General features: G+C 61.2%; 58 protein-coding genes and 1 pseudogene. 23 read left to right on the top strand and 36 right to left on the bottom strand.

Translation table 11 applies throughout. The annotated features are described in order from the left end of the window. From C1X29_RS24060 to C1X29_RS24040, 5 genes and pseudogenes are all read right to left on the bottom strand, one after another. Positions 1-776: pseudogene (locus tag C1X29_RS24060) on the bottom strand (hypothetical protein); the annotation flags it as partial. Then, positions 773-1,651, bottom strand: a complete 879-nt coding sequence (locus C1X29_RS24055) for an endonuclease/exonuclease/phosphatase family protein (RefSeq protein WP_011331775.1) — start codon at positions 1,649-1,651, stop codon at positions 773-775. The gene C1X29_RS24055 and the pseudogene C1X29_RS24060, both read right to left, overlap by 4 nt. Before the next feature lie 14 nt (positions 1,652-1,665). Next, positions 1,666-2,307 (bottom strand): thiol:disulfide interchange protein DsbA/DsbL, encoded by a 642-nt coding sequence (locus tag C1X29_RS24050; protein WP_102688236.1) that lies wholly within the window; start codon positions 2,305-2,307, stop codon positions 1,666-1,668. A gap of 200 nt (positions 2,308-2,507) precedes the next feature. Next, complete coding sequence (locus C1X29_RS24045) at positions 2,508-3,119, bottom strand: cytochrome c (protein WP_039764863.1); 612 nt, start codon at positions 3,117-3,119, stop codon at positions 2,508-2,510. Between the two features lie 32 nt (positions 3,120-3,151). Continuing rightward, complete coding sequence (locus C1X29_RS24040) at positions 3,152-3,457, bottom strand: cytochrome c5 family protein (RefSeq protein WP_085690419.1); 306 nt, start codon at positions 3,455-3,457, stop codon at positions 3,152-3,154. 191 nt (positions 3,458-3,648) lie between these two features. On the opposite strand from C1X29_RS24040, the gene yihA reads away from it, so the two are divergent. After that, positions 3,649-4,293, top strand: coding sequence for a ribosome biogenesis GTP-binding protein YihA/YsxC (yihA, locus tag C1X29_RS24035; RefSeq protein ID WP_102718519.1), 645 nt, complete (start codon positions 3,649-3,651; stop codon positions 4,291-4,293). Positions 4,294-4,703: 410 nt separating this feature from the next. On the opposite strand, the gene polA is transcribed toward yihA, so the two are convergent. Beyond that, positions 4,704-7,511, bottom strand: a complete 2,808-nt coding sequence (gene polA / locus C1X29_RS24030; protein ID WP_102718518.1) for a DNA polymerase I — start codon at positions 7,509-7,511, stop codon at positions 4,704-4,706. Between the two features lie 74 nt (positions 7,512-7,585). Between polA and C1X29_RS24025 the strand changes: the two genes are divergently transcribed. Beyond that, the gene (locus C1X29_RS24025; protein ID WP_011331780.1) at positions 7,586-7,882 is read left to right on the top strand and encodes a DUF2782 domain-containing protein; all 297 of its coding nucleotides are present in this window, start codon (positions 7,586-7,588) and stop codon (positions 7,880-7,882) included. A gap of 61 nt (positions 7,883-7,943) precedes the next feature. Beyond that, positions 7,944-8,897, top strand: coding sequence for a homoserine kinase (locus C1X29_RS24020; RefSeq protein WP_102718517.1), 954 nt, complete (start codon positions 7,944-7,946; stop codon positions 8,895-8,897). 41 nt (positions 8,898-8,938) lie between these two features. On the opposite strand, the gene C1X29_RS24015 is transcribed toward C1X29_RS24020, so the two are convergent. Beyond that, a complete protein-coding gene (locus C1X29_RS24015) occupies positions 8,939-9,859 on the bottom strand; it encodes a zinc ABC transporter substrate-binding protein (protein ID WP_102688238.1) in 921 nt (306 codons plus the stop codon). A 66-nt stretch (positions 9,860-9,925) separates the two neighbouring features. Here C1X29_RS24015 and zur point away from each other — a divergent pair, with 66 nt between their 5' ends. Genes zur through C1X29_RS23995 form a run of 4 tightly spaced genes read left to right on the top strand, consistent with a single transcriptional unit; the run spans position 9,926 to position 12,725 of the window. After that, the gene (gene zur / locus C1X29_RS24010) at positions 9,926-10,408 is read left to right on the top strand and encodes a zinc uptake transcriptional repressor Zur (protein ID WP_011331783.1); all 483 of its coding nucleotides are present in this window, start codon (positions 9,926-9,928) and stop codon (positions 10,406-10,408) included. Beyond that, complete coding sequence (gene znuC, locus C1X29_RS24005) at positions 10,408-11,193, top strand: zinc ABC transporter ATP-binding protein ZnuC (protein WP_085690422.1); 786 nt, start codon at positions 10,408-10,410, stop codon at positions 11,191-11,193. Before zur ends, znuC begins: the two co-directional genes overlap by 1 nt. After that, a complete protein-coding gene (gene znuB, locus C1X29_RS24000; protein WP_007954005.1) occupies positions 11,186-11,974 on the top strand; it encodes a zinc ABC transporter permease subunit ZnuB in 789 nt (262 codons plus the stop codon). The genes znuC and znuB overlap by 8 nt, the downstream gene beginning before the upstream one ends. Before the next feature lie 37 nt (positions 11,975-12,011). Continuing rightward, complete coding sequence (locus C1X29_RS23995; protein ID WP_011331786.1) at positions 12,012-12,725, top strand: PA5502 family lipoprotein; 714 nt, start codon at positions 12,012-12,014, stop codon at positions 12,723-12,725. Positions 12,726-12,763: 38 nt separating this feature from the next. On the opposite strand, the gene katE is transcribed toward C1X29_RS23995, so the two are convergent. Further along, positions 12,764-14,905 (bottom strand): catalase HPII, encoded by a 2,142-nt coding sequence (gene katE / locus C1X29_RS23990; protein WP_102718516.1) that lies wholly within the window; start codon positions 14,903-14,905, stop codon positions 12,764-12,766. Positions 14,906-15,165: 260 nt separating this feature from the next. Between katE and C1X29_RS23985 the strand changes: the two genes are divergently transcribed. The 3 genes from C1X29_RS23985 (at position 15,166) to C1X29_RS23975 (ending at position 17,695) form a co-directional block, all read left to right on the top strand. After that, positions 15,166-16,173, top strand: a complete 1,008-nt coding sequence (locus C1X29_RS23985; RefSeq protein ID WP_007953999.1) for a methionine ABC transporter ATP-binding protein — start codon at positions 15,166-15,168, stop codon at positions 16,171-16,173. Then, positions 16,173-16,847 carry a methionine ABC transporter permease gene (locus C1X29_RS23980; RefSeq protein WP_011331789.1) on the top strand — a complete coding sequence of 225 codons (675 nt, stop codon included), beginning with the start codon at positions 16,173-16,175 and terminating at the stop codon, positions 16,845-16,847. The genes C1X29_RS23985 and C1X29_RS23980 overlap by 1 nt, the downstream gene beginning before the upstream one ends. 74 nt (positions 16,848-16,921) lie before the next feature. After that, positions 16,922-17,695: a MetQ/NlpA family ABC transporter substrate-binding protein gene (locus C1X29_RS23975; protein WP_102718515.1), complete on the top strand. Its 774-nt coding sequence runs from the start codon at positions 16,922-16,924 to the stop codon at positions 17,693-17,695. An 84-nt stretch (positions 17,696-17,779) separates the two neighbouring features. On the opposite strand, the gene C1X29_RS23970 is transcribed toward C1X29_RS23975, so the two are convergent. The 5 genes from C1X29_RS23970 to C1X29_RS23950 are packed head-to-tail and all read right to left on the bottom strand — an operon-like array spanning position 17,780 to position 21,688. Next, entirely contained in the window at positions 17,780-18,415 is a 636-nt protein-coding gene (locus tag C1X29_RS23970; RefSeq protein ID WP_085733848.1) for an SCO family protein, read from the bottom strand. Then, positions 18,412-19,311, bottom strand: coding sequence for a heme o synthase (cyoE, locus tag C1X29_RS23965; protein WP_102718514.1), 900 nt, complete (start codon positions 19,309-19,311; stop codon positions 18,412-18,414). The genes C1X29_RS23970 and cyoE overlap by 4 nt, the downstream gene beginning before the upstream one ends. Continuing rightward, complete coding sequence (locus tag C1X29_RS23960) at positions 19,299-20,378, bottom strand: heme A synthase (protein ID WP_102718513.1); 1,080 nt, start codon at positions 20,376-20,378, stop codon at positions 19,299-19,301. The genes cyoE and C1X29_RS23960 overlap by 13 nt, the downstream gene beginning before the upstream one ends. A gap of 10 nt (positions 20,379-20,388) precedes the next feature. After that, positions 20,389-20,982, bottom strand: a complete 594-nt coding sequence (locus tag C1X29_RS23955) for a hypothetical protein (RefSeq protein WP_064384047.1) — start codon at positions 20,980-20,982, stop codon at positions 20,389-20,391. Next, positions 20,948-21,688, bottom strand: coding sequence for an SURF1 family protein (locus C1X29_RS23950; protein ID WP_064379558.1), 741 nt, complete (start codon positions 21,686-21,688; stop codon positions 20,948-20,950). The genes C1X29_RS23955 and C1X29_RS23950 overlap by 35 nt, the downstream gene beginning before the upstream one ends. A gap of 72 nt (positions 21,689-21,760) precedes the next feature. Between C1X29_RS23950 and C1X29_RS23945 the strand changes: the two genes are divergently transcribed. Beyond that, positions 21,761-21,964 carry a twin transmembrane helix small protein gene (locus tag C1X29_RS23945; RefSeq protein WP_085748051.1) on the top strand — a complete coding sequence of 68 codons (204 nt, stop codon included), beginning with the start codon at positions 21,761-21,763 and terminating at the stop codon, positions 21,962-21,964. A 76-nt stretch (positions 21,965-22,040) separates the two neighbouring features. Here C1X29_RS23945 and C1X29_RS23940 read toward each other — a convergent pair whose 3' ends face one another. The 4 genes from C1X29_RS23940 to coxB all read right to left on the bottom strand — a co-directional run bounded on the left by C1X29_RS23940 (position 22,041) and on the right by coxB (position 26,335). After that, positions 22,041-22,928, bottom strand: coding sequence for a cytochrome c oxidase subunit 3 (locus C1X29_RS23940; RefSeq protein WP_011331798.1), 888 nt, complete (start codon positions 22,926-22,928; stop codon positions 22,041-22,043). Between the two features lie 25 nt (positions 22,929-22,953). After that, positions 22,954-23,505 (bottom strand): cytochrome c oxidase assembly protein, encoded by a 552-nt coding sequence (locus C1X29_RS23935; RefSeq protein ID WP_011331799.1) that lies wholly within the window; start codon positions 23,503-23,505, stop codon positions 22,954-22,956. Between the two features lie 27 nt (positions 23,506-23,532). Next, positions 23,533-25,125, bottom strand: coding sequence for a cytochrome c oxidase subunit I (gene ctaD / locus C1X29_RS23930; protein WP_007953983.1), 1,593 nt, complete (start codon positions 25,123-25,125; stop codon positions 23,533-23,535). Between the two features lie 82 nt (positions 25,126-25,207). Further along, positions 25,208-26,335, bottom strand: coding sequence for a cytochrome c oxidase subunit II (gene coxB, locus C1X29_RS23925; RefSeq protein WP_102718512.1), 1,128 nt, complete (start codon positions 26,333-26,335; stop codon positions 25,208-25,210). Positions 26,336-26,704: 369 nt separating this feature from the next. On the opposite strand from coxB, the gene C1X29_RS23920 reads away from it, so the two are divergent. Further along, on the top strand, positions 26,705-27,337 hold the full coding sequence (locus C1X29_RS23920) for a hypothetical protein (RefSeq protein ID WP_064379553.1): 633 nt from the start codon (positions 26,705-26,707) through the stop codon (positions 27,335-27,337). Between the two features lie 51 nt (positions 27,338-27,388). Here the strand turns inward: C1X29_RS23920 and C1X29_RS23915 are convergent, their stop codons facing one another. From C1X29_RS23915 to C1X29_RS23905, 3 genes are all read right to left on the bottom strand, one after another. Further along, positions 27,389-28,915: a SulP family inorganic anion transporter gene (locus tag C1X29_RS23915; protein WP_102688243.1), complete on the bottom strand. Its 1,527-nt coding sequence runs from the start codon at positions 28,913-28,915 to the stop codon at positions 27,389-27,391. A gap of 90 nt (positions 28,916-29,005) precedes the next feature. Then, positions 29,006-29,737, bottom strand: a complete 732-nt coding sequence (locus C1X29_RS23910; RefSeq protein WP_039764830.1) for a carbonic anhydrase — start codon at positions 29,735-29,737, stop codon at positions 29,006-29,008. A 238-nt stretch (positions 29,738-29,975) separates the two neighbouring features. After that, complete coding sequence (locus C1X29_RS23905; protein ID WP_102718511.1) at positions 29,976-31,034, bottom strand: PA0069 family radical SAM protein; 1,059 nt, start codon at positions 31,032-31,034, stop codon at positions 29,976-29,978. A gap of 233 nt (positions 31,035-31,267) precedes the next feature. Between C1X29_RS23905 and C1X29_RS23900 the strand changes: the two genes are divergently transcribed. Continuing rightward, positions 31,268-31,570, top strand: a complete 303-nt coding sequence (locus tag C1X29_RS23900; RefSeq protein ID WP_102718510.1) for a hypothetical protein — start codon at positions 31,268-31,270, stop codon at positions 31,568-31,570. 53 nt (positions 31,571-31,623) lie between these two features. Here C1X29_RS23900 and C1X29_RS23895 read toward each other — a convergent pair whose 3' ends face one another. From C1X29_RS23895 to C1X29_RS23885, 3 genes are read right to left on the bottom strand one after another with little or no spacing between them, the layout of a single operon-like run. Then, entirely contained in the window at positions 31,624-32,925 is a 1,302-nt protein-coding gene (locus C1X29_RS23895; RefSeq protein ID WP_102688244.1) for a cytochrome c, read from the bottom strand. Positions 32,926-32,937: 12 nt separating this feature from the next. Beyond that, positions 32,938-34,722: a GMC family oxidoreductase gene (locus C1X29_RS23890; RefSeq protein ID WP_007953975.1), complete on the bottom strand. Its 1,785-nt coding sequence runs from the start codon at positions 34,720-34,722 to the stop codon at positions 32,938-32,940. Positions 34,723-34,724: 2 nt separating this feature from the next. Next, positions 34,725-35,471: a gluconate 2-dehydrogenase subunit 3 family protein gene (locus C1X29_RS23885; RefSeq protein WP_102718509.1), complete on the bottom strand. Its 747-nt coding sequence runs from the start codon at positions 35,469-35,471 to the stop codon at positions 34,725-34,727. 295 nt (positions 35,472-35,766) lie between these two features. On the opposite strand from C1X29_RS23885, the gene C1X29_RS23880 reads away from it, so the two are divergent. Beyond that, positions 35,767-36,411 carry a dual specificity protein phosphatase family protein gene (locus C1X29_RS23880; protein WP_102718508.1) on the top strand — a complete coding sequence of 215 codons (645 nt, stop codon included), beginning with the start codon at positions 35,767-35,769 and terminating at the stop codon, positions 36,409-36,411. Here the strand turns inward: C1X29_RS23880 and C1X29_RS23875 are convergent. From C1X29_RS23875 to prlC, 3 genes are all read right to left on the bottom strand, one after another. After that, entirely contained in the window at positions 36,398-38,440 is a 2,043-nt protein-coding gene (locus tag C1X29_RS23875) for a M3 family metallopeptidase (protein WP_102718507.1), read from the bottom strand. The two genes, C1X29_RS23880 and C1X29_RS23875, sit on opposite strands and share 14 nt — an antisense overlap. A 112-nt stretch (positions 38,441-38,552) precedes the next feature. Beyond that, positions 38,553-38,843: a YheV family putative zinc ribbon protein gene (locus tag C1X29_RS23870; protein WP_007953955.1), complete on the bottom strand. Its 291-nt coding sequence runs from the start codon at positions 38,841-38,843 to the stop codon at positions 38,553-38,555. Beyond that, positions 38,840-40,918 carry an oligopeptidase A gene (gene prlC, locus C1X29_RS23865; protein ID WP_173940213.1) on the bottom strand — a complete coding sequence of 693 codons (2,079 nt, stop codon included), beginning with the start codon at positions 40,916-40,918 and terminating at the stop codon, positions 38,840-38,842. Before prlC ends, C1X29_RS23870 begins: the two co-directional genes overlap by 4 nt. Before the next feature lie 62 nt (positions 40,919-40,980). On the opposite strand from prlC, the gene C1X29_RS23860 reads away from it, so the two are divergent. Together C1X29_RS23860 and C1X29_RS23855 are read left to right on the top strand one after the other, a co-directional pair. Beyond that, a complete protein-coding gene (locus tag C1X29_RS23860) occupies positions 40,981-41,526 on the top strand; it encodes a gamma carbonic anhydrase family protein (protein WP_102718506.1) in 546 nt (181 codons plus the stop codon). A gap of 28 nt (positions 41,527-41,554) precedes the next feature. Then, positions 41,555-42,208 carry an HAD family hydrolase gene (locus tag C1X29_RS23855; protein WP_102718505.1) on the top strand — a complete coding sequence of 218 codons (654 nt, stop codon included), beginning with the start codon at positions 41,555-41,557 and terminating at the stop codon, positions 42,206-42,208. Between the two features lie 112 nt (positions 42,209-42,320). Here the strand turns inward: C1X29_RS23855 and C1X29_RS23850 are convergent, their stop codons facing one another. Further along, the gene (locus C1X29_RS23850) at positions 42,321-43,397 is read right to left on the bottom strand and encodes an aminopeptidase (RefSeq protein ID WP_102718504.1); all 1,077 of its coding nucleotides are present in this window, start codon (positions 43,395-43,397) and stop codon (positions 42,321-42,323) included. 58 nt (positions 43,398-43,455) lie between these two features. Here C1X29_RS23850 and C1X29_RS23845 point away from each other — a divergent pair, with 58 nt between their 5' ends. Beyond that, on the top strand, positions 43,456-43,878 hold the full coding sequence (locus C1X29_RS23845) for a hypothetical protein (protein ID WP_102718503.1): 423 nt from the start codon (positions 43,456-43,458) through the stop codon (positions 43,876-43,878). 40 nt (positions 43,879-43,918) lie between these two features. Further along, entirely contained in the window at positions 43,919-44,338 is a 420-nt protein-coding gene (locus tag C1X29_RS23840; RefSeq protein WP_102688251.1) for a hypothetical protein, read from the top strand. Between the two features lie 6 nt (positions 44,339-44,344). On the opposite strand, the gene C1X29_RS23835 is transcribed toward C1X29_RS23840, so the two are convergent. Continuing rightward, the gene (locus C1X29_RS23835; protein ID WP_007953935.1) at positions 44,345-44,584 is read right to left on the bottom strand and encodes a DUF1161 domain-containing protein; all 240 of its coding nucleotides are present in this window, start codon (positions 44,582-44,584) and stop codon (positions 44,345-44,347) included. Between the two features lie 103 nt (positions 44,585-44,687). Further along, positions 44,688-45,119: an OsmC family protein gene (locus C1X29_RS23830; RefSeq protein ID WP_085748064.1), complete on the bottom strand. Its 432-nt coding sequence runs from the start codon at positions 45,117-45,119 to the stop codon at positions 44,688-44,690. Positions 45,120-45,362: 243 nt separating this feature from the next. Between C1X29_RS23830 and C1X29_RS23825 the strand changes: the two genes are divergently transcribed. Next, positions 45,363-46,364 (top strand): LLM class flavin-dependent oxidoreductase, encoded by a 1,002-nt coding sequence (locus C1X29_RS23825; protein WP_039764807.1) that lies wholly within the window; start codon positions 45,363-45,365, stop codon positions 46,362-46,364. Positions 46,365-46,426: 62 nt separating this feature from the next. Here C1X29_RS23825 and C1X29_RS23820 read toward each other — a convergent pair whose 3' ends face one another. Together C1X29_RS23820 and C1X29_RS23815 are read right to left on the bottom strand one after the other, a co-directional pair. Continuing rightward, positions 46,427-46,651, bottom strand: coding sequence for a DUF1161 domain-containing protein (locus C1X29_RS23820; protein ID WP_102718502.1), 225 nt, complete (start codon positions 46,649-46,651; stop codon positions 46,427-46,429). A 128-nt stretch (positions 46,652-46,779) separates the two neighbouring features. Next, positions 46,780-46,995, bottom strand: a complete 216-nt coding sequence (locus tag C1X29_RS23815; RefSeq protein WP_075947107.1) for a dodecin — start codon at positions 46,993-46,995, stop codon at positions 46,780-46,782. Between the two features lie 156 nt (positions 46,996-47,151). On the opposite strand from C1X29_RS23815, the gene C1X29_RS23810 reads away from it, so the two are divergent. Next, positions 47,152-47,478, top strand: a complete 327-nt coding sequence (locus C1X29_RS23810) for a YqjD family protein (RefSeq protein ID WP_011331820.1) — start codon at positions 47,152-47,154, stop codon at positions 47,476-47,478. Here C1X29_RS23810 and C1X29_RS23805 read toward each other — a convergent pair. Further along, entirely contained in the window at positions 47,451-48,368 is a 918-nt protein-coding gene (locus C1X29_RS23805; RefSeq protein ID WP_085748066.1) for a LysR family transcriptional regulator, read from the bottom strand. The two genes, C1X29_RS23810 and C1X29_RS23805, sit on opposite strands and share 28 nt — an antisense overlap. A gap of 112 nt (positions 48,369-48,480) precedes the next feature. Between C1X29_RS23805 and trpB the strand changes: the two genes are divergently transcribed. The 3 genes from trpB (at position 48,481) to C1X29_RS23790 (ending at position 51,106) form a co-directional block, all read left to right on the top strand. Then, positions 48,481-49,728, top strand: a complete 1,248-nt coding sequence (gene trpB, locus C1X29_RS23800) for a tryptophan synthase subunit beta (RefSeq protein WP_102688253.1) — start codon at positions 48,481-48,483, stop codon at positions 49,726-49,728. Continuing rightward, positions 49,728-50,540, top strand: a complete 813-nt coding sequence (gene trpA / locus C1X29_RS23795; RefSeq protein WP_007953915.1) for a tryptophan synthase subunit alpha — start codon at positions 49,728-49,730, stop codon at positions 50,538-50,540. The genes trpB and trpA overlap by 1 nt, the downstream gene beginning before the upstream one ends. A gap of 122 nt (positions 50,541-50,662) precedes the next feature. Continuing rightward, positions 50,663-51,106, top strand: coding sequence for an anti-virulence regulator CigR family protein (locus C1X29_RS23790; protein WP_085748068.1), 444 nt, complete (start codon positions 50,663-50,665; stop codon positions 51,104-51,106). 69 nt (positions 51,107-51,175) lie between these two features. On the opposite strand, the gene C1X29_RS23785 is transcribed toward C1X29_RS23790, so the two are convergent. From C1X29_RS23785 to C1X29_RS23770, 4 genes are all read right to left on the bottom strand, one after another. After that, entirely contained in the window at positions 51,176-53,137 is a 1,962-nt protein-coding gene (locus tag C1X29_RS23785) for a DUF4105 domain-containing protein (RefSeq protein ID WP_085748069.1), read from the bottom strand. Continuing rightward, positions 53,134-53,454 (bottom strand): DUF2388 domain-containing protein, encoded by a 321-nt coding sequence (locus tag C1X29_RS23780; RefSeq protein ID WP_039764795.1) that lies wholly within the window; start codon positions 53,452-53,454, stop codon positions 53,134-53,136. Before C1X29_RS23780 ends, C1X29_RS23785 begins: the two co-directional genes overlap by 4 nt. A 27-nt stretch (positions 53,455-53,481) precedes the next feature. Beyond that, complete coding sequence (locus C1X29_RS23775; protein ID WP_085748070.1) at positions 53,482-53,790, bottom strand: DUF2388 domain-containing protein; 309 nt, start codon at positions 53,788-53,790, stop codon at positions 53,482-53,484. Between the two features lie 107 nt (positions 53,791-53,897). Next, a complete protein-coding gene (locus C1X29_RS23770) occupies positions 53,898-54,215 on the bottom strand; it encodes a DUF2388 domain-containing protein (protein WP_007953908.1) in 318 nt (105 codons plus the stop codon). Positions 54,216-54,494: the final 279 nt, after the last annotated feature.

Here is a 54,494-nt window from a genome sequence, read left to right as displayed (position 1 = left end):
ATTCTGGCCGGCTCAAAGGCCACCACCTCCGGCTCCGTATGGTACTCGGGGGTTGGCTCTGGAGTTTTCGCGGGTTCGGCCACGGGGGCGGCGACCGGTGCTTGGCTGACGGGCGCAGGGGCGACCGGTTCGGCGGTCGTGACAGGCGCTTCCTGCAAGGGCGCGGTTTCATGCGTGACGGGCGGTTGTTCTGTTTGTGCCGGTAGTACGACCGCCGCGGGCTGCATCACTGGAACAGGCGCTTCCTCGTTGTCGCGGCTGCCGAACAGACGCTGCAACAACCCCGGTCGTCCCGGTTCCGCCGGCGTCTCCAGCTGGCTCAAGGCCTTGCCTTGCAAGCCGCTGAGCTCGCTGAGCAACAGCGGCATTTCCCTTGCCTGACTTACCCGGCCGTCCAGCTGCTTGGCGAATTTCTTCAGCGGCTGGGCCACATCTCGGGGCAGCGGGAGAGATTGCAACTGAGTAACCAGCGCAGTCAGTGCGGTGCTGACCTGTTCGATCCGGGTTTCCCGGCGCTGCTCGGAATCGAGCACGGCTTTTTCCAGGCGAGGGAGCAGGGCGGCGAGGCCGGCGTCCATGTCATCGGTGCGCACCACGTCGCGCATCTCTTTCATGCATTGATCGACCACGCGGTCGGTGCCTTCCGCCGCCAGGGTGCTGCGCACCAGACCACGGCGCAGCAGGTCGAGCCGGGCGTCCCATCGACGTTCAAGCTTTTCCTGTTGTTCGATGCTTTTGAGGTATTTCTCTTTCCAGCGCTGGGCTTCGTCGCTCATTCAGGGGTTCCGCGAAGGGCAGTGCTCAACGCGGGCAATGCATCGGCCGTGAGCGAACCCGGCAGACGAATCTCTACCGCGACCGGCAGGTGATCGGAAATCGGTTGTGCCAGCACTTCGACCTTTTCCAGGGTCAGGGTCGGGCTGAGCAGAATATGGTCCAGGCAGCGCTGCGGGCGCCAGCTGGGGAATGTCGCTTCGAGTTGCGGGGCCAGCAGGCCGAGGTCGCGCAACGGCGAGTGTTGCAGCAGATCGCTGGCGTGGGTGTTCATGTCGCCCATCAGCACCTGATGCTTGTAGCCGCCGATCAGTTCGCGGATGTAGGCCAGTTGCATGCTGCGCACCCGGGCGCCGAGCGCCAGGTGCATCATCACCACCACCAGCGCTTCCGGGCCTTCGCCGAAGCGCACCAGAATCGCACCGCGTCCCTTCGGACCCGGCAGCGGATGGTCTTCGATCGCCCACGGCCGCAGGCGACTGAGCACGCCATTGCTGTGCTGGGCCAGTCGGCCAAGGTTGCGATTGAGTTGTTGATACCAGTAGGGGAAGGCGCCGAGCTGGGCCAGGTGTTCGACCTGATTGACGTAGCCTGAACGCAGGCTGCCGCCATCGGCTTCCTGCAGAGCGACCAGATCGAAGTCGCCAAGCAGATTGCCGATCTTTTGCAGATTGCTCGAACGCCCGGGGTGCGGCAGCAGATGCTGCCAGCTGCGGGTCAGGTAGTGCCGATAGCGCTCGGTGCTGATGCCGACCTGAATATTGAAGCTGAGCAAGCGCAGACGGCTGTCTGCGGGCAGGCCCGTCGATTCCAGGTGATGCTCGTTGACCTGCGGTTCATGCAGGCCAACGACGCGTTCGGTTCCCCAGCGGCGCATGGCGATTGCCGCGCTTAGTTGGCGGCTGCCTTGTTGGCCGCTCGCTCTTTGGCCACCAGTTGATCAGCCAGTTTCAGCGCCTGTTCGGCGCCGCCGGCGGAGCCGATATCGAAGCGGTACTTGCCGTTGACGATCATGGTTGGGACGCCGGTGATTTCATATTTCTTGGCCAGTTCGCGGGCTTTCACGATCTGCCCTTTGATCGCGAACGAGTCGAAGGTCGCCAGGAACTTGTCCTTGTCCACGCCTTGAGTGGCGAGGAAATCGGCCATGTCGTTCTTGTCGGTCAGCTTCTTGTGTTCTTTCTGGATGGCGTTGAATACGGCAGCGTGCACGTTGTGCTCGACGCCCATGGCTTCCAGGGTCAGGAACATTTGACCGTGAGCGTCCCACGGGCCACCGAACATCGCAGGAATGCGTACGAAGTTGACGTCGGACGGCAGTTTTTCAACCCACGGATTGATCACCGGCTCGAACGCGTAGCAATGCGGGCAGCCATACCAGAACAGCTCGACCACTTCGATCTTGCCAGGCACGGCGACCGGCACCGGGTTGCTCAGTTCGACATAAGGGGCAGCAGGGGCTTCGGCGGCCTGGGCGGTCACGCCGAACAGGCTGGCAGCGACGAGGGCGGCGCTGATGATCAGATTACGCATGCTTTACTCCTGGACAATTTTGGTCGCCTCGCGCGACCTGTTTTCAGACAGATCCTGGCGGGCATGAGTTCTGTAGTGTAACGGCAGCGGCCACAAAAAAGGGCGGCCAAAGCCACCCTTTTTATACTTGCTGCAACGGATTAATCGAGCGTTAACGTGGCAGGCGTTGGCCATTGCACGCAGCGCTCGAATCGCGCGTCTTAGTGCAGGCCCTGAATGTAGCTGGAGACTGCCGCGATGTCTTCGTCGCTCAGCTTGCGGGCGATGGTGCGCATGGTCATCGCGTCGCCGTCGTTGTTGCGGCCGGCTTCTTCCTTGCGGAAATCGGTCAGTTGCTTGGCGATGTACTGAGCGTGTTGGCCACCCAGGTGCGGGAAGCCGGCGGCTGCGTTGCCGGCGCCGTTCGGCGAGTGGCAACCGGTGCAGGCTGGCAGGCCTTTCTCGAGGTTGCCGCCACGGAACAGGGCTTCACCGCGAGCGACGATCTTCGGATCGGCGGCGCCGACGCTGCCTTTCTGGCTGGCGAAGTAGGCGGCGATGTCGGCCAGGTCCTGATCGCTCAGGTTGGTCAGCAGGCCGGTCATTTCCAGAACGGTGCGCTTGCCCGACTTGATGTCGTGCAGTTGCTTGGTCAGGTAGCGTTCGCCCTGTCCGGCCAGTTTTGGAAAGTTTGGCGCCATGCTGTTGCCATCCGGGCCATGGCAGGCGCCGCATACGGCGGCTTTGGCCTGGCCTGCGGCTGCATCACCGGCAGCATGGGCGAAGCCTGAGATTCCCACGGTCAACAGCAGACTCACGATCAGTTTGTTCATCAGCTAATCCAACTACGGCTAAGGGTTAAGAGTTATGGACCGGGCTTACTCTCGCTCATCCAGAGGATGAGGGCCTGGTAATCCTCGGCACTGCAGTCCATGCACAAACCACGCGGCGGCATCGCCTTGAAACCCTGGGTCACGTGTTGCACCAGCGTCTCCATACCTTTCGCCAACCTCGGCGTCCAAGCTTCCTGATCGCCTCTTTTGGGCGCCATGGGTAGTTGGCCGGAATGACAGGCTCCACAAACACGGTTGTACACGGCTTCCGGATCCTGTGTAGCCTGTGCGCTGTAAAGCGGCATCAAGACTCCGGCAGCCAGCAGCCATTTCGTCATAAAACGACCTTTTCAGGGTTGAGAGCGTTCTGCGTTCTAATGCGCAATCAAGGTCTGTCGCTCTCGTGAACTTCATCCTTCGCTGGGACAAAGCACACACAAAATCTGCGGCATTATATACTGGCGTCACTGAAACGGAAGCGACACCGCGTTCCGCGCCTAATCCCGGCGCCGCCCACATCGGAAATCCCATGCAACTCAAGAATCCCATCCTCGGCCTGTGCCAACAGTCCACGTTCATGCTCAGTGCCGCCAAAGTCGATCAGTGCCCCGACGACGAAGGCTTCGAAGTGGCGTTCGCCGGTCGTTCCAACGCCGGTAAATCCAGCGCACTGAACACTTTGACTCACGCCAGCCTGGCGCGCACCTCGAAAACCCCGGGTCGCACACAGCTGTTGAACTTCTTCAAGCTAGACGATGAACGGCGTCTGGTCGACCTCCCGGGCTACGGTTATGCAAAAGTACCGATCCCGCTCAAGCAACACTGGCAGCGTCATCTTGAGGCTTACCTCGGTGGCCGCGAGAGTTTGAAGGGTTTGATTCTGATGATGGACATCCGTCATCCAATGACCGACTTCGACCTGCTGATGCTCGACTGGGCCGTTGCGGCCGGAATGCCGATGCACATCCTGCTGACCAAGGCCGACAAACTGACCTACGGCGCAGCCAAGAACACGCTGCTCAAGGTGCAGTCGGAAATCCGTAAGGGGTGGGGCGATCAAGTGACGATCCAGCTGTTCTCTGCCCCGAAACGCATGGGTCTGGAAGAGGCCTACACTGTGTTGGCAGGCTGGATGGAACTGGCAGATAAAGGCGTGGAAGCGGCGGCAGAGTAAGGGATTTCAAAACTGTCTGTGGTGCTGTCAGGCAAGGCAAAAGCACTGCTAAAAAGCGGAGTTTAGGGGACCTAAATGAGCATTTTTAGCAGTGCTTTTAACGCAGTATGACGGCGCCACAGGCAGTTTTGAGGCAAAAAAAGCCCCGGACTTCATATGGGGAGGGAGAAGTTCCGGGGTTTAAGTTCCGAACCGCTAGGGCGGGGTTCAGATATCTGCCAACACTTAACACAACATAGGAGCATCGAAGGGCTTCACCAGCCATTCAGTATCTCTGAGTGCCCTGTCGCAAGATTAGTTCAGAATCTTTTCAAAAAACTTTGGAATAAGCTCAAGAACGATCAGGCCTAAGCGATTTTCGATGCCTTTGCCGCGACGCCCTGTCGCGGCAAAACCCCAATCCAGAGGCCTCAGTGCGCCTCGTCCCAGTTGTTGCCAACCCCGACTTCCACCAGCAACGGCACGTCCAGTTTTGCCGCTTCGCTCATGTGCGCACGAATTTCTTCGCGAACCTGATCGACCAGATCCTCGCGAACCTCCAGCACCAGTTCGTCGTGCACCTGCAGGATGACTTTGGCGTCCAGCTCGGAAGCGCTCAGCCAGTTGTCCACCGCCACCATGGCTTTCTTGATGATGTCCGCCGCAGTGCCCTGCATCGGCGCGTTGATCGCCGTGCGTTCGGCGGCGGCGCGTTCCTGAGGCTTGTTGGAGTTGATGTCCGGCAGATACAGGCGACGACCGAAAATTGTTTCCACAAAGCCTTGATCCGCTGCCTGGGCGCGGGTGCGATCCATGTACTCGCGCACGCCCGGGTAACGCGCGAAGTAGGTGTCGATGTAGGCCTTGGCGGTCTTGGTGTCGACGCCGATGTCCTTGCCGAGCTTCTGCGCGCCCATGCCATAGATCAGGCCGAAGTTGATCGCCTTGGCGCCACGGCGCTGGTCGGACGTCACTTCGTTCAGCTCGACCTTGAACACTTCGGCCGCCGTGGCGGTGTGTACGTCCAGATTGTTGCGGAAGGCATTCATCAGGCCTTCGTCGCGGGACAGGTGGGCCATGATCCGCAGTTCGATCTGCGAATAGTCCGCCGCCAGCAGTTTGTAGCCTTTCGGCGCAACGAACGCCTGACGGATGCGTCGGCCTTCAGCAGTACGCACAGGAATGTTCTGCAGGTTCGGATCGCTCGACGACAGGCGACCGGTCGACGCAACGGCTTGATGGTATGAAGTGTGGATACGCCCTGTACGCGGGTTGATCTGCTCCGGCAGGCGATCGGTGTAGGTGCTTTTCAGCTTGCTCATGGAGCGGTGTTCCATCAGCACTTTTGGCAAGCGGTGATCGTCTTCGGCCAGTTTCGCCAGCACTTCTTCGGCGGTGGACGGCTGGCCCTTGGCGGTCTTCTTCAGCACCGGGAGGCCGAGTTTCTCGTAGAGGATCACGCCCAGTTGCTTCGGCGAGCCGAGGTTGAACTCTTCACCGGCGATCTCGAACGCTTCGCGCTCCAGCGCGACCATCTTGTTGCCCAGCTCGATGCTCTGGATGCCAAGCAGTTCAGCGTCGACGAACGCGCCCTGGCGCTCGATGCGAGCGAGCACCGGCACCAGCGGGATCTCGATATCGGTCAGCACGCTGGCCAGGCTCGGGATGGCGCTGAGTTTTTCGAACAGCGTCTGGTGCAGGCGCAGGGTCACGTCGGCATCTTCGGCGGCGTAAGGCCCGGCCTGTTCCAGGGCGATCTGGTCGAAGGTCAGCTGTTTGGCGCCTTTGCCGGCGATGTCCTGGAAGCTCACGGTGGTGTGATCCAGGTACTTCTGCGCCAGGCTGTCCATGTCGTGACGGGTGGCGGTGGAGTTGAGTACGTAGGACTCAAGCATCGTGTCGAAGGCAATCCCGCGCACGGTGATGCCTTCGTTCTGGTCGCCACCGATGGCGCAGTTGGCCAGGATGTTCATGTCGAACTTGGCGTGCTGGCCGACCTTGAGCTTGTTCGGGTCTTCGAGGATCGGCTTGAGCGCGCGCAGCACGGTGTCGCGATCCAGCTGCTCCGGCACGCCGATGTAGGAGTGGGTCAGCGGGATGTAGGCCGCTTCGTTGGCCTGTACCGCGAAGGAAAGCCCGACCAGTTGCGCCTGCTGCGCGTCGATCCCGGTGGTTTCGGTGTCGAAGGCGAACAGCTTGGCGCTTTTCAGCTTTTCCAGCCAGACGTCGAATCGCGCCTGATCGAGGATGGTTTCGTACGCGGCTTCAGCCGGAGCGGCGGGCGCTTCCTCTTCGGCAGGCGCGCTGAACAGATCACCGGCCGGCGCAGGCTCGGCGGCCGCGCTCAGTTCCTGGCGCTTGGCATCGCGATCCAGGTCATTCAGCCAACTCTTGAATTCCAGCAGGGTATACAACTCGTAAAGTTTGGCCGGATCTTCCGGACCCATTTGCAGGTCGTCGAGGCCGATATCCAGCGGCACGTCGACCTTGATGGTCGCCAGTTGATAGGAGAGGAACGCCATCTCCTTGTGCTCTTCGAGCTTGGCCGGCAGGGTCTTGGCGCCACGGATCGGCAGGGTCGGCACGATGTCGAGCTGCGCATACAGCTCGGTCAGGCCGCCGTTGACGCCTACCAGCAGGCCGGAAGCGGTCTTCGGACCGATGCCGGGAACGCCGGGGATGTTGTCGGAAGAATCGCCCATCAGGGCCAGATAATCGATGATCTGCTCCGGAGCGACGCCGAATTTCTCCTTCACGCCCTCCACGTCCATCGAACTACCGGACATGGTGTTGACCAAGGTAATGTGGCCGTCGACCAGTTGCGCCATGTCCTTGTCGCCGGTAGAGATGATCACCGGACGATCGGCGGCCGCGCTGCTGCGGGCCAGGGTGCCGATCACGTCATCGGCCTCGACGCCTTCGACGCACAGCAGCGGGAAACCGAGGGCGATCACGCTCTGGTGCAGCGGCTCGATCTGCACGCGCATGTCGTCGGGCATGCTTGGGCGGTTGGCCTTGTATTCGGCGTACATTTCATCTCGAAATGTCCCACCCTTGGCGTCGAACACCACAGCGAACGGGCTGTCCGGATACTGCTTGCGCAGGCTCTTGAGCATGTTCAGCACGCCTTTGACCGCACCGGTCGGCAGGCCTTTGGAGGTGGTCAGCGGTGGCAGCGCGTGAAAGGCGCGGTACAGGTAAGACGAACCGTCCACCAGGACGAGGGGGGCTTGGCTCATGAGCAGAATCAACCTTTTCGGCGGGCCCGGCGCTAGAATAGCGGGACCGTTGACGACAAAGGGACAAGGTTATCATGCGTACGTTAAATCGCTTGCTGCTGGTCAGTCTGATTGCTGTCTCACCGCTGGCCGCGATCGCGGCGGATGATGCGCCATCGTCGGAGCCGGAAGTTACCATCAGCACGCACACGGAAGGCGACAAGGTCATTCAGGAATACAGCCGCAGTGGATTCGTCTACGCGATCAAGGTCACACCGAAGGGCGGTAAACCCTATTTCCTGGTGCGCGCCGATGGTACGGACGCGAACTACATCCGGTCCGACCAGCCGGATATGCTGATTCCGTCGTGGGAAATCTTTACCTGGAAGTAAGTTTCCTGACTTTTAATCGGCGCCGTTTGATGGCGGCGCCAGAACTGAGCAGTTTTTAACCATGTCTGTGTTCACCCCCCTGGCTCGGCCCGAGCTGGAAACCTTTCTCGCCCCGTACGGGCTCGGCCGTCTGCTCGATTTCCAGGGGATCGCCGCCGGCAGTGAAAACACCAACTTCTTCATCAGCATGGAAAAGGGCGAGTTCGTCCTGACCCTGGTCGAGCGCGGCCCGGTGCAGGAAATGCCGTTTTTCATCGACCTGCTCGATGTCCTGCACGAAGCCGATCTGCCCGTGCCCTACGCACTGCGCACCACCGACGGCGTGGCCCTGCGCGAGCTGAAAGGCAAACCGGCGCTGCTGCAACCGCGTCTGGCCGGCAAGCACATCAAGCAGGCCAACGCCCAGCATTGTGCGCAGGTCGGTGAGTTGCAGGCGCACCTGCACCTGGCGACCCAGGGCGACAACATGATCAAGCGCAAGACCGATCGTGGCCTGGACTGGATGCTGGAAGAGGGCACGCAGTTTCTTTCGCACCTGAGCGATGAACCTCGTGCGCTCCTGCAAACCGCGCTGGACGAAATCACCCGACAGAAAGAGAAAATTCTCGCGCTGCCTCGGGCAAATATCCACGCCGACCTGTTTCGCGACAACGCAATGTTCGAAGGCACGCACCTGACCGGGCTGATCGACTTCTACAACGCCTGCTCCGGGCCGATGCTCTATGACGTGGCGATTGCCCTGAACGACTGGTGTTCCGATGACGAAGGCCTGATCGACGGCCCGCGTGCACGGGCGTTTCTCGGTGCCTATGCAGCACTGCGACCGTTCACGGCGGCCGAGGCCGAGTTGTGGCCGACCATGCTGCGAGTGGCATGCGTGCGGTTCTGGCTGTCGCGCCTGATCGCGGCGGAATCGTTCGCCGGGCAGGACGTGCTGATCCACGATCCGAAAGAGTTCGAGCAGCGTCTGGCACAGCGTCAGACGGTCAGTACGCCGCTACCTTTCGCCCTGTAAAAGAAAAAACCGCAGCCTGTGCAGGCTGCGGTTTTTTTGTATCAGAGCGATTCGAGACAACCCGCCAGATCATTCCCCAGCTTCTCCAGCACTTGCTCATAACCCTGAGCCGTCGCTGGTGTGTACCCGCCCAACGCATCCAGTTCCGCCAGTTTCACCGGCAGACCTGCCACCAGGGTCTCGGCCAGACGTGGACGCAGCGGCGGCTCACTGAACACGCAGGTCTTGCCGACTTCCTGCAAACGCGTGCGCATTGCCGCCACATGCTGGGCGCCCGGCTGCACTTCCGCCGCGACGCTGAACACACCGGTGTGTTTCAGGCCGTAGGCGTCTTCGAAGTAGTCGAAGGCTTCGTGGAAGACGAAGTAGGGTTTGCCTTCAATACCGGCCAGACGTTTCTTCAAGCGCTGATCGAGCGCATCAAGACGCTCATCGAACGCCTTGGCGTTGCTCTGATAGCGCTCGGCATTGGCCGGGTCTGCGGCGCTCAGGTCAGCAGCCATTTTGTCGGCAATAACCCGCGCGTTCACCGGCGATAGCCACAGATGCGCATCGAGGCTGCCCGGACGATGATCGTGGTCGTGTTCGTCGGCTTCTTCGGCATGGGAATGACTGTCTGCGGCGAAGCGGCGCAGTTTCATGCCCGGCAGGTCCTGTACCGCGACGCTCGGCAACGTACGACCGTTCAGCACGCGAGGCAGGAAACCTTCCATGTCCGGGCCGATCCAGTACAGCAGGTCCACCGATTGCACCTTGCGCACATCGGATGGGCGCAAGGCGTAGTTATGCGGCGAAGCGCCCGGTGGCAGCAGCACTTCCGGAATCGCCACGCCGTCCTGCACCGCGGCGGCAATCAGTTGCAGGGGCTTGATGCTGGTGAGGACTCTGACCTCGGCCTGAGCCGGACCGATCAGCAGAAAACCGGTGATGAATACGACAAAAACAGAAAAAAGTCGGGACACGATGACCACTCAATGAGGCGAGAACGGGTAACATAATAACGTCTCTAACCAAACTCGTCGCCGCTCATGCCTATTACACCGATTGCCAGCCGTCCCCACGACCACTCGCACTGCGTTCACAGCGCGCTGTCCGAGGCCGATGCCCTGTGTGCACAGAAAGGCCTGCGCCTGACCGCGCTGCGCCGGCGGGTGCTGGAACTGGTCTGGCAGAGCCACAAGCCGCTGGGTGCCTACGACATTCTGGCGGTGCTCAGCGAGCAGGACGGCCGCCGCGCTGCGCCGCCGACCGTGTACCGGGCGCTGGATTTCCTGCTGGAAAACGGCCTGGTGCACCGCATCTCCTCGCTCAACGCCTTCGTCGGCTGCGTTCACCCGAAACATTCGCACCAGGGCCAGTTCCTGATCTGCCGTGAATGCCACGCCGCCATCGAACTTGAGCAAAAAACCATCAGCGACGCCATCGTCCACAGCGCCAAGGACGTCGGCTTCATCGTCGAGGCCCAGACCGTCGAAGTGGTCGGCCTCTGCTCCGGTTGCCGGGGGGCTTGATGAGCGATGCGCTGATCCGTCTGGAGCAGGTGGCGGTCCGGTTTGCCGGGCAGAACGTGCTGGACAACATTCACCTGAGCGTCGAGCCGGGGCAGATCGTCACCCTGATCGGCCCCAACGGCGCCGGCAAGACCACGCTGGTGCGCGCCGTGCTCGGGTTGTTGAAACCCGACAGCGGCAGCGTCTGGCGCAAGCCGAAACTGCGCGTCGGCTATATGCCGCAAAAACTTCACGTCGATCCGACCTTGCCATTGTCGGTGCTGCGCTTCCTGCGGCTGGTGCCGGGCGTCGATCGCCCACGTGCGCTGGCGGCACTCAAGGAAGTCGGCGCCGAGCATGTCATCGACAGCCCGGTGCAAAGCGTTTCCGGCGGTGAAATGCAGCGCGTGCTGCTGGCCCGTGCCTTGTTGCGCGAGCCGGAACTGCTGGTGCTCGACGAGCCGGTGCAAGGCGTCGATGTCGCCGGGCAAGCCGAGCTGTACAGCCTGATCACTCGCCTTCGCGACCGTCACGGCTGCGGCGTGTTGATGGTGTCCCACGATCTGCATCTGGTGATGAGCACCACCGATCAGGTGGTGTGCCTCAACCGTCACGTCTGCTGCTCCGGGCATCCCGAGCAGGTCAGTGGCGACCCGGCCTTCGTCGAGCTGTTCGGCAACAATGCGCCGAGCCTGGCGATCTATCACCACCATCATGACCACGCCCACGACCTGCACGGCTCGGTGGTCAAAGGGCCCCTGTCGGCTCAACCTCACGTTCACGGAGATAGCTGCAAGCATGGCTGATTTTCTGTTCTACGCCCTGCTTGCAGGTCTGGCGCTGGCGGTGGTCGCGGGGCCGCTTGGCTCGTTCGTGGTCTGGCGGCGCATGGCCTATTTCGGCGACACCCTGTCCCACGCCGCTCTGCTCGGCGTGGCGCTGGGCTTTCTGCTGGATGTCAGCCCGACTGTCGCGGTCACCGTCGGCTGCCTGCTGCTGGCGGTGTTGCTGGTGACTTTGCAACAGCGCCAGCCGCTGGCGTCCGACACGCTTTTGGGAATTCTCGCACCGAGCACGCTCTCCCTCGGGCTGGTGGTACTAAGCTTCATGCATGAAGTGCGGATCGACCTGATGGCCTATCTGTTCGGCGACCTGCTGGCGATCAGCCCGACCGATCTGGCGTGGATCCTCGGCGGCAGCGCGGCGGTGCTGGTGTTGCTGGTGACGCTGTGGCGGCCGCTGCTGGCGATCACCGTGCACGAAGAGCTGGCCAAAGTCGAAGGCCTGCCGGTGGCCGGTTTGCGCATGGCGCTGATGCTGCTGATCGCAGTGGTGATCGCCGTAGCGATGAAAATAGTCGGTGTATTGCTGATTACTTCGCTGTTGATCATCCCGGCGGCTGCGGCACAACGTCACGCCCGTTCGCCGGAGCAGATGGCACTGGGCGCGAGCGTGCTGGGCATGCTCGCCGTGTGTGGCGGGCTGGCATTGTCCTGGTTCAAGGACACCCCGGCTGGCCCGTCAATCGTTGTGACGGCGGCCGCACTGTTTCTGCTGAGTTTTGTTCTGCCCCGTCGAGGGGTGTAGACTTGGTCGTTTTTTGCGCAAATAGAGAGTCGCAGGAATGAAGCCGTTCGCCTCCCGTTATCTGCTCCTTGTGGCCTTTTCAGTGCTGCTGGGCGCCTGCCAAAGCACGCCGCCGGTGGCCGAAGTCCCCGATGCGCGGGCCACGGCCATCGCACAGCTGGAGCAAAGCCTGGCCAGCAGCGAACTGGCCACTGCCGAAGACCAACTGGCAGCCTTGCAAGCCGAAACACCCAACGATCAATCCCTTGAGCAATACCAGCGCCAGTTGGCCGAAGCCTATCTGCGTCGCAGCCAGATCGTCCTGCAGAAGGGCGATGTGAATGCGGCCGCGACCGCGCTGGCCCGTGCCCGCGTGCTGATGCCCAAGGCCCCGGCACTGACCGGTGGCGTCAACGGTGCCATCACCGAAGCGCGCAAGGCCGAGCTGGAGAAAGCCGAAGCAGCGCTGCAAGCCGCCGAAGCCAAGCCGAAAGCCAAGGTGATCGATCCCACCGCCGAGAGCACCACGGTTGCGCTGAATATCACCGATAGCCGCAAACTTCGCCGCCAACTGGATGCGATCGCCGCCGATGTGGTGAATTACGACTGTGCGGTGAGCATTCAGGCCCCGCGCACCAATGATTACCCTTGGCTGGCAACGCTGATCACCAAGCGCGTGAAGAAGCTTGATCCGGATTTCGATCTGAAGATCGAAAAACAGATCCTGCGCACGGTGCCGGCGCAGATGGTTCTGAGCCCGCGCAAACCTTGAATTAACCGCAGCCTGCTTTTCGCAGGCTGCGGTTTTTTTCAGGCCGGAATCGCCTTGGCCTTGGCTTCCCTATCCCAAACCCGGTGCTGCCCGATCGCAGCAAAGAATGGCTTGGTCAGCGCGCCAACATCCTTGCCTTCTAGCAACCCCGCATCCGCCTCCAGCTTCAGCACGTCCAGCAACTGTTTGGCCTCGCCATGCAGCGCAATCGCCTTCAGGTGTTTGTACGCCTCCAGCAGGTAATGCAACGCCACGCCGTCACCGCTCAACGCCTTGACCGACGCCGCGCCACCCGGCACAAACACCGCATCGAACGCCACCGAAGGCAAACCTTCCATCGACGCATCCACCGCCAGGCTTTTGCCATCGGCGGTTTTCACCGGCGCCGAGGTCGGGCCGAGCAGTTTGGCGTGCGCACCTTCTGCCGCCAGCGCCTTCTTCATCGCATCAATCGCTGCGCCATCGACGCCGTTGGCCGCAAGGATCGCGACTTTCCGCGTCTTGATGTTTTCCGGCAACAAGTTGGCCTGACTCAGCGATGGCGAGTGATCCAGTGATGTTTTCGGTACGTCGACGGTGCCTTTGCCTGGCGCTGGCAGACCCAGGTTGGCCGCCACGCGTTTGGCCAGCTCCAGATCGATGTTGGCGAGAATCTCGTTCACTTGCCGCGCCCGGATGAACTCACGCTCAACCTTGCCGAGTTCGAAACTGTAGGCGGCGATGATGTGCTCTTTCTCGTGCGGGCTCATGCTGTTGAAGAACAGCCGCGCCTGGGAGAAGTGGTCGCTGAACGACTCGCTGCGCTGACGGATCTTGTTGGCGTCGATACGCTCCGGATAACTCTCGAAACCGCCGTCCTGCGCGGCCGGCGGGGTTTCTTTCGGCCAGCCGCCATCGATGGAGTTCGGTTCGTAAGACGCGCGGCCCTTGTCGATCACCGTGCGGTGCTGGGCATCGCGCTGGCCGTTGTGGAACGGCGCGACCGGGCGATTGATCGGCAGCTCATGAAAGTTCGGCCCACCGAGTCGGCTGATCTGCGTGTCGGTGTAGGAAAACAGCCGACCTTGCAGCAGCGGGTCATTGGAGAAGTCGATCCCCGGCACGATATGGCCGGGGCAGAACGCGACCTGCTCGGTCTCGGCGAAGAAATTGTCCGGGTTGCGATTGAGGGTCATCTTGCCCAGCGGCGTAATCGGAACGATTTCCTCGGGAATCAGTTTGGTCGGGTCGAGGATGTCGAAGTCGAAGTCGTGCTCGTTTTCCTCCTCGATGATCTGTACACCGAGTTCCCACTCCGGGTAATCGCCCATCTCGATGGCTTCCCACAGATCGCGCCGATGGTAGTCGGTGTCTTTACCCGCGAGTTTTTGCGCCTCGTCCCATACCAGCGAACAAGTGCCGGCAGTAGGGCGCCAGTGGAATTTGACGAAGCGCGATTTGCCCTCGGCATTGATCAGCCGGAAGGTGTGCACGCCGAAGCCCTGCATGCTGCGCAGGCTTTTCGGGATGGCCCGGTCGGACATGGCCCAGATCACCATGTGCGCCGATTCCGGTACCAGCGACACAAAATCCCAGAACGTGTCGTGAGCCGAGCCGCCGGTAGGGATCTCGTTATGCGGTTCGGGTTTCACCGCGTGGACGAAGTCGGGAAACTTGATCGCGTCCTGAATGAAGAACACCGGCATGTTGTTACCGACCAGATCGAAGTTGCCTTCGTCGGTGAAGAATTTCACGGCAAAACCACGCACGTCACGCACGGTGTCGCCGGAACCACGCGGCCCCTGCACCGTGGAAAAACGCACGAACACTGGGGTTTTCTTCCCCGGATCCTGCAGGAAGCCAGCCTTGGTCAGCGTCGAATGGTTCTCGTAGCTCTGAAAGAAACCATGGGCGCCGGTGCCGCGGGCGTGGACGATGCGCTCGGGAATCCGTTCATGGTCAAAGTGCGTGATCTTTTCACGCATGATGAAGTCTTCCAAAAGCGACGGCCCGCGAGGTCCGGCCTTGAGGGTGTTCTGATTATCAGCAATTTTCACGCCCTGGTTGGTGCGCAGGGCCTGACCGGTAGCGTCGGAGCGAAACTTCTCCAGGCTGTCGAGTTTGGCATTGGTGTTGGCGCGATCCGGGGTATCGGTGCCGGCCAGTTGGCTTTTGTCATTGGCAGGTTTCTTGGTACTCATCAGTCATGAACTCCTGTTTGTCCCGGGATTGCTCCGGAACGCTTGAGTGTTTCCCAGGCACGGCACCCAGGGTTTTCAAGTCGCTTAAGTAGTGACTGACGAGGGTTTCGGGCGTTCCTTTTTTATGACCTTTGATCCTGTTATTGCCAAATCGAAGGTTATTCGCGAAATAAATGCTAAGAACCTCTATGCGGACAGGCTAAAATGCGCGCCCGGCTAACCGCTGATCCTTTTCCAACGCGCCCCACAAGGTTCGCTACGTGATCGAGTTTCAAAACGTCCATAAGACTTACCGCGTCGCCGGTAAGGACATCACCGCGCTGCACCCGACCAGCTTCTCCATCGAGAACGGTCAGGTGTTCGGCCTGATTGGCCATTCCGGCGCGGGAAAAAGTACCCTGCTGCGTCTGATCAATCGCCTGGAGCAATCCAGTGGCGGCAAGATCATCGTCGACGGTGAAGAAGTCACCGCGCTGGACGCCAACGGCCTGCGCCGTTTTCGTCAGCAGGTCGGGATGATCTTCCAGCACTTCAACCTGCTGGCATCCAAGACCGTGGCCGACAACGTCGCGCTGCCGCTGACCCTGGCGGGTGAACTGTCCCGCGCCGAGATCGACCAGCGTGTGGCCGAGTTGCTGGCGCGGGTCGGTCTGTCCGATCACGCCAAAAAGTACCCGGCGCAGTTGTCCGGCGGTCAGAAGCAGCGCGTCGGCATCGCCCGCGCCCTGGCGACCAAGCCGAAGATCCTGCTGTGCGACGAAGCCACCAGCGCCCTCGACCCGCAGACCACGGCGTCGGTCCTGCAGCTGCTGGCCGAGATCAACCGCGAGCTGAAGCTGACCATCGTCCTGATCACCCACGAGATGGATGTGATCCGCCGCGTGTGCGATCAGGTCGGCGTGATGGACGCCGGTGTGATCGTCGAGCAAGGTTCGGTGGCCGATGTGTTCCTGCATCCGAAGCACCCGACCACCAAGCGCTTTGTTCAGGAAAGCGAGCAAATCGACGAAAGCGAGCAGCGCGATGACTTCGCTCACGTGCCGGGCCGCATCGTGCGTCTGACCTTCCAGGGCGAAGCGACCTACGCGCCGTTGCTCGGAACCGTCGCCCGGGAAACCGGTGTGGACTACAGCATCCTGGCCGGTCGTATCGACCGCATCAAAGACATTCCTTACGGGCAATTGACCCTCGCCGTCACCGGTGGCGACATGGAAGCAGCCTTCGCGCGCTTCACCGCCGCTGACGTTCACATGGAGGTGTTGCGCTAATGGAAGACCTGATGAGTTTCTTCACCAATATCGACTGGTACGAAATCTGGCTCGCCACCGGCGACACCCTGATGATGCTCGGCGGTTCGCTGCTGTTCACCGTGCTGCTCGGCCTGCCGCTGGGCGTGTTGCTGTTCCTGTGCAGCCCGCGTCAGTTGCTCGAAGCCAAAGGCGTGTACGCATTGCTGTCGCTGGTGGTGAACATCCTGCGTTCGCTGCCGTTCATCATTCTGTTGATCGTGATGATCCCGTTCACCGTGCTGATCACCGGCACCTCGCTCGGCGTGGCCGGTGCGATTCCGCCGCTGGTAGTGGGCGCGACGCCGTTCTTCGCGCGGCTGGTGGAAACCGCCCTGCGTGAAGTCGATCGCGGCATCATCGAAGCGACCCAGTCGATGGGCGCGACCACTCGCCAGATCATCATGAACGCCTTGCTGCCGGAGGCCCGTCCGGGCATCTTCGCAGCGATTACGGTGACGGCGATTACACTGGTTTCCTACACGGCGATGGCCGGTGTGGTCGGCGCCGGTGGCCTGGGTGACCTGGCGATCCGTTTCGGCTATCAGCGGTTCCAGACCGACGTGATGATCGTCACCGTGGTGTTGCTGCTGATCCTGGTGCAAGTGCTGCAAATGGTAGGCGACCGACTGGTCGTGCACTTCTCGCGCAAATAACCGGTTTTGTAATGACATGAGCCGGCCATTCGCTGGCAGGCGCCAGACGGGCGCCGTAAAAAGGAGTTAGCTGAATGAAAAAACTGATCGTTGCCCTGGCTGCCGTTGCAGCGTTCTCGGCCCACGCCGACGAAACCCTGACCGTTGCTGCCACTCCGGTGCCGCACGCGGAAATCCTCGAGTTCGTGAAGCCGGTGCTGGCCAAAGAAGGCGTGGATCTGAAGGTCAAGGTCTTCACCGACTACGTTCAGCCGAACGTGCAGGTGGCCGAGAAGCGTCTGGACGCCAACTTCTTCCAGCACCAGCCGTACCTCGATGAGTTCAACAAGGCCAAGGGCACCAGCCTGGTGTCCGTGACCGGCGTGCACCTGGAACCGCTGGGCGCCTACTCCAGCAAATTCAAGAAAATCGAAGAGCTGCCAAGCGGCGCCAACGTGGTGATCCCGAACGACGCTACCAACGGCGGCCGTGCGCTGTTGCTGCTGGCCAAGGCCGGCGTGATCACCCTGAAGGATCCGAGCAACATCCTGTCGACCGTCAAGGACATTGCCCAGAACCCGAAAGACCTGAAGATCCGTGAACTGGAAGCCGCGACCATCCCGCGCGTGCTGACCCAGGTCGACCTGGCGCTGATCAACACCAACTACGCGCTGGAAGCCAAGCTCGATCCGTCCAAGGATGCGCTGGTCATCGAAGGCAGCGACTCGCCTTACGTGAACATCCTGGTGTCCCGCGCGGACAACAAGGACAGCGACGCCATGAAGAAACTGGCCGCCGCCCTGCACAGCCCGGAAGTGAAGAAATTCATTACCGAGAAGTACAAAGGCGCGGTGTTGCCGGCGTTCTAATCTGATCGTGCCCACGCAGAGCGTGGGAATGATCAAAACGAAAAGGGGACGCCAAAGGCGTCCCCTTTTTTGTTCGTTCAGTTTTTACTTGCGGTTCAACATCACCGGCAACTGCGCCACCAGCTTCGCGTTGTTCAACGGCGCCCGAATAAACCCGCGCTGTGTCCCGTCCGGCCCGATCACCGCCAGGTTCCCACTGTGATCCACCGTGTAGTTCGGCTTGCTGGTGTCCGCCGGAATGAACGGAATGCTCACCGCGTTCGCCACCTTCTGCAGTTCTTCGATCGACTTCGGCGTGAGGCCGATGAACTGTGGATCGAAGTAGCCCAGGTACTGCTTCAACTGCGCGGGGTTGTCGCGGTTCGGATCGACGCTGACCAGCACGATCTGCAATTTATCCACAGCGTCCTTCGGCAGTTCGCTCTTGATCTGGCGCAACTGGGCGAGGGTGGTCGGGCAGATGTCCGGGCAGAAGGTGTAGCCGAAGAACAGCAGGCTCCACTTGCCCTTGAGCTCGTTGACCGTGACCGGTTGGCCGTCCTGATTGGTCATCGTCACGTCCGGCAGGTTACGGCTCTGCGGCAGCAGGATGATGCCGGCGTCGATCAGTGCGGTCGGGTCGCCCTGGCCCTTGCCGCTCAGCACTTTGTTGACGGTCAGGCCGAGGATCAGCGCGATCACGGCGACGAGGATGAAGACGGTTTTCTGGGTTCGAGTCATAGGTTCAACAGTAAGTAGTGGTCTACGAGCAGGGCGATGAACAGCAGAAACAAGTACCAGATAGAGTACTTGAAGGTGTTGATCGCCGCGTGCGGTCGAGCGCCACGGTACAGCACCACGGCCCATTGCAGAAACCTGGCGCCCAGACCGAGCGCGCAGATCAGGTACAGCAGGCCGCTCATGTGGATCACGTACGGCAACAGGCTGACCGCCAGCAGGGCGAAGGTGTACAGCAGAATGTGCACCTTGGTGTAGTGCTCGCCATGGGTGACCGGCAGCATCGGAATGTCGGCCTTGGCGTACTCCTCCTTGCGGTGGATGGCCAGCGCCCAGAAGTGCGGCGGGGTCCAGGCGAAGATGATCAGCACCAGCAGCAACGGTTCGGCGCTGACGTGGCCGGTCGCGGCGGTCCAGCCGAGCAGCGGCGGTGCGGCGCCGGCAAGGCCGCCGATGACGATGTTCTGCGGTGTCGCGCGTTTGAGGAAACCGGTGTAGATCACCGCGTAGCCGAGCAGCGAGGCCAAAGTCAGCCACGCAGTCAGCGGGTTGGTGAAGGTCAGCAGCAAGGCCTGGCCGAGCAGCGCCAGCACCAGCGCAAAGGTCAGTGCGCCTGTGGGCGAAACCCGGCCCTCGGCCAGAGGCCTTTTATGGGTGCGGGCCATGACCGCATCGATGCGTCGGTCCACCACATGATTGACCGCCGCCGCGCCACCGGCACACAGCGCGATCCCGAGGTTGCCGAACACCAGCACCGTCCACGGCACCCCGGCGCGGGTCGCGAGGAACATGCCGACCAGCGAGGTGATCAGCATCAGCACCACGACTTTCGGTTTGGTCAGCTCCAGGTAATCACGCCACAGCGCCTGCGCCGGACGTTCGCCGATCAGAATCGCCATGGCGTCTCTCCTTTAATAGTGATGGGCGCCGCCGAGTGTTTGCGCGGGCTCAGGCGCCAGCGCGCGATCATCGGCTGCTTGACCCGAACCAGACTGGTCCGCGCGTGGTAGTTGACCAGCACCATCGTCAGCAGCAGCGCCGCACCGCCGGCGTTATGCGCCACGGCCACCGGCAGCGGCAGATGGAACAGCACGTTGCTGATGCCAAGGGTGATCTGCGCCGCGAGGGCGATCAGCACCAGTCCGGCCAGTCGGGTCATGCCCACCACTTTCAGTTGCCACGCCAGACCGAGCAGGACGAGCGTCACCAGCAACGCGCCGATGCGGTGGGTCAGGTGAATCGCCGTGCGAGCATCGCTGTCGAGTTGCCCGCCGAGGTAATTGGGGCCGATGTGTTGAGTCAGGTGAAAACCGTTGGCGAAATCCGCCGGCGGCAGCCATTGGCCGTGGCAGGTCGGGAAGTCGATGCAGGCCACCGCCGCGTAGTTGGAACTGACCCAGCCGCCGAGAGCAATCTGGCCGATCACCAGCAACAGGCCGGCGGTCGCCCAATATTGCAGACGCTTGGGCACGGTCAGCGCCGGCAGCACGCCGGACAGTCGCAACGTCAGCAGAAACAGCAGGCTCAGGGTCGCGAAGCCGCCGAGCAAATGCCCGGTCACCACTTGCGGCCAGAGCTTGAGTGTCACCGTCCACATGCCGAACGCCGCTTGGGCGAACACCACCGCCAGCAGAAACAGCGGCAGTTTCAGCGGTTGCCCCGGATGACGACGATTGACCCACGCGCGCCCGGCCAATACCGAGATCAGCAGGCCGAGGGTGCCGGCGAAGTAACGGTGGATCATCTCGTTCCAGCCTTTGTGCGCCTCCACCGGCGAGTCGGGGTAATGCAGTTCGGCATGGGCCAGTTGGGCTTCGCTTTTCGGCACGCTGATGAATCCGTAGCAGCCCGGCCAGTCCGGACAGCCGAGGCCGGCGTGGGTCAGGCGGGTGTAGGCGCCGAGCAGCACGACGATCAGTGCCAGCAGGGTGGCAAACAGCGCGAGGCGAAATCCAGGTTTGGCCATGACGATGCCCTTATCCGATGTTCGACAGTTTCAGCAGGTGGCGCAGGTCGTTGAGCAGATCCTTGCCCTTGACGCTCGGGTCGTAGCGCAGCACGAGGTTGCCGTGGGGATCGATGATCCAGAGCTGCGGTGTGGCCTTGTCGCCCGTGGCCTTGCTGAAGGTGGCTGCGTCCAGCGGGTAGCGTTGCAGCTGCGGGTATTCGCGGGTCAGCTTGGCTTCGTAGTCGGCGGCCAGTGGTTGCGCGGCGGCCAGGGCATGGCTGGCGCGCCCGGCTTCGCGGCCCAGGCCGATCTGGATCTGCCGCGCCAGGTACACCAGTTGCTGGCAGTCCACCGCGCAATCCTTCGGCGCGGTGACCAGCATCTGCCAGCGCGTTTCGTCAGCCTGGATGCCAAGGTCGGCGCGGGTCTGGCCGTTGCCGATCAGTTCGCCGTGATAGCTGCGACCTTCCGGCACCCAGAACTGCAACTTGTACATGCCGGTGGCGAGGATCATCGGACCGACCACGCCGAGCACGATCAACAGCAGCTGGATACGTCCGCGACGGCGACTGGCCGGGACTTTCGTTTCAGACATGCTGGGTGGATTCATGGCCGCTCCCATGGTGTTTCTCCTTTGCGTTGTGCCAGCCGAGATAGAGGTAAAGACCGAGCAGGGCGGTGGCCATGGCGAACCACTGCACGGCGTAACCGAGGTGTTTTTCCGGGCCCATCGCTACCACCGGCCAGTCGGCCTGATAGCTGGCGGGGCCGGGTTCGGCGCGTAATTCGTAGGCGAAGCCGTCGCGTTCGAGGGTTTTCCACAATTTCGCGGGTTCGACGGCGGTGACGGTTTGCGGCCAGGTGCTGCTGACCGGATCGGCATGCAGCTGGAAGGTGGCACCGGGGGCGATATACACCCAGGCATCCACGTTTACAGCGTCGGCCGGCGTGGTGAATTGCGGGGCCGTGCGCCGATCCGGCCACGGCAGCCAGCCGCGATTGACCAGCAGCCACTGGCCGCTGCGTTGATCCTGAAACGGTTGCAGCAATTCGACGCCAACCTTGCCGTTGCGCTGACGGTTATCCAGCAACAGGCTGTGGGCGGCGTCGAACTGGCCGTGCAGATGCACCCGGCGAAAGGCCGGATCGGCGCTGTGCAGCAACTCGGTGCTGGCCATCGGTTCGGCGGCGCGGCGTTCGGCGTAGCTGGCGAGCAGGGCGGTTTTCTCCGCGCCCCGGCCCAGTTGCCAGAAGCCCAGCGAAATCAGCAACGGCAGCAGCAGGCCGACCACCAGGGTCGGCACCACACCCGGCCGGAAGCGCTTCATGGTCGCGCCAGAAAATCAGTGAACGCGATCGCTATACTCAACTGCATCGCTTGTTCCCCCGGAGTTCTTCCCATGCTCAAAGCAGCCATCGTCCTGATGCTGATTGCCACGGTGGTCAGCCTGTTCAGCGGCCTGTTTTTCCTGGTCAAGGACGACAGCAGCTCGAATCGGCTGGTGATCGCCTTGAGTGTTCGGGTGGCGTTGGCCGCTTGCACCGTCGGCTTGATTGCCTGGGGTTTCTACAGCGGCCAACTGGTGTCCCACGTGCCGTGGTAGCTGCAAGCGCCAAGCTACAAGCTACAAGCCTTACCGTTTTGACTTGAAGCTCGCAGCTCGCGGCTCGCAGCTGCTGTTAAAGCACATAAACGAAGATGAACAAGCCGATCCAAACCACATCGACGAAGTGCCAATACCAGCTCGCCGCTTCAAAACCGAACTGATGTTCGTTGTCGAAGTGGCCCTTCATGATGCGCATCAGCATCACGAACAGAATGATCGTGCCGATGGTCACGTGGGCGCCGTGGAAACCGGTGAGCATGAAGAACGTCGCGCCGTAGATGCCCGAGCCGAGGGTCAGCCCCAGTTCGTGGTAGGCGTGGATGTATTCTTCGGCCTGGAAGCCGAGGAACGCGCAACCCAGCAGCACGGTGATCGCCAGCCACAGTTTCAGCGCGCCGCGATGACCTTTCTTCAGCGCGTGGTGGGCGATGGTGATGGTCACGCTGGAACTCACCAGCAGGATGGTGTTGATCAGCGGCAGGCCCCAGGGGCTGATGACTTCCTTGGGCGGCGGGAACAGTTTCGGATCCGGCGTGTGCAACAGCGGCCAGGTGAACTGGAAGTTCGGCCAGAGCATATGAGCGATGCCTTTGGTGCCTTCGCCGCCCAGCGCCGGGCCGGAAATGTGCCGCACGTAGAACAGCGCGCCGAAGAAGGCGATGAAGAACATCACCTCGGAGAAGATGAACCAGCTCATGCCCCAGCGGAACGAGCGGTCCAGCTGCGGGCTGTACAACCCCGCGCGGCTTTCCTTGATCACCGTGCCGAACCAGCCGAACAGCATGTACGCCAGCAACAGGCCGCCGACGAAAAAGATCAGCGGGCCGTGGGATTCCGGACGCGCTGCCTTCAGATCGTTGAACCAGGTCGCCAGACCGTACACGGTGACGAACATCCCCACCGTAGCCACGATCGGCCACTTGCTCTGGGCCGGGACGTAATAGTGCTCATGAGTTGCCATTTATTGTTCTCCTTATCGGGCACGCTTAACCGCCAGTGTTTGCAGCCACCGGAGGATGTCGGGCGGTGATATCGAACAGCGTGTAGGACAGCGTCAGGTGCTTCACGTCCTTGGGCATGTCGCGGTCAACGATGAAACGCACCGGCATCTCGATCTGCTGACCGGGCTGCAGCACCTGCTGGGTGAAACAAAAGCATTCGGTCTTGTGGAAATACGCCGCCGCATTGCTTGGCGCGATGCTCGGTACGGCTTGAGCGCTCATCGGCTTGTCAGTGGGGTTGCGCGCGATGAAGATCATCTCGTTCACCGCGCCGGGGTTGGCCGTCAGTTCGTCATGCTTGGGATAGAAATCCCACGGCATGTCGGCGGTGTTGGTCGACAGAAACTGCACCCGGACCTGCCGCGAAGCATCGACGGTCTGCTCGCCCTCGTACTGCCCGGCGGTCTTGCCGTTGATACCGAACGCCTTGCACATCACGTCGTAGATCGGCACCAGGGCAAAGCCGAAGACGAACATCGCCACCACCACGCCGAGCAGTCGGGTGACCAGCTTCTTCATCGAAATCGAGTCAGCCATGGTGGCGGCCCTCAACGGCTACAGGGTTCATTTCACTTCCGGCGGCGTGGTGAAGGTGTGATACGGCGCCGGTGACGGCACGCTCCATTCCAGACCTTCGGCGCCATCCCACGGTTTGGCCGGTGCCGGCTCGCCGCCACGGATGGTCTTGATCACGATGAACAGGAAGAAGATCTGCGTGGCACCGAACATGAACGCGCCGATCGACGAGACCATGTTGAAGTCGGCGAACTGCAGGTTGTAGTCCGGAATCCGTCGGGGCATGCCCGCCAGGCCCACGAAGTGCATCGGGAAGAACGTCAGGTTCATGCCGACGAAGGACAGCCAGAAGTGCAGCTTGCCCAGGGTTTCGTCGTACATGTGGCCGGTCCATTTCGGCAGCCAGTAATAGGCCGACGCGAAGATCCCGAAGATCGCCCCCGGCACCAGCACGTAGTGGAAGTGCGCGACCACGAAGTAGGTGTCCTGGTACTGGAAGTCCGCCGGGGCGATGGCCAGCATCAGCCCGGAGAAACCGCCGATCGAGAACAGAATCACGAACGCCACGGCAAACAGCATCGGCGTCTCGAAGGTCATCGAGCCTTGCCACATGGTGCTGGCCCAGTTGAACACCTTCACTCCGGTCGGCACCGCGATCAGCATCGTCGCGTACATGAAGAACAACTCGCCCACCAGCGGGATGCCCACCACGAACATGTGGTGCGCCCAGACGATGAACGACAGGAACGCGATGCTCGCCGTGGCGTAGACCATCGAGGTGTAGCCGAACAGCGGCTTGCGCGAGAAGGTTGGGATGATCTGGCTGACGGCGCCGAAGGCCGGCAGGATCATGATGTACACCTCGGGGTGGCCGAAGAACCAGAACACATGCTGGAACAGCACCGGGTCACCGCCACCGGCGGCACTGAAGAAGCTGGTGCCGAAGTGGATGTCCATCAGCATCATCGTCACGCACCCGGCCAGCACCGGCATCACCGCGATCAGCAGGAACGCGGTGATCAGCCAGGTCCAGACGAACAGCGGCATTTTCATCAGGGTCATGCCGGGGGCGCGCAGGTTGAGGATGGTGGCGATCACGTTGATCGCGCCCATGATCGAACTGATCCCCATCAGGTGGATGGCGAAGATGAAGAACGTCACGCTTTCCGGGGCATAGGTGGTGGACAGCGGCGCGTAGAACGTCCAGCCGAAGTTCGGCCCGCCACCGGGGGTGAACAGGGTCGAGACCAGCAGCAGGAACGCCGCCGGCAGCAGCCAGAAGCTGAAGTTGTTCATCCGCGGCAGGGCCATGTCCGGCGCACCGACCATCAACGGGATCATCCAGTTGGCGAGGCCGACGAACGCCGGCATCACCGCACCGAACACCATCACCAGGCCGTGCATGGTGGTCATCTGGTTGAAGAACGCAGGTTCCACGATCTGCAGTCCGGGCTGGAACAGCTCGGCGCGGATCACCATGGCGAACGAGCCGCCGAGCAGGAACATGCAGAACGCAAACCACAGGTACAGCGTGCCGATGTCCTTGTGGTTGGTGGTCAGTACCCAGCGCATCAGGCCTTTGGCGGGGCCGTGGGCGTGGTCGTGGTCGGCATGACCGTGGTCATCGATGACAGCGCTCATGGCCGGTCTCCTTCAAGTGAGTGGACTGGGCAGGCCGGGACGCAGGGCCCCGACCGGTTCACGAAGTACGCAATAGACCGGCTCATTTGCTTTCCGCCTGTTTCAGCTCCAGCACTTCTTTTGGCGTGACCATGTCGCCCTTGTTGTTGCCCCAGGCGTTACGTTCGTAGGTCACGACCGCTGCGATATCGACTTCCGACAACTGCTTGCCGAACGCCGCCATGGCGGTGCCGGGCTTGCCGTGGAAGACAATGCTCAGGTGCGCGTCTTTCGGGCCGGTGGCGATTTTCGAGCCCTTGAGGGCCGGGAACATCGGCGGCAGGCCCTGGCCTTCGGCCTGGTGACAGGCGACGCAGGTGGTGTGGTAGATCTTGTCGCCGCGCTCCTTGAGCTCGTCGAGAGTCCATTCCTTGCTGGTCAGCTCCTTGAGCTGCAACGCTTCGGCCTTGCGCTCGGCGAGCCATTTTTCGTAGTCGGCCTTCTCCTTGACGTCGACCACGATCGGCATGAAGCCGTGGTCCTTGCCGCACAGCTCGGCGCACTGGCCACGGTAGAGGCCGGGCTTGTCGATGCGGGTCCAGGCTTCGTTGACGAACCCGGGAATCGCATCGCGCTTGACCGCGAAGGCCGGCACCCACCAGGAGTGGATCACGTCGGCGGAGGTCACGAGGAAGCGCACCTTGGCGCCGGTCGGCAGCACCAGTGGCTTGTCGACCTCGAGCAGGTAATGCTCGCCCTTGGCTTCCTTGTTGTGAATCTGTTCGGCGGGCGTGGCCAGGTTGCTGAAGAACTCGACGTCCTGGCCCAGGTATTTGTAGTGCCACTTCCACTGATAACCGGTGATCTGGATATCGATATCCGGCTCACTGGTGTCGTACATCTTGATCAGGGTCGCGGTCGCCGGAACGGCCATCGCCACCAGGATCAGCAGCGGGACGACGGTCCAGAGAATTTCGACGGTGGTGCTTTCGTGGAATTTTGCGGCGACCTGCCCGGTAGAACGGCGGTGCACCATCATCGACCAGAACATGGCGCCGAAGACGATGATCCCGATCACCACACAGATCCAGAAAATGGTCATGTGCAGGTCGAATACTGCGTGACTGATTTCAGTCGCTCCAGGCGCCATATTCACAGTCCAGGCAGCTTGCACCGGGCTGAAAATCGACCACAACAGGAGGCCCATCCAGACGTGTGGATGTCGCATCATTGCGGGTTCCCCTTATCGTTCTTGTTATCCCGCCGGCTTTCACCAGAGGCAAGGGAGCGGCTGCATCAGACTACGAACTTGAATCGCCGGGCCTTGCTGCGTGGGCAGTCGGGCGTCATCAGCTAACTCCATTCAATGGCGAGTATAGACAGCCACCGAGAAATGCAATGTGCGGACGTAAATCGTATGAAACAGCTGGCACTTGCGTTCCAGGGCACGAATGGAGAAGGATGCAGACGAGTGTTGGCAAACCGATATAACGCCGGTGCATCAAGGATGAAATAATTATGACAAATGCGTCTTAGCATTTTTCGTAAGCCAGCTAAGTTATGTCTTCCCTATTTCATTGCCTTGTTTCCTGGAGTTTTCATGAACACCGCCGCATTGCGCGAGCAGATCCACATAGCCCGACAACACGAGATTGAAACCGGAAAGCTGACCCGTCAGCTGGAAGCCCAACTGCAACACCTGCACCCGGCCATCCAGTTGCCGGAAACCGACGCCAACGGCGTGCTGACGCGTTTTGTCGCCGCCTACATCGACGAAGTGCCAGATCTGCTGGATGCAGCCAATGAAGTCGCCAGGGAAGCGGGAATCGAATCGCAGATCAAACCGGTGCTGAAAATCGCCGAGCAGTACTTCCTCCAGCCGCCCGTGGGCCTGGACAGTCTGCTGGACGAAGCCTATCTGGCGCATCGTTTTGTCGAAGAGGTCAACGACCTTTACATCAAGCATCTCGGCCAGCCACTGATCCCCTTGGACATGACGGTCGCCAATCTGATAGCTCACCAGTTGCTTGGTGAGGAATTTGCCAATCAACTCGACGAAGTGGTGCATCACGCAGTGGACAGCATGCTCGACGACGACAGCTTTGCGCTGGAGTCGGTGGAAGCCTACCGCGAGAAACTCAGCAGCCCGGACACCGGTGCGGCGTGGAAACGCTGGCCGTGCATGAGCCGCCGTCTGGGCGTGGGCCTGGAGCTGGATCAGCCTGCGGCTTGATCCCGGCGCAAACGATTGGGGGAACAGATTGCTCTGTTCCCCCAAATGTTTTCAGCCCGCCGCTCCGATCCCGGTGGTGGTGCGGATCCGCCCCTCGAGCCGTCGTTTCAACCCGCGCGACTCGATCAACAGCTTCGCCCCCTTGGCCGCATTCGCCCGGCCCCACTCTTCGAGCAGTTCCAGACACGAATGGTCGATGTAGCTCAGGTTATTGAGCGGCACATGCACCGTGGTGCCCGGCGGAATGCTGCCCAGTACCTGAGTCAGTGCCGGCACTTTGAGGAACGTCGCGGCGCCCACCAGGCGCAACTCCATTTCCCCGTCCTGCGGCAGATCGATCAGGCTGATTTTCAGGCGTGAGGCCTTGAACGCCAGTTTCACCAGGGTCAGACCGAAACCGATCAGCACGCCGGTCAACAGGTCGGTGAAGATGATCGCCAGTGCTGTGGCGGCGTAGGTGAACATCGGCATCCGGCCATATCGGGCCAGACCACGGAATGCCTTGAGGTCCACCAGTTTGAAGCCGGTGTAGACCAGAACGCCCGCCAGACTCGCCACCGGAATGCTCTGCAACACGCTCGACAGCAACAGCACGAACGCCAGCAGCCACAGGCCATGGAAAATCGTCGAGTAGCGTGTGGTGGCGCCGGCCTGGACGTTGGCCGAACTGCGCACGATCACCCCCGTCATCGGCAGCGCGCCGACCAGACCGCAAAGCATGTTGCCGACGCCTTGCGCGGACAGCTCCCGGTCGAAATCCGAACGCGGGCCGCTGTGCATGCGATCCACCGCAGCGGCGGACAGCAGGGTTTCGGCGCTGGCGATGAAGGCGACGGCGAATGCGGCGATCAGCAGCGTTGGATCGGCGAGACTGAGCAGATCCGCCGGTTTCAGCCAGTCGATGGCTTCGGCGAGATTCTCTGGCACTTCAACCCGTTTCACTTGCAACGCCAACAGCAGGCTGGCGCCTGTCGCCAGCCCGACCCCGAGCAGCGCGCCCGGAATAAAGCGCAGCGAATGCGGGCGGAATTTCTCCCACAACCACATCACGGCTATGGTCGACAGCCCGAGCAACCCGGCCTGCCAGCCTAAGGACGGCAAGGCCTGCGCCACTGCGCCGGGGAATGCCGTGAGGTTGTCGAGGCCGGAGGGTTTCGGTGACGCATCGAGCATCACATGCACTTGCGACAGCACAATCAGCACGCCAATCCCCGCGAGCATGCCGTACACCACCGCTGGCGCCGTGACCCGAAACCAGCAACCGAGCTTCAGCCGTCCGGCCACCAGTTGCAGAAAACCGGCGAGCAGCAGGATCGGCCCGAGCATTTCGATGCCGTGCTGGCGCACCAGCTCGAACACCAGCACCGCCAGACCCGCCGCCGGCCCGCTGACCTGCAACGGCGACCCCGCCAGCCAGCCCACCACCAGACCGCCGATGATCCCGGTGATCAGGCCTTTGGCCGGCGGCAGCCCTGACGCAATGGCAATGCCCATGCACAGCGGCAGGGCGACCAGAAACACAACCACTGAAGCGAGCAGCTCCCGTGGCAACACAGCTTTCAATTGAGCCGCACGCATGGCGATACTCCCGAAGTTTTCTTCAGGCGTGGCAAGGCCTGGCCGCTGAAACAGCGGCCGGCGTCAAACCACACAGATTTTTAGGAGGATTTAGAAGCGCGCTTTGGGCGTCGCCACCGGGATCGGATGGCTGCCGTCGAGCGGCAGGAAGCATCCCTGATCCGCGTCGTAAGCTTTGATTTCGCTGGTTTCGATGTTGTAGACCCAGCCATGGATGAACAGATGACCGTTCGCCATGCGCGAGGCTACCGAAGGATGGGTACGCAAGTGCTGCAGTTGGGCGATGACGTTTTCCTCGGTGAGGATCGGCATGCTTTCTTTTTCGTCGGCGCAGTTGCAGTTGTCATGCACCATGGTTTTCGCGACTTCGGCGTGGCGCAGCCAGGCTTTGACCGTCGGCATCTTTTCCAGGCTGTCCGGGTTGAGCACCGCGCGCATGGCGCCGCAGTCGGAGTGGCCGCAGATGATGATGTGCTGCACGCCAAGTGCCAGAACCGCATATTCGATGGCGGTGGAAACGCCGCCGTTCATCTGGCCGTAGGGTGGCACCACGTTGCCGACGTTCCGCGTCACGAACAGATCGCCGGGCGAACTCTGGGTGATCAGTTCGGGCACGATGCGCGAATCGGCGCAGGTGATGAACATGGCCCGTGGCGACTGGGCCGTGGCGAGTTTCTTGAAGAGTTCTTCCTGCTGCGGAAAGACCTCATGATGAAAATGCAAAAAGCCGTCAACGATACGATTCAACGCTGCATCGGCGGATTCCGCCACAGGGGCGGCTTGCGCCGACGCAGCCAACGGCTGTTTATCCTTGTCACTCATGATTCATCCTCATTGGCGGATTCGGGGAGTCGTTCCCGTGTATTCCGGTGTGAAGCCAGTGGCTGTTTAGAACATCCGGGTCATCCCGACCCGTCAGTCACTCGATGAACAAGGTAACCGCCGAAACTTAACTCAAACTGAATCAAGCGCTCTAGAACGTGTGTTCCAGGTCACAAAAAACGTGACCGGCGTAAACCGGGCCCAGCATTCCTTCCTCTCAACCATAGGCCAATTGACCCTAAATCAGCGCTATCTGGCGACCCGGCGGACAGAAGGCTGTGCAGTCGAGGTTGAAGCCTTCGCGGTGATTGAGCCCCAGGCGCTTGATCGCTTTGGCGAAGCGCTGGGCGAGCAGATCGGCGAACGGACCCTCGCCGCGCATCCGGGCACCGAAACGGCTGTCGTAAAGCTCGCCGCCACGGCTCTGGCGGATCAGGCTCAACACATGCGCCGCACGTTGCGGGTAGTGCGCCTCAAGCCATTCCTCGAACAGCGGCGCCACCTCCAGCGGCAGGCGCAGCATCATGTAGGCCGCGCTCTGGGCACCGGCGGCGTGGGCTTCGGTCAGCAGGCTTTCGATTTCGCTGTCGTTGATCATCGGAATCATCGGCGAACACAGCACACCGACCGGAATCCCCGCCTCGCGCATCACCCGAATCGCCCGCAACCGGGCCTTGGGCGCAGCGGCGCGGGGTTCGAGGATGCGTTTGAGTTCGTCGTCCAGGGTGGTCAGGCTGATCATCACCGCCACCAGCCGTTGTTGCGCCAGTTCGGTGAGCAGGTCGAGGTCGCGCAGGATCAGCGAGCCCTTGGTGACGATGGTCACCGGATGCCGGTAGCGCAGCAGCACTTCGAGGGTCTGGCGTGTGATCCGGTGTTCGCGTTCGATCGGCTGATAGGGATCGGTATTGGAGCCGAGGTTGATCGGCGCGCATTGGTAGCCTTTTTTCCCCAGCTGTTCTTCCAGCACCTGGGCGGCGTTGGTTTTGGCGATCAGTTTGGTTTCGAAATCCAGCCCCGGCGACATGTCCCAATAGGCGTGGCTGGGTCGTGCATAGCAATAAATGCAGCCGTGCTCGCAGCCGCGATAGGGATTGATCGAGCGGTCGAAGGGCAGGTCCGGCGAGGTGTTGCGGGTGATGATGGTCTTCGCGGTTTCGAAGCTGACTTCGGTGCCCTGGGTCAAAGGCACTTCCTGAAACCAGCCGTCATCCTCGGCCACCGAACGACTCGGCGCGAAGCGGTTGTGCGGGTTGGTCGCGGTGCCGCGACCGCGCGGGGGCAAGGGGCTGGTCATCACGGGTGTCCTTTGTCTGTACATGCATACAGTATCCGCAAGGTGGCGGAGGATCCACTACCGTTCAGCCGTCGATCAATAAATCGAGCGGTTAGTTGCAAGTTTGTCTAGAGCTAAAGTTGCAGTTGTGCAAATTGAAGAAACATAAGTTGGCTGTTCGTTTACTGTTCAAGTTCGTAGTATCCACTTCGCTTCACACCACTTGCCTATATAAAAGACAAAAGGATTTGATGATGTCGTTTTTTAATTCGCGCGGTATTTTTCTGCAACTGATGCAGCCCGGTCCATCGGAACCCAATACACTGGTTTCCATGCAACTGGCGCGTAAGGAACTGGGCTGGGATGCCGAGGCTGGCGTGCAGACCGAAATGCTGGTTGATCCGATTTTTGTCACCGCGACCTCCCGGGATGGCGGCCATACCTTCAGCATCGGCCGTCTGGAGCACGATGTGGATCATGACGGTGAAATCGGTGAGGAGGATCGAGCCAAACTGGTTGCTCTGGCCAAAGCCTATGCCAGTATTACCAATCCGTAACAGCTATTAAATAAATAACCCCTGCATGACTGATCATGCAGGGGTTACTGCGTTTAGTTGTGGTTTGTTACTTGTCCAAGATCACCGGCTGATGTTGTAGTCATATCGTCGGTACGTAACTTGGCAACATCTTTTGCGGTGACGGTGGAGCCCTTGTTACCCCAACTTCCACGAATAAAGCTCACGACATCCGCCACTTCCTGATCCGACAGACGCCAGGCGAAACCCGGCATGGTGAAGGTCGATGGCGCTGCGTGCGTCGCAGGCAAGGTGCCGCCCTTGAGCACAATGTGGATAAGCGAGGTCGGGTCGTCCGATTGCAGCACCGGATTGCCTGCCAGCGCCGGGAACACCCGGGTGTAGCCGTGGCCGTCCGTGCGGTGGCACGCCGCGCAGTTGTCGATGTACACAGACGCGCCACGCTGACTGTCATCACCGTTCCACAAGGCCTTGGCAGCTTTCTCGTCGTACTGGTGCGGCTGGTCGGCAGGATCATTGGCCGGCAGCGATTTCAGGTAGCGGGCAATCGCGGTCAGGTCGGCGTCGGTCATGTACTGCATGCTGTGGGTGACCACGTCGCTCATGCCACCGAACACCGCGCTGCGGTCGCTGCGACCGGTTTTGAGGAACTGCACCAGTTGTTCTTCGCTCCAGCTGCCGAGACCGTCCTTGTGGTCGCCGCGCAGGCTCTTGGCGATCCAGCCTTCCAGCGGCGCACTGCCTGACAGAAAACTGCTGCCTTCGGCCGCGCTCAGGGATTTTTCCTGCATGGTCAGGGCCCGTGGCGTATGGCAGGCGCCGCAATGTCCGAGGCCTTCCACCAGATACGCCCCACGGCTGACGACGGCATCGTCCGACGCGGCTTTGTAATCCTCGACCTTCGGTGCGAACAGCCAGCGCCAGCCCATCAGCGGCCAGCGCATGCTCAGTGGCCACGGGATGTCGCTGGCCTTGTTCTCTTGCGCCACCGGTTCCACGCCGTGCATGAAGTAGGCGTAAAGCGCCTGCATGTCGGTTTCGCTGACACGGGCGTAGGACGGGTACGGCATCGCCGGGTACAAGGTACTGCCGTTTTTGGCCACGCCATGGCGCACGGCCTGGTCGAAATCCTCGAAGCTGTAGTCACCGACGCCGGTTTTATCCGGGGTGATGTTGGTCGAGTAGATCGTGCCGATCGGGGTTTCCATCGGCAGGCCACCGGCGAACGGCTTGCCATCCTTGGCCGTGTGGCAGGCCACGCAGTCGCCGGCACGGGCGAGGTATTCGCCTTGCTTGATCAAGGATTGATCAACTTCGGCGCCATGAACGGCCGTGCTGCCGAGCAGCGCGAGGGTCGCGATAACGAGAGTCTTCATGGTCATCGCTCCTTAAGCCTGAACCAGCGGGCCGGGGTTTTTCAGGTATTGCTCGCGGATCGCTTTCGCCGACCAGTAGGTCAGCGCGGCAACCAGGCCGGTCGGGTTGTAGCCCAGGCCTTGCGGGAATGCCGAGGCGCCCGGGACGAATACGTTGTGCACGTCCCAGCTCTGCAGGTAGCGGTTCAGCGCGCTGGTCTTCGGATCGGTGCCCATGATCGCGCCACCGTTGAGGTGGGTGGTCTGGTACGACGCGGTGTTGAAGTGGTCGCCGACTTTCTTGCCGATCACGGCGATGGCTTTCGGGCCCATGGCCTCGGCGATCTTGCCCATTTTCTCGACCATGAAGCGGTTCATCTTGATGTCGTTTTCCTGCCAGTCGAACGTCATCCGCAGCAGCGGCATGCCGTAGGCATCGCGGTACACCGGGTCCAGATCGAGGTAGTTGCCACGGTAGGACTGATGCGCGCCGTGGGCGTCCATCGACACCTGGTGGGTGTAGTAATCGGCGGTGGCGCGTTTCCACGCACTGCCCCAGGCCGGAGTGCCCGGCGGGTTGGAGGTGCCGGCGATCGGTCGGCTGCCGGCCTGGTTGACCCACATCGGCGAGCCACCGACGAAGCCATGCGGCCCGTGATCGAAGTTGTCGGCGTTGAAGTCATCCACCGCCACACCGTTGCCGCCGGCGCCGATGAAGTTGTTGGTGTGGGTGTCCTTGTCGAAGAACGCCTTGATGGTGGCCATGTTCTGGTAGGCGAAGTTGCGCCCGACCACGCCTTCACCGCTGACCGGGTCGTAGGGTTTGCCGATGCCGGAGAGCAGCATCAGGCGCACGTTGTGCAACTGGAACGCGCCGAGGATCACCAGATCCGCCGGTTGTTCGATCTCGCGACCCTGGCCGTCGATGTAGGTGACGCCGGTGGCCTTGGTTTTCGTGCTGTCGAGGTTGACCCGCAGCACATGAGCGTTCGGCCGCAGTTCGAAATTCGGCAGCGGCTTCAGCGCCGGCAGAATGTTCACGTTCGGCGACGCTTTGGAATACATGTAGCAAACGTAACCGCTGCAGAAACCGCAGAAGTTGCACGGGCCCATCTGCGCGCCGTAAGGGTTGGTGTACGGCCCTGAAGTATTGGCGGAAGGCAGGTTGTAGGGTTTGTAACCCACCTCCGTAGCCGCTTTGCCGAACAGCTGTGCGGAAACCGTGTTTTTCTGCGCTTCCAGCGGGAACGGGTTCGAGCGATCCGGTGCGTACGGGTTGCCGCCCTTGCCCTGGCCGACCAGTTGGCCTTTCACGGTCCAGGCCTGGCCGGAGGTGCCGAAGACTTTTTCGGCGAAATCGAAGAACGGTTCCAGCTCTTCATAGCTGACGCCGAAGTCCTGGATGGTCATGTCCTTGGGGATGAAGCTTTTGCCGTAGCGCTCTTCGTAGTGGCTGCGCATGCGCAACTCGATCGGGTCGACCCGGAAGTGCACGCCCGACCAGTGCAAACCGGCGCCGCCCACGCCATTGCCTGGCAGGAACGCTCCCAACTGGCGATTCGGCAGGGCGATGTCGTTGACGCTGTGACGGATGGTGACGGTTTCCTTGGAAACGTCCTGAAAGAGTTTTTTCCGCACGCTGTAGGTGAGTTCGTCGATCACCTGCGGATAGTTGCCGTCCGGGTAGGTGTCCTGCATCGGCCCGCGTTCCAGCGCCAGCACGTTGAGCCCGGCTTCGGTCAGCTCCTTGGCCATGATCGCGCCCGTCCAGCCGAAACCGACGATCACTGCGTCGACCTTCTTCATTACCGTTGCCATGCTCACGCCCTCTCGCCGCGAATCGAAACTGCCGGGAAGGGGTACTGCTCGTTGCGTTCCACCCAATCCATGAAATCGGCGCGGGCGCCGGGGAAGCCGATCATGGTCCAGCCGACCATGCCTTTATTGCCGCCGTGGATCGGGTCGCAGAAGAACCCTTCCTTGGTGTTTTGCAGCAGCAAGCTGAAGAAAATCTTCGCCGGAACCGCGTCGAATTGCGGTTTTCCGGCTTCAAGCTGCTTGAGCAGATCGTCTCGGGTAGCGCTGTCTTGCTCGGCAAATGTTTTACCGTTGATGGATTTTGCCCACTGATCCGTGGCGGCGATGCCGAGGCGATAGATCTCTTTTGGCACCAGTTTGCTCTGCCAGCCCATCTCTGGCGCGGCGTCGGCATTGAACGGGCCCTGCATGTACCAAAGAGCACCGGCGGCGTACGGGGTGTTCATCTGACGGTCGATGTATTCCGGCACGCCGGCCTCGAGCGCACCTGGACCCTGCGCATCTTTGGGGATCAATTGCGCGACGGCGGCATTGATGAACGCCCACTCTTCGGCGGTGAAGTAGCTCGGCTGATAAGTGCTGGTTTCAACGGTGGCCGTTTTCGCCGGGGTTGTGGCAGGTGCGCTTTCAGGCGCGGCTTGCAGCACCGTGCTGCCGAGACCGCTGCCGGCCAGAGTCACGACCGGAATCAGGGTCAGGGATTTGCGCAAAAACTCACGCCGCGGGTTGTCTCGATCTTCATCAGACATGGGGATGCACCTCATCAGGCATTGATGGTTGTCAGCCGTTTCTGCGAACGGCTCAAGAATTTTCTGGCTGCGACGTGGCCGGAATGACCGGGGAAAGGGGACGCGTCTGCAACATGATGTGACAAATGGTAGCAGGCTAAGCAACCGGATGAACCGATTCAGCCAAAAAAGACCACTTTTCGACCAAGGGAACCGGTGTCTTCACGATTCTTTTACAAGCGCCTCACAGGGATTTGACTGCGAGGCTCGCAAGCTGTGGCCTTCACTGACGAAACCCACACGGTCGCCGTAAAGCATGTTCCTGACGCGTTTTTCCTCCGCATTCTGTTTGTCGCTGTTTGCGCTGTTCAGCTGGATTCCCGCTCAGGCTGCGGACACTCCGGCTTCCCGTCCCGTCGAGTGGGCGCAACCGGTAGAAGTGCAATACAACCTGTTCCAGATGTCGCCCACGCTGTATCGCAGCGCGCTCCCCGACGACGGCGCGGTACCGTTGCTGAACAACCTGAAGGTGGCCACGGTCATCAACTTCCTGCCGGAAGCGGATTCCAACTGGTTGAAAGCCCCCGGTATCCATCAGGTGCAATTGCCCTATCGCACCAATCACGTGGACGACAGTGACGTGCTCAAGACCCTGCGTGCCATCCAGTCCGCCGAAGCCGACGGCCCGGTGTTGATGCACTGCAAGCACGGCTCCGATCGCACCGGCCTGATGGCGGCGATGTACCGGATCGTCGTGCAGGGCTGGAGCAAGGAAGACGCTCTGAACGAAATGACTCAGGGCGGCTTTGGTGAGAGTGGGCACTTCCGGGACAGCGTGCGCTACGTGATGCAGGCCGATGTCGATAAATTGCGTACCGCGCTGGCCAATGGCGATTGCAGCACCAGCGCGTTTGCCACGTGCTCGATGAAGAGCTGGTTTCAGACGGTCAATCTGAAGTAACCCTTCCGGCCTCTCCGTCAACGAGGCCGGCGACCGGCCGGCCGATGAACGCTTCCACCGCGTCCAGTAACGGACGCCCCGCACCTGGTGCAAAGAACGTGGCGCGGAACTCTCGGCCGGTTTGCGCGTTGAACACCCAGTCGCGACTGAAGCGTTTGAATGCTTCCTGAGCCAGCACGCCCGACCAGACGTAGGCGTAAACCGAAGCGTCGTACTGGGTCACCATGTAATCGAATCCATTGGCAAACCGGTGATCGCCCGGCAGTTGCAGAGGACTCAGGCTGCGCTGCACGTCGGTGCAGACCTCCTCGACCGAGCGCCCATCGCCGTGGCTCAGGTGCAGCTCGAAATCAATCATCGCCCCCATCAGCAACAAGGCCTGCTGCCGGCTGGAGTGGGCCTGAGCAGCTGACAGTGCCGCGTCGACCCGTACGGCGCTCAAGCGTTCGCCGGTCTGAAAATGCGCGCCGAGCCACAGCACAAACTCCCGCGACAAACACCACTGCTCGAACAACTGCCCGGAAAACTCCGCCGCCTCATGCCCCAATTGCAGGATGCCGGACAGGCTGTGATGGGGCGAGCGCGTCAGCACGTGCTGGAGGCAATGGCCGAATTCGTGAAACAGCACCCGCAGATCGTCGATTTCGAGCCGGCACGGATGGGTGTCGGTGGCCGGTGTGAAATTGCTGTAGAGCAGGGCAATCGGCAGCGCCGGGCGGCCTTCGGCGTTGATCCCGCGATTGCGCAGCGTGGAGGTGCCGGGGAAGTCCACCGCGTTGTCGCGGTGAAACGGATCGAGGTAGATGTAGCCGATGACCTGTTCATGCTCGCTGATTTCCAGCAGGCGCACATCGTCATGCCAGTGGCCGCCACCGGACCGCTCGACGATGCGGATCCCGAACATCCGTTCGCAGAACAGAAAGAGCCTGCGCAGGGTGCCCTCGAGCGGAAAGTAATCACGCAGGTTTTCCAGCGCACCGGGAAACTGCTGTTGGCGCCATTGTTCGGCGAGGAAATCTTCATCCCACGGCTGAACTCGGTCAATCCCTCGTTGCTGCGCGAAGGCTGCCAGTTGCGCTGCATCCTGCGCGAGGGTAGGTGCCAGTTGCGACGCCTGACGCTGTAGAAAACTACTAACCCATGCCGTTGTCCCGGCGCTGTTTTTGGCCAGACTCAGTAATGCGGCGTTTTTGTGGCCGAGTAAACGGGCTTTCTGCTGGCGCAAGGCGAGCAGCGTCTTCAGCACCGGGCCGTTATCGAAGCGGCCGGCCAGTGGGCCCCGATCGGAGGCGCGGGTCATGTAGGCAACGTAGCACTCCTCCCGCAAGGCGCGGTTCTCGGCGTACTTGAGGATGTGCTGGCAGGTGTTCTGGTCCAGCCGAATCAGCCAGCCGTCATGGCCGGCCTGACGTGCGGCAAGTGCCAGCCGATTCTTCATCGCCGGCGACAGGCCCGCAAGCAACGCAATGTCGTCTACACGTTTGCTCCACGCCTCGGTCCAGCGCTCGAGGTTTTCCAGAAACACGTATTCCAGCCCGCCGATCTCGCGGTTCAACCGCGCCAGTTCCTGTTGCTGTTCAGCAGGAAGCTCGATGCCCGACTGCTTGAAACGACGCAGAATCCGCGACAGTGCGATGTTGCGCGACTCATCGAAACTGCCGGCTATCGAGCTCTGCGCCAGACGCTGGTAAGCCTCGTACAACGGGCGATTGCGGGCTTTATCGGAGCGATACTGATTGATCGCCAGATGCGCCTTGGCGCTTTCCACGAGCCAGACCGCATCGTCGGATCTGACCATCGACAACGTTTCAAGAATCGAGCGAACTTCACCGAGGCGCGCGTCGGCCTCGTCGATGCTCAGTACCAGATCATCCCAGCCGGGATGTTCGGTCTGACTGGCGATCACCTGGGCGATGATTCTTTGGTTGTCCGCAATGATGCTGGTGACCGCCGGCAGCAGGTGCTCGGTGCTAATCGCTGGCCACGGTGGCAGCGTCCAGTGTTGCAGGAGGGGATTGGTGTCGGGCATGGCAGCTTCCTTCGAGGCGTGGCGTAGAGGGCCAGCCTACGAAGCAAGTGCGGGGGAAAGGTGTTAAGCCAATACCACCTTCCACCGACGAATCGTGGAAGGTGGTTCTGGATCAGTGCTGCTCGTCGGGCTTTTTCTTCAGCTTCGGATTCGGGAAGAACTGCACCGCCTGAACCGTTTTGTCCGGTGCAGGCTTGAGCGCGCTGGTATTGACCCGCGTGCCCAGTTCTTTCGGCACCGACAGCCCTTGGGCATTCAGCGTATCGCTGTAGCCGCACGCCACACATTCGCGGTGCGGGACATCGTCCTCGCTCCACATCATCAGTTTGTCCGGCTCGCTGCACGCCGGGCAGACCGCCCCGGCGATAAAGCGTTTTTTGGTCTTCACGGGTGCCTCACTCATGCTGCCGCGTCCTCACTCAGGCCGCTGTGGCGCAAGAGTGCGTCAATCGACGGCTCACGGCCACGGAAGTCGACGAACAGCACCATCGGCTCCTGCGAGCCACCGCGGGCCAGGATCGCTTCACGGAAGGCGCGACCGGTGTCGGCATTCAGCACGCCGTCTTCTTCGAACTTCGAAAAGGCATCCGCCGACAGCACTTCTGCCCACTTGTAGCTGTAGTAACCCGCCGCGTAACCGCCGGCGAAGATGTGCGCGAAGCTGTTCGGGAAGCGGTTGTAGGCCGGAGGACGCATCACCGACACCTCGTCACGCACGCCTTCGAGCACTTGCAGCACACTGCGGCCATCACCGTGGGTGGCATGCAGTTCGAAGTCGAACAGCGAGAACTCCAGTTGGCGCACCATCATCAGGCCGGACTGGAAGTTCTTCGCCGCGAGCATTTTTTCCAGCAGATCCTGCGGCAGCGGCTCGCCGGTTTCGTAGTGGCCGGAAATCAGCGCGAGGCCTTCCGGCTCCCAGCACCAGTTCTCCATGAACTGGCTCGGCAGCTCGACTGCGTCCCACGCCACGCCGTTGATGCCGGAAACGCCGGCATGCTCGACGCGGGTCAGCAGGTGATGCAGGCCGTGGCCGAATTCGTGGAACAGGGTGGTCACTTCATCGTGGGTCAGCAGCGCAGGCTTGCCGCTGTCGGCCGGGGTGAAGTTGCACACCAGGTTGGCCACCGGGCTTTGCAGCACCCCGTCGAGGGTGCGGCGACGGTCGCGGGCGCCGTCCATCCACGCGCCGCCACGCTTGTTGGCGCGGGCGTAGAGGTCGAAGAAGAAGCGACCGACGTGCTGGCCGTTTTCCTTGATCTCGAACAGGCGCACGTCCGGGTGCCAGGTGTCGAAGCCTTTCAGTTCGGCGATTTCAATGCCGTACAGGCGCTGAACGATGGCGAACAGGCCGCCGAGCACTTTGTCGATCGGGAAGTAGGCGCGCAGGGTTTCCTGGGCGACGCTGTAGCGTTGTTCACGGAGTTTTTCACCGTAGAAACCGCTGTCCCAGCTTTGCAGATCGGCGCAGCCTTGCTCGGCGGCGTAAGCCTTGAGCTGTTGCAGATCCTGGGCGGCAAACGGTTTGCTGCGCTTGGCCAGATCGCGCAGAAAGCTCAGCACCTGATCGCTGGATTCGGCCATTTTGGTGGCCAGGCTCAGCTCGGAGAAGCTGGAGAAACCAAGCAGTTTGGCCAGCTCCTGACGCAGGTCGAGGATTTCGCCCATCACCGGGCCATTGTCGTTCTGGCCGGCGTTCGGGCCTTGATCCGACGCACGGGTGCAGTAGGCGGCGTAGACTTCTTCGCGCAGCGCACGGTCCTGGGCGTAGGTCATCACCGCGTAGTAACTCGGGAATTCCAGGGTGATCAGCCAGCCGTCGAGGCCTTTGGCCTGTGCCGCAGCGGCCATTTGCGCCTTGGCCGAATCGGTCAGGCCGGCGAGGGCGGCTTCGTCGGTCAAGTGCTTGGTCCAGGCCTGAGTGGCGTCGAGCAACTGGTTGGAGAAGCGGCTGCCCAGCTCGGACAGCTTGCTCTGCACTTCGGCATAGCGCTTCTGCTCGGCTTCCGGCAGGTCGATGCCCGACAGACGGAAATCGCGCAGGGCGTGTTCCAGAATGGTTTTTTGCGCCACGTCGAAACCGGCGGCTTCCGGGCTGTTGGCCAGGGCTTCATAAGCCTGGAACAGTTCGCGGTTCTGGCCCATTTCGGTGGAATAGGCGCTCAACGCCGGCAGGCACGACTCGTAGGCTTCACGCAGTTCGGCGCTGTTGCACACGGCATTGAGGTGGCTGACCGGACTCCAGGCTGCGCCCAGGCGATCATTGAGTTCGTCCATCGCCAGCACCAGCCCGGCCCAGGTCGGGTTCTGGCCCTGGGTCTTGAGGATTTCGGCAATGGCGGCGCGGTTGTCGGCCAGGATGGTTTCGATGGCCGGCTGCACGTGTTCGGCACGGATCGCGGAGAACGGCGGCAGGTCGTAGGACTGCAGAAGAGGGTTGTTCACGCTCACGGTTGGCACCTTGGCTGGAAGAAACATGCGCCCATCTTAATTACAATCGACACCCACCGCAGCTATCGGCGACAGAGAGAGAACTAATCGTGTCCCTTCGCAAGTACCAGAATCACACCCCACGCTTGAGCCCAGGCGCCTTTGTCGACGGCTCCGCGGTGGTGATCGGCGACGTCGAAATCGGCGAAGACAGCTCCGTGTGGCCGCTGACCGTGATCCGCGGCGACATGCACTGCATCCGCATCGGTGCGCGCACCAGCGTGCAGGATGGTTGTGTGTTGCACATCACTCACGCTGGCCCGTTCAACCCGGACGGTTTTCCGCTGCTGATTGGCGATGACGTGACCATCGCCCACAAGGTCATGCTGCATGGCTGTACGGTCGGCAGCCGCGTACTTATCGGCATGGGCAGCATCGTCATGGACGGCGCGGTGGTCGAGGACGATGTGATCATCGGCGCCGGCAGTCTCGTGCCACCGGGCAAACGCCTGGAAAGCGGTTTCCTGTACGTGGGCAGTCCGGTGAAACAGGTCCGTCCGCTGACCGACAAGGAAAACGCCTTTTTCACCTACAGCGCGGCGAACTACGTGAAGCTCAAGGACCTGCATCTGGCTGAAGGCTACGACCAGCTCTGATTTTTCTCTCTATTGCCCGGGATTTTTCATGCATTACCAGACCGTACTGTTCGACCTCGATGGCACCCTTACCGATCCGCGTGAGGGCATCACCCGTTCCATTCAGTTCGCCTTGAGCAAGCTCGGCATCGATGAGCCGGACCTGACCAAGCTGGAACACTTCATCGGCCCGCCGCTGTTGCAGGCGTTCATGCAGTTTTATGGTTTTGATGAAGCGAAAGCCTGGGAGGCGGTGAATTTCTATCGCGAGCGCTTCAAGGTCACCGGCCTGTACGAGAATCGGGTGTTCGAGGGCGTCACGCCGTTGCTGGAAACCCTGAGCGGCCAGGGCCGTCAGCTGTATATCGCGACGTCGAAGCCGTGGGTGTTCGCTCGGGAAATCGCCCGGCACTTTGATTTCGCCAGACACTTCAAGGTGATCTACGGCAGCGAACTGGACGGCACCCGTACCAACAAGGTCGAGCTGATTGCGCACCTGATGGCCGAGGAAGGGCTGGATCCGGCCAATACGCTGATGATCGGTGACCGCAAGCATGACCTGATCGGTGCTCGCAGCAACGGGCTGGATGCGGCGGCCGTGGGTTACGGTTTTGGCAGCCATGAAGAGCTGAGCGCTGAAGCACCGGCGTATCACTTCGAGACGCTGGCGGAGCTGCATCAGGCGTTTTTGCAGCGCCAGTGATATCGCCTTCGCGGGCAAGCCCGCTCCCACAGGAAACCGAGTACCACTGCTGAAACACTGTCCCTGTGGGAGCGAGCTTGCTCGCGATGGGGCCAAAAAAGCCGCTGTAGATTTATGAGCCTGCCAGCACTTTCAAAGCCGACTTACGCTCAACGACTGGCAAGCCACCCAACTTCTCGACCTCTGCGTAAAACCTGACCCAATCCCCACCAACCTGCCTGAACAACGCCGCAAACGCCGGCACCCACTGGTCATACAGCCCGAACGGCAATAGCCGTGCGTTGTTCAACGGCGCATTGACCCAGGCGTCATAGCGTTTGTCGCCGGCCCACTGGTCATCGCGCATCGCTCGGTAATCCTGTCGAAACCGTTCGAACTCTGCCGCCTTGCGCTCGCGCATCTGCGCTGTCGCCAATGGTTGTGCATAGAGTTTTTCGAGGCGTGAACGGGTGTCGAGGATCAGCTGAATGAATTGATCCCGCTGCTTCAGCTTCGAGTCGTTTTCCGGGGGCAAGCCCCGAAACGCTCGCCACTGCCGCGTACCTTCCTGCTCGACGAAGGTCGCGAAGGACTCGTTGAACTCGGTGTCATCCTTCACATAGAAACGTTGGTGGGCCAGTTCATGGAAGATCAGCGTCGCCAGACGCTCGTCGCCCCAGCCCATCATCGAATTGAGGATCGGGTCGTTGAACCAGCCGAGGGTCGAGTAGGCCTCGACGCCGCCGATCGACACGTCCATGCCTTGCAGGCGCTGAATCGCAGCTTCGCCCCGCGCCGCGCTCTGGCTGTAGTAGCCGCGATAGGCCACGCAACCGGCAATCGGGAAGCAATGGTTCTGCGGGCTCAGGGAAAACTCTGGGGTGGCGAACACATTCCACACGACAAACGGCCGACCGATGTCGGCGTAGAGGCGATAGCTTTGGTTGTCCGGCAAGTGCAAGTGTTCGCTGGCGAAGGCCCGGGCTTTTTGTGACTGGGCCAGATGAGTGCGCAGTTTGGCATCGCGAGTCGGGTCGGCGATCACCTTGGCCACCGGCTCCCGCGCCCGCAAAAGCTGCAGCTGACCGCTGGCCAGTTGGCTGTAATAGCTCAGGCTTGAGCAACCGTTGAGCAACAAAATCATCACACCCGGAAACAAAACCCGCAAAACGCGATCAAGTAACCCATGGCTTGGAAGCAGCCTGATCAAAATAAGAAATCCCCCCGGAAAGTCTGCCCAAGACTATCCCGCCCATTGGAGCTCCGCTATGCGCATGTTGATACTGACAGGAAGCGTGCTGACGCTGGCCGGTTGTGCCGGATTCGGAATGCCGTCCCCTGACCCCTCGCAAGCCTGGATCGATCTGGATGCCCGGCAACAGGACGCGGCGTTGCAGGCGCTGGAAGTCGACAACAAGGCTTCCGTCGATCATCGTTACTTCGAAGTGCAGCCCGGCAGCCATGAACTGACGGTTCGTTATCAATTCCCGGTCGAGGCGACCAACATCGGCCCGGATGCCGAGCCGCTGTGGCGCGATTGTCAGTTGAACGTGAAATTCAAGGATTTCAACGCTGGCCAGCGTTATCAGTTGCAGGCGGGTAGCATCGGTTTCCGTCCGTGGGCCAAGCTCTATGACCAACAACGCAACGTGGTGGGCCAAGGCACGCCAGCGGGCTGCCAGCGAACCTGATCGGCGTTATGCTGGATGTCCGAACTCACGGACATCCATCATGCGCACGTTGATGCTGTTGCTGGCCGCAGGCGTACTCGCCGGGTGCCAGACATCGTTGCCCCCCGTCGATCCGAACATGGCCTGGGTCGAATTCTCCACGCCAACCCCCGGCGGAAAACTGCTGATGGCCGAGCGTCTCGACAACAGGCGGCTGACTGACGGGCGTTTCTTTCAGGTAACGCCCGGCAGCCACGAGCTACGGGTGCGCTTCGACTTTGAAGTGTTCGGCGGAGGCGGCAGCCTGATGACCGGCCCCGTTGAGCGGCTGTGCTATCTGACCATCCGCTACGATCATTTCGAGGCGGGCCAGCGTTACTTGCTCGAAGGCCGTTCGCTGGCGTTTACCCCGAGTGCCCGCCTGTACAACGACAAGCGGGAAATCGTCGCCGAGGACCGCGAAGTCAACTGCATCATCTGAGGCGTATCAGCGGTCGTTCTTCTGATAGATGATGGCTTTGGTGCCGTTGTCGCAGGTGCCGACGATCATGGCGATGTCGTGTTTTTCAGCCTCTTCCTTGGAGACTATCTCCAGGGTGTAGGAGGGCACGGCGTTCGCCTGAATCTTGATTTCGATCTCTTGCTTGAGTTCTTCGCAGTCTTTGGGCGCTGCGAAGGCCGACGTTGCCAGCACGCCACAGATAACCGCCAAGGCAAAACGTTTCATGGTTGAAGCTCCATCGAAGCAGCGCGCACGAAGATGCGCGAAAGCTGCTGTCATTTATTCGACCACATTTTTGCCTGGCGGGTTCTGATTAGGCTCAAAGCAGTCAACTGACCAGCGATGCGTCGAGACTGATCTTCGCATTCAGCACCTTGGACACCGGGCAACCTTCCTTGGCCTTGTTGCTCAGCTCTTCGAACTGCGCCTGGGTCGCTCCCGGAATTTTTGCCTTGAGGATCAGTTTCACTGTGGTGATTGCAAAGCCGCCGTCCACCTGATCCAGCGTGACCTCGGCCTGGGTGTCGATGCTGTCGGCCTTGAGCCCGGCGTCACCGAGAATCATTGAGAACGCCATGGAGAAACAGCCCGCATGGGCGGCGCCGATCAGTTCTTCCGGATTGGTGCCCTTGCCGCCCTCGAAGCGCGCCTTGAAGCCGTAGGGCGCTTCACGCAGGACGCCGGTTTCGGTGGAAATCGAGCCGATGCCGGTTTTCAGGTCACCTTCCCAATGCGCGGATGCCTTCTTCACGATAGCCATGTGTGCCTCCTTCAATTCGGGCGCGAAACGTCGCGCCGTCGTGGTTTTTGCCTGCAAGGCTTCTGAGGATAGACGCCGGAACAAAGTTCAGCCCAAGTGAATCGTTGACTTTTTTAGTAGGAAATTTCGGTTTGGCTATTGAAACTCGGGTATATGCCCTCATTGCACAGAACACGCTTATGAATTGGGCAGGTTTGCGTTCGCCAAGAACACACCTGCGCCCTCAATCGGAGATGCAGGTTTATGAAGCAACTGTCCGACGTAAAGTTTTCCACCCTTGATCTGGTGCCGGTGCGCGAGAACGGCAGCCCGGCGCAGTCGCTGCGCAACTCGCTGGATCTGGCGCAGCACGTCGAGAAGTTCGGCTATACCCGGTTCTGGGTTGCCGAGCACCACAACATGGACGGCATCGCCAGTTCTGCCACCTCGGTGTTGCTGGGCTATCTGGCCGGCGGCACGTCGACCATCCGGGTCGGCTCCGGTGGCGTGATGCTGCCCAACCACGCGCCGCTGGTGATTGCCGAGCAGTTCGGCACCCTTGAAAGCCTGTATCCGGGGCGGATTGACCTCGGCCTGGGCCGTGCGCCGGGTTCCGACCAGATGACCGCCCGCGCCTTGCGCCGTGAGCGCTCCGGCAGTGCCGATGATTTCCCGGAAGACGTGGCTGAGCTGGCGCGCTTCCTCGGTCCGCGCACCCCGGATCAGCGGGTGATCGCGATGCCGGGCACCGGCACCAACGTGCCGATCTGGCTGCTCGGTTCCAGTCTGTTCAGCGCGCAACTGGCCGGCGAGCGCGGTTTGCCCTACGCCTTCGCCTCGCATTTCGCACCGCGCTTCATGCATGAGGCGATTCGCGTCTACCGCAATCACTTCAAGCCATCGGCGGTACTCGACAAACCGTACGTGATGCTCGGCGTGCCGCTGGTGGCGGCCGATACCGATGAACAGGCTGATTACCTGGCGACCTCGGTGTACCAGCGAATTCTCGCGCTGATGCGTGGGCAAAGTCTGGTGCAGCGTCCGCCGGTGAAAACCATGGATGGCCTGTGGCTGCCCCATGAACGTGAGGCGGTGGGGGATTTCCTCGGTCTGGCGATGGTCGGCAGTCCGCAGAAAATCCGCGCGAAACTCGAAGTGCTGATCGAACAGACCCAGGCTGACGAACTGATCTTCACGTGCGACCTGTACGAACACGCCGATCGCCTGCATTCCTACGAGCTGCTGGCGCAGGTCATGAAGGGCTGAGCCCGATCGCCGCGCACAAAAAAAGCCGACGCATAGCGTCGGCTTTTGTTTTTCCGGCGTGATCAGCCGCGGGTGTAGACGATCTGTTTGGCGCCGCCTTCGCAGGTGCCGACGACTTTGCCGCCACTGGCCGCACCCTTGTCGACAATCTCCAGCGAATACCCGGAAACGCCCTTGGCATCCAGCTTGGCCGCAATCTCGGCCTTCAGTTCTTCACAAGGCTTGCCGGCAGCAAACGCACCACCCGCAAGGCTCAACAAACCTACCGCCAACATGAACTTCTTCATCGGTCGCACTCCCTGGTCGGATTAAAAAAGGCAGGCATCGAGCCGTTCGCTCGATGCACTCACCTCGTAGCGCATTGCCATTCCTATGGCACTCGGCCAGCGCGCAAGTTCAGAAGCGTAGACCAAACTCAGCTGCTGGCAATCCGGAACCCGACTTTCAGGGTCACTTGAAAGTGCGCCGCTTTGCCGTCCTTGATGTGGCCTCGGGTTTCGGTCACTTCGAACCATTCCAGATGCTTGATGCTCTTGGCGGCTTCCGCCAATGCGTTGTTGATAGCGTCTTCGATGCTGCTGGTGGACGAGCCGACCAGCTCGACTTTCTTGTAGGTGTGATGGTCACTCATGGTGTTCTCCTTGAAGTGTGCAATTGAGCCTAGCAGCGATTTGCCGTGTTGATTTCGGCGACTTGGGCGAAGGGAAGTTCAGATTTTCTGCACTTTCCAGAACCCGTGAAGTCCCAAACAACACACGCCACTCATCACCAATGCAGGAGAGCCACCATGGCCAACACCTCGTTACGCAAAGCCTCGTTGCAAAGCATGGAAGCGGAGATCGAGAGTCTGCTCAAGTCGTTGGAAAGCCTGAAGGACGACGCTTCTGACGAGTCGCGCAAGACCCTCAAGGCGCTGAAAAGCAATGCCGAAAGTGCGCTGAAACATTCGCGCAGCCTGCTCAGCGATGCCTACGAAGAAGTCAAAGTCAAAACCCGCGAGACCGGGATCGCCACCCGCGATTACGCGCAGGAACATCCGTGGACGACCGCCGGTGTGGCGGTCGGTGCGCTGGGTCTGCTGGCCGCTTACTTGCTGTTCAAGCGCGGCGAGTGATCTGCCTGGCGCAGCTCGTTCCTGAGCCACTGCGCCAATTGCCGGGCGCGCCCGTCTGCGGCGCGCTTGGGTAGCCACAACGCCAGCTGCGCCGGGGTTTCACTGAAGCCCCATGGCGCGACCAGGCGACCGGCCTTCAAGTCTTCGGTCACCAGCGGTTCCGGCGCGATCGCCACGCCCAGCCCGGCGACGGCCGCTTCCAGCAAGTAATACAAATGCTCGAAACCCTGCCCCAGCTTCAACGCCTTGGCGTCGAGGCCGCTTTGCTGCGCCCAGCTCGGCCAGGCTTGCGGGCGTGAAGTCGTGTGCAGCAAGGGTTCGTCGAGCAGGGCAATGGGCGGTGCCGATTGCAGGCGCTGGTAGCCGCTGAACAGCGGACTCATGACCGGGCCGATGCGCTCGCTGGCCAGCTCGTACACCTGCATGTCCGCCGGCCATGGCGGTTCGGCGAACAGCAGCAATGCATCCAGTCCCGGGCGACGCGGGTCGAGATCGCCTTCACCGGCGGACAGGTGCAGACGCAAGTCCGGCAGATCAGCATTCAGCCTTCCCAGTCGGGGAATGAACCAGCGCGCCAGCAAGCTACCGGAGCAACCGAGTACGAACGGCGCATCGGCGGTGCTTTGGGTCAGTTCGGCGCAAACGCTGCGCAAGCGGTCGAACGCCTCGCCGCTGGCATCGCGCAGACGGATGCCGGCATCTGTGAGTTTCAGGCCACGACCGTCCTTGACGAAAAGACTGACGCCGAGATGCTCTTCCAGCACCTTGAGCTGGCGGCTGACCGCACCGTGAGTCACGTGCAGTTGCTCCGCAGCCTGGCTGACACTGTTCAGGCGGGCGGTGGCTTCGAAGGCGCGCAGGGCGTTCAGCGGGGGGAGGTCATGGCTCATGATATCTGTGAGTTTTCCTGACAGGTTGTGGCGATCTTATCGGTTTTCAGTCTGGAAGGTCAGGGGTAGAGTGAACGCCATTGTCTTCTCGTGAAATCCGCTGGAGCGAACCATGACCCAGACTTCGAACACCTCCGATCTGCGTGACGGCCCTGACGCCAACGGCCTGTTTGGCTCGTTCGGCGGCCGTTACGTCGCCGAAACCCTGATGCCGTTGATCCTCGACCTGGCTCGTGAATACGAAGCGGCCAAGGAAGATCCGGCGTTCAAAGAAGAATTGGCCTACTTCCAGCGCGACTACGTCGGACGTCCGAGCCCGCTGTATTTCGCCGAGCGCCTGACCGAGTTCTGCGGTGGCGCCAAGATCTACCTCAAGCGCGAAGAGCTGAACCACACCGGCGCGCACAAGATCAACAACTGCATCGGCCAGATCCTGCTGGCGCGGCGCATGGGCAAGAAACGCATCATCGCCGAGACCGGCGCCGGCATGCACGGCGTGGCTACCGCCACCGTGGCTGCGCGTTTCGGTCTGGACTGCGTGATCTACATGGGCACCACCGACATCGAGCGTCAGCAGGCGAACGTATTCCGCATGAAACTGCTGGGCGCCGAGGTGATCCCGGTGGTCGCCGGCACCGGCACCCTGAAAGACGCGATGAACGAAGCGCTGCGTGACTGGGTGACCAACGTCGACAGCACCTTTTACCTGATCGGCACCGTGGCCGGCCCGCACCCTTATCCAGCCATGGTTCGCGACTTCCAGGCGGTGATCGGCAAGGAAACCCGCGATCAGTTGCAAGCTCAGGAAGGTCGTCTGCCGGACAGCCTGGTGGCGTGCATCGGTGGCGGTTCCAACGCCATGGGCCTGTTCCACCCGTTCCTCGATGACAAGAGCGTCGAGATCATCGGCGTCGAAGCCGCCGGTTACGGCATCGAGACCGGCAAACACGCGGCCAGCCTCAACGGCGGCGTACCGGGTGTGCTGCACGGCAACCGTACCTTCCTGCTGCAGGACGACGATGGCCAGATCATCGACGCCCACTCGATTTCCGCCGGCCTCGACTATCCGGGCATCGGCCCTGAACACGCGTGGTTGCATGACATCGGCCGCGTCCAGTACACCTCGGTGACTGACGACGAAGCCCTTGATGCGTTCCACAAATGCTGCCGCCTCGAGGGGATCATCCCTGCATTGGAAAGCGCTCATGCGTTGGCCGAAGTATTCAAACGCGCACCGAAACTGCCGAAGGATCACCTGATGGTGGTCAACCTGTCCGGCCGCGGCGACAAAGACATGCAGACCGTCATGCACCACATGGAACACTCTCAACAAGAGCAATCGAAGCAGGAGAAACACTGATGAGCCGCCTGCAAACCCGTTTTGCCGAACTCAAGGAACAGAATCGCGCCGCCCTGGTGACCTTCGTCACTGCTGGCGACCCGGACTACGACACCTCGCTGGCAATCCTCAAAGGCCTGCCGAAAGCCGGTGCCGACGTGATCGAACTGGGCATGCCGTTCACCGACCCGATGGCCGACGGCCCGGCGATTCAGCTGGCGAACATCCGTGCTTTGGGCGCCAAGCAGAACCTGATCAAAACCCTGCAAATGGTTCGCGAGTTCCGCAAGGACAACAGCGACACGCCGCTGGTGCTGATGGGTTACTTCAACCCGATCCACAAGTTCGGCGTCGAGCGCTTCATCGCCGAAGCCAAAGAGGCCGGCGTTGATGGCCTGATCGTGGTCGACATGCCACCGGAGCACAACTCGGAGCTGTGCGACCCGGCCCAGGCAGCGGGCATCGACTTCATCCGCCTGACCACCCCGACCACCGATGATGCGCGTCTGCCGAAAGTGTTGAACGGCAGCTCCGGCTTCGTTTACTACGTGTCGGTTGCCGGTGTGACCGGTGCCGGTGCGGCGACTCTGGAACACGTCGAGGAAGCGGTGGCGCGTCTGCGTCGTCATACCGATCTGCCGATCAGCATCGGTTTCGGTATCCGCACGCCGGAGCAGGCCGCGTCCATCGCGCGTCTGGCCGATGGTGTGGTGGTGGGCTCGGCGCTGATCGATCACATCGCCAACGCGACCACGCCGGACCAGGCCATCGACGGCGTGCTGAGCCTGTGTTCGGCGCTGTCCGAAGGCGTGCGTAAGGCTCGCGTCAGCTGAAGGTAAAGTTCCTGATACAGAGGAATTAGGGCCTCGCGGCACAGACTAATTGAGCAAGACCGAGGGATTCAGAACCACGTTCTGAATCCCTTTTTGCTGTCAGTGCAGTGAGGAAAGACCCGATGAAAATGCCGAAACGTCTGATTGCCAGTCTGGGCGTGCTGATGATCAGCGCGACGCCGCTGCTGGCCAGCGCCGATCCGCGCGACGATCACGACCACGGCGGCCCGCAGCAGGGCCACTACGACAATCGCGGTGGTGATCACCATGATTGGCAAAACAACCATCGCGGCGGCCCGCCGCCTCGGGATTTCGGCCCGGTGCGTCAGGTGATCCGTGACAATCATGGCTATTTCGTTCGCGGTGCGCCGCCGCCTCCAGGCATTCATCTGGTCCGTGGCCGACCGCTGCCCCATGGCTATTACGGCGAGCGGCTGGATAACCGGGCGTTGAGTCGTCTGCCGTATTACCCGGGTTATGAATGGCGTCGTGCTGGCGGTGACATCGTGCTGATTGCGGTGGGCAGCGGGGTCGTTTACGAAGTACTGGATGGCGTTCTGTACTGATCGTCAGGCAATAAAAAAGACCGCAGCCTTTACCGGCTGCGGTCTTTTGTTTTCAGGGCCTTTGTTTTTTCAGGGCAGTTCCAGTCCGCCCGAGGCTTTGTGCAGTTTGCGCAGATGCTCGCCGATCTGTTTCACGTTGGCCTCGCTGGCCGCAATTTCGGCTGCTCGTTTGGGCTCGAGCAATGCGCGTACTTCCTTATCGAGATCGCCGGTCAGGGCCAGCAATTGTTTCTGGCGCTGGCTGCTTTCTGCTTCCAGTCGGCTGAATTCGCTTGGTTGCGGCAGGCCATAACCTCGGGAGTCGAGCAATTCTGCCGGCCGGCTGAGGAAGCCGCTGTTGGCGAGGATCTGCTGCAACGTCGCGTTGGCCTTGTCCATGCCACCGTTTTCCAGCTCACGGGCGCCGAGGTAGCGTTGCTTGACCTCATCCTGAGCGAGCAACAGTTGGCGGCGGAAACTGGCTTGCTCCAGCAATAACAGCGCGGCGCTGGTGCGCAGGTCAGCCCGTTCGAACCATGGGCGACGCTCTTCGGCAGACAGCGAAAGCCATTCTTCAACGGTTGTCTGCTTGATCGGCAATTGCTTCTTCAACACATCGAACATCGCCTGATAACGATCACGGAACGAGTCGAAGCGATAACCCAGGCGCAACGCCTCTTTCGGATCATCGAGCACGCTGGTGTCGGCCAGGCCTCGCCCCTTCAGCACCTCCAGCAAGCCGTTGGGCATGATGCTGTCGAGACCGGTGAGCTTGGCGTTGTTGCTGCCGCTGCGCAACAGTTTCAGGCCTTCCACCGCACAGTTGTTGGAGAGGAAGAAGTAATTGCCGTCGTAGCTCCAGTGCATTTCGGCGGCGTGTTCGACCACGCCCTCGATTTCGCTGCGCGAGAGATTCAGCGGCACCGACGCCAGGCTGCGCAGTTCGGTCTTGGTGTACTCGTCGATCACCTGCGCCAGCGGCAACACAAATAGGCGCGACGGGTATTTGCCGACCAGTCCGTCCCAGCTCGACAGCTGTACGTCACCGACGAAGGCGCGGTATGAGAGCACCAGATGCTGGTCCAGATCCAGTCGGCAGTCCGGCCCGCGTGGTCGGCCCGGTGCACAGATCACCAGACGCAACATGCTGTGGCCCCAACGGCTGACCCAGTTCTGGTTGGCTTCGGCCAACAGGTAATCCACCGCGTACACGCGCTCCGGATCAACCTGGCCCAGGGGCTGTTTGGCAAAGTCGTTGCCGGCATTGAGGAAAGCGAAGGTTTTGGCGCACTCATCTTTCGCGGGCGGTGCCCAGCCGAAGTGTTCCTGGTAATAGCGATACAGCGCCGGGCGGCGGCAGGCATAGCTCGGGTCGAGGAGGAAATACTCCATGTTGACCGCGACAAACTCTTTCGGGCTGGAGATTTCGTAGAGGTCGGGGCTGCGGGCGATCTGCCGGTTGTGCTGTTCCCGCTCACCCCGTCGCCCGACGTATTGCTGCCAGCCGGCGAGGTCGAGCAGGCGTGGATCATCGCTGAGGGTGAAGCGCCGACCGTTCTGGCCGCGGCACTCATCGGGAATGCCGATCAGCCCGGCGCTGTTGTTGCGTCGGGTACAGCGCTGGATCAGCGTGCGTTCGGCCGCCGGCCACAAGCGCGCGCGATCGTAAATGTGGGTGATTTCGTGCAGCACCGTGGCCAGCAGTTCCCGGCGAACGGTGCCGTGGGGGCGATTGGTTTTTTGCGTGGCCGCGCTGCCGTCGGTGAGGCTGGCGAGCAGTTTGCGGTTCAGGTCCAGCTCGGAGACGAGTGTCGCCTGGCCGTAGGCGTTGCCGGGCATGTCATCGGTCCAGCCGACATCGATGCGCCGGTCCAGGCGTTCGATGAAGCTCGGTGGCAATGCTTGCATGGCTTCATCGAGCAGCGCCTGGCTGGACTGTTGTTGGGCGGGGCTCAGGCCGTCGGTCTTGAGCCGCAATTGCAGGCCGGCGTGGGCGCTGTTGCCAAGCAGCAACAACGCCCCGGCCAGCAGCCAGGCGCCGAGTGACTTCACAGTGCGAGGATGGCTTCGGCGAGTACCTGATCGCTGGCATCGCGGGCTTCCGGCACGCGGGTGCGCAAGGTCTTGAAGGCCGCTTCCAGGTTTGCACCACGGATATCACCGTCGCTGGCCACGAAACTGGCGGCGTCGTCGTGGGCTTCGCGGATGATTTTTGAATCGCGAATCGACGTAGTGGTGTCGGAGGTGAAATCGATGGTGCGCTGGGAGGCGCGGACGATGATGTTACTGGTGGCTACCAGGGTGTGTGCCTGGGCCATATCGGCCAACAACAGCAGGCCAAGGGCGGCAGCAATCAGCGGGCTACGCATGGAACGACTCCGAAAAGACAGGGATAACTATTGGACGAGAATTGCCTGTGCCAGTTCAAGGTCGCTGACATGAAGTTTTGGCCGGCTCTTGCGCAGGTAATGCAGGGCGGATTCGAGCTGTGCACCGCGCATCTGGCCGTCACTGGCAACGAACGCTGCAGCATCGTCGTGCGCGGCGATGATCAGTTTACGGTCGAATGGCGCGGAAGACACCATGCCGGTGGCCCAGACGCTGACCACGGTGTTCTGTGTGGACACATCGAAGGCGTCTGCCAGAGGAACCCAGCAGGCGGTGATTAGTACAGAAGGGATAAGCAGATTTGTAAGAAAACGCATGGGACTCGGCAGCTGTTGGCGAGTCCCAAGGCTAACGCAATGCCCGGACTAGAGCCAGTGCCGAAACATCGGGACACGACCGGCGTGCCCCGCGATGTTTCTGTCGCTTAGATCGTCAGGATGGCTTGGGCCAACTGTGCGTCGGTCGCGTTCAGTTGCGGAGCCTGATGACGGATGTGATCGAGTGCGCTCTCCAGTTTCACGCCACGGATCTCGCCTTCGCTGGCCACGAAGCTGGCAGCGTCGTCACGGGCGGCGAGCACGATCTTGTCGTCACGGAAGGACGAGGTGACGTCGGAGGTGGCATCGGAAGAGGACTTGAGTGCGCCAACCACGGCGTCGGTGGTCACGATGAAGCTGGTGGCGCTGGCGTTGGCAGCGACGGCCAGCAGTGCGGCGGCGCTGAGCAGACGAAGACGGGACATGGGAGAACTCCTGTGGATAAACCGTATTGAGAGGTGGCTCGGTGTCTGAAGGTCAGACGCCAGTCGCACAGCATTCGCCACGTTCTGCATGGATATTAGGCCTCCGTGGAGAATCCGCACAGTGGTCAGGATGCTGGCCTGAACACATTTTGCTTAACTGTACTTGTCATTAATCTATTTTTATAAAACTGTACCTATGCGGTGTTTCGGGTTGGATATTCAGGTTTTTCTCCCCTGAAACGACAAGACCCGTCGCGGTTTCCCGCGACGGGTCATGTG

Source organism: Pseudomonas sp. GW456-12-10-14-LB2, from assembly GCF_002884345.1.
Classification (GTDB): Bacteria; Pseudomonadota; Gammaproteobacteria; order Pseudomonadales; family Pseudomonadaceae; genus Aquipseudomonas; species Aquipseudomonas paraglycinae.
The sequence above is the reverse complement of the archived record's forward strand: the minus strand, read 5'-3'. Positions and strand labels throughout refer to the sequence as shown.

Bases quoted from the DNA above. Each gene is read 5' to 3' on its own strand.
- C1X29_RS23835 (WP_007953935.1), bottom strand. From the start codon at position 44,584: ATGAAACGTTTTGCCTTGGCGGTTATCTGTGGCGTGCTGGCAACGTCG.
- C1X29_RS24020 (WP_102718517.1), top strand. From the start codon at position 7,944: ATGTCTGTGTTCACCCCCCTGGCTCGGCCCGAGCTGGAAACCTTTCTC.
- C1X29_RS23815 (WP_075947107.1), bottom strand. From the start codon at position 46,995: ATGAGTGACCATCACACCTACAAGAAAGTCGAGCTGGTCGGCTCGTCC.
- C1X29_RS23950 (WP_064379558.1), bottom strand. From the start codon at position 21,688: ATGAAGCGCTTCCGGCCGGGTGTGGTGCCGACCCTGGTGGTCGGCCTG.
- C1X29_RS23840 (WP_102688251.1), top strand. From the start codon at position 43,919: ATGCGCACGTTGATGCTGTTGCTGGCCGCAGGCGTACTCGCCGGGTGC.
- znuC (WP_085690422.1), top strand. From the start codon at position 10,408: ATGAGCGATGCGCTGATCCGTCTGGAGCAGGTGGCGGTCCGGTTTGCC.
- trpB (WP_102688253.1), top strand. From the start codon at position 48,481: ATGACCCAGACTTCGAACACCTCCGATCTGCGTGACGGCCCTGACGCC.
- C1X29_RS23790 (WP_085748068.1), top strand. From the start codon at position 50,663: ATGAAAATGCCGAAACGTCTGATTGCCAGTCTGGGCGTGCTGATGATC.
- C1X29_RS23895 (WP_102688244.1), bottom strand. From the start codon at position 32,925: ATGAAGACTCTCGTTATCGCGACCCTCGCGCTGCTCGGCAGCACGGCC.
- katE (WP_102718516.1), bottom strand. From the start codon at position 14,905: ATGAGTACCAAGAAACCTGCCAATGACAAAAGCCAACTGGCCGGCACC.
- C1X29_RS23830 (WP_085748064.1), bottom strand. From the start codon at position 45,119: ATGGCTATCGTGAAGAAGGCATCCGCGCATTGGGAAGGTGACCTGAAA.
- C1X29_RS23820 (WP_102718502.1), bottom strand. From the start codon at position 46,651: ATGAAGAAGTTCATGTTGGCGGTAGGTTTGTTGAGCCTTGCGGGTGGT.
- trpA (WP_007953915.1), top strand. From the start codon at position 49,728: ATGAGCCGCCTGCAAACCCGTTTTGCCGAACTCAAGGAACAGAATCGC.
- C1X29_RS23875 (WP_102718507.1), bottom strand. From the start codon at position 38,440: ATGCCCGACACCAATCCCCTCCTGCAACACTGGACGCTGCCACCGTGG.
- C1X29_RS23775 (WP_085748070.1), bottom strand. From the start codon at position 53,790: ATGCGTTTTCTTACAAATCTGCTTATCCCTTCTGTACTAATCACCGCC.
- polA (WP_102718518.1), bottom strand. From the start codon at position 7,511: ATGAGCCAAGCCCCCCTCGTCCTGGTGGACGGTTCGTCTTACCTGTAC.
- C1X29_RS23855 (WP_102718505.1), top strand. From the start codon at position 41,555: ATGCATTACCAGACCGTACTGTTCGACCTCGATGGCACCCTTACCGAT.
- znuB (WP_007954005.1), top strand. From the start codon at position 11,186: ATGGCTGATTTTCTGTTCTACGCCCTGCTTGCAGGTCTGGCGCTGGCG.
- C1X29_RS23980 (WP_011331789.1), top strand. From the start codon at position 16,173: ATGGAAGACCTGATGAGTTTCTTCACCAATATCGACTGGTACGAAATC.
- C1X29_RS23970 (WP_085733848.1), bottom strand. From the start codon at position 18,415: ATGACTCGAACCCAGAAAACCGTCTTCATCCTCGTCGCCGTGATCGCG.
- C1X29_RS23900 (WP_102718510.1), top strand. From the start codon at position 31,268: ATGTCGTTTTTTAATTCGCGCGGTATTTTTCTGCAACTGATGCAGCCC.
- C1X29_RS24055 (WP_011331775.1), bottom strand. From the start codon at position 1,651: ATGCGCCGCTGGGGAACCGAACGCGTCGTTGGCCTGCATGAACCGCAG.
- C1X29_RS23870 (WP_007953955.1), bottom strand. From the start codon at position 38,843: ATGAGTGAGGCACCCGTGAAGACCAAAAAACGCTTTATCGCCGGGGCG.
- C1X29_RS24025 (WP_011331780.1), top strand. From the start codon at position 7,586: ATGCGTACGTTAAATCGCTTGCTGCTGGTCAGTCTGATTGCTGTCTCA.
- prlC (WP_173940213.1), bottom strand. From the start codon at position 40,918: ATGTTTCTTCCAGCCAAGGTGCCAACCGTGAGCGTGAACAACCCTCTT.
- C1X29_RS24045 (WP_039764863.1), bottom strand. From the start codon at position 3,119: ATGAACAAACTGATCGTGAGTCTGCTGTTGACCGTGGGAATCTCAGGC.
- C1X29_RS23890 (WP_007953975.1), bottom strand. From the start codon at position 34,722: ATGGCAACGGTAATGAAGAAGGTCGACGCAGTGATCGTCGGTTTCGGC.
- C1X29_RS23920 (WP_064379553.1), top strand. From the start codon at position 26,705: ATGAACACCGCCGCATTGCGCGAGCAGATCCACATAGCCCGACAACAC.
- C1X29_RS23995 (WP_011331786.1), top strand. From the start codon at position 12,012: ATGAAGCCGTTCGCCTCCCGTTATCTGCTCCTTGTGGCCTTTTCAGTG.
- cyoE (WP_102718514.1), bottom strand. From the start codon at position 19,311: ATGGCGATTCTGATCGGCGAACGTCCGGCGCAGGCGCTGTGGCGTGAT.
- C1X29_RS23905 (WP_102718511.1), bottom strand. From the start codon at position 31,034: ATGACCAGCCCCTTGCCCCCGCGCGGTCGCGGCACCGCGACCAACCCG.
- C1X29_RS23825 (WP_039764807.1), top strand. From the start codon at position 45,363: ATGAAGCAACTGTCCGACGTAAAGTTTTCCACCCTTGATCTGGTGCCG.
- C1X29_RS23975 (WP_102718515.1), top strand. From the start codon at position 16,922: ATGAAAAAACTGATCGTTGCCCTGGCTGCCGTTGCAGCGTTCTCGGCC.
- C1X29_RS23945 (WP_085748051.1), top strand. From the start codon at position 21,761: ATGCTCAAAGCAGCCATCGTCCTGATGCTGATTGCCACGGTGGTCAGC.
- C1X29_RS23805 (WP_085748066.1), bottom strand. From the start codon at position 48,368: ATGAGCCATGACCTCCCCCCGCTGAACGCCCTGCGCGCCTTCGAAGCC.
- C1X29_RS23940 (WP_011331798.1), bottom strand. From the start codon at position 22,928: ATGGCAACTCATGAGCACTATTACGTCCCGGCCCAGAGCAAGTGGCCG.
- C1X29_RS23810 (WP_011331820.1), top strand. From the start codon at position 47,152: ATGGCCAACACCTCGTTACGCAAAGCCTCGTTGCAAAGCATGGAAGCG.
- C1X29_RS23910 (WP_039764830.1), bottom strand. From the start codon at position 29,737: ATGAGTGACAAGGATAAACAGCCGTTGGCTGCGTCGGCGCAAGCCGCC.
- C1X29_RS23885 (WP_102718509.1), bottom strand. From the start codon at position 35,471: ATGTCTGATGAAGATCGAGACAACCCGCGGCGTGAGTTTTTGCGCAAA.
- C1X29_RS24040 (WP_085690419.1), bottom strand. From the start codon at position 3,457: ATGACGAAATGGCTGCTGGCTGCCGGAGTCTTGATGCCGCTTTACAGC.
- C1X29_RS23935 (WP_011331799.1), bottom strand. From the start codon at position 23,505: ATGGCTGACTCGATTTCGATGAAGAAGCTGGTCACCCGACTGCTCGGC.
- C1X29_RS23960 (WP_102718513.1), bottom strand. From the start codon at position 20,378: ATGGCCAAACCTGGATTTCGCCTCGCGCTGTTTGCCACCCTGCTGGCA.
- C1X29_RS23780 (WP_039764795.1), bottom strand. From the start codon at position 53,454: ATGCGTAGCCCGCTGATTGCTGCCGCCCTTGGCCTGCTGTTGTTGGCC.
- zur (WP_011331783.1), top strand. From the start codon at position 9,926: ATGCCTATTACACCGATTGCCAGCCGTCCCCACGACCACTCGCACTGC.
- coxB (WP_102718512.1), bottom strand. From the start codon at position 26,335: ATGATGCGACATCCACACGTCTGGATGGGCCTCCTGTTGTGGTCGATT.
- yihA (WP_102718519.1), top strand. From the start codon at position 3,649: ATGCAACTCAAGAATCCCATCCTCGGCCTGTGCCAACAGTCCACGTTC.
- C1X29_RS23770 (WP_007953908.1), bottom strand. From the start codon at position 54,215: ATGTCCCGTCTTCGTCTGCTCAGCGCCGCCGCACTGCTGGCCGTCGCT.
- C1X29_RS24050 (WP_102688236.1), bottom strand. From the start codon at position 2,307: ATGCGTAATCTGATCATCAGCGCCGCCCTCGTCGCTGCCAGCCTGTTC.
- C1X29_RS23955 (WP_064384047.1), bottom strand. From the start codon at position 20,982: ATGGGAGCGGCCATGAATCCACCCAGCATGTCTGAAACGAAAGTCCCG.
- C1X29_RS23915 (WP_102688243.1), bottom strand. From the start codon at position 28,915: ATGCGTGCGGCTCAATTGAAAGCTGTGTTGCCACGGGAGCTGCTCGCT.
- C1X29_RS23880 (WP_102718508.1), top strand. From the start codon at position 35,767: ATGTTCCTGACGCGTTTTTCCTCCGCATTCTGTTTGTCGCTGTTTGCG.
- C1X29_RS23845 (WP_102718503.1), top strand. From the start codon at position 43,456: ATGCGCATGTTGATACTGACAGGAAGCGTGCTGACGCTGGCCGGTTGT.
- ctaD (WP_007953983.1), bottom strand. From the start codon at position 25,125: ATGAGCGCTGTCATCGATGACCACGGTCATGCCGACCACGACCACGCC.